Source organism: Microbacterium sp. ZW CA_36 (genome assembly GCF_044987475.1).
GTDB lineage: Bacteria > Actinomycetota > Actinomycetes > Actinomycetales > Microbacteriaceae > Microbacterium.
In genome coordinates this window covers 1-56149 of record NZ_JBJDRL010000022.1, presented here as the reverse complement: position 1 = coordinate 56149, position 56149 = coordinate 1, and the positions used below count along the sequence as shown (strand labels likewise).

54 protein-coding genes are annotated in these 56149 nt (G+C 70.7%); 30 read left to right on the top strand and 24 right to left on the bottom strand.

What is annotated here, in order from left to right:
* Positions 1–198: 198 nt before the first annotated feature.
* A complete protein-coding gene (locus ACI3KX_RS11465) occupies positions 199–747 on the bottom strand; it encodes a CGNR zinc finger domain-containing protein (RefSeq protein WP_363356117.1) in 549 nt (182 codons plus the stop codon).
* Positions 748–878: 131 nt separating this feature from the next.
* Here ACI3KX_RS11465 and ACI3KX_RS11460 point away from each other — a divergent pair, with 131 nt between their 5' ends.
* Positions 879–1538: a VOC family protein gene (locus ACI3KX_RS11460; protein WP_404909859.1), complete on the top strand. Its 660-nt coding sequence runs from the start codon at positions 879–881 to the stop codon at positions 1536–1538.
* A gap of 167 nt (positions 1539–1705) precedes the next feature.
* Here the strand turns inward: ACI3KX_RS11460 and ACI3KX_RS11455 are convergent, their stop codons facing one another.
* The 5 genes from ACI3KX_RS11455 to argG all read right to left on the bottom strand — a co-directional run bounded on the left by ACI3KX_RS11455 (position 1706) and on the right by argG (position 9434).
* Positions 1706–4357: a penicillin acylase family protein gene (locus ACI3KX_RS11455; RefSeq protein WP_404909858.1), complete on the bottom strand. Its 2652-nt coding sequence runs from the start codon at positions 4355–4357 to the stop codon at positions 1706–1708.
* A gap of 195 nt (positions 4358–4552) precedes the next feature.
* Positions 4553–6406: a YhgE/Pip family protein gene (locus ACI3KX_RS11450; protein ID WP_404909857.1), complete on the bottom strand. Its 1854-nt coding sequence runs from the start codon at positions 6404–6406 to the stop codon at positions 4553–4555.
* Positions 6403–7122 carry a hypothetical protein gene (locus ACI3KX_RS11445; RefSeq protein WP_404909856.1) on the bottom strand — a complete coding sequence of 240 codons (720 nt, stop codon included), beginning with the start codon at positions 7120–7122 and terminating at the stop codon, positions 6403–6405. Before ACI3KX_RS11445 ends, ACI3KX_RS11450 begins: the two co-directional genes overlap by 4 nt.
* A complete protein-coding gene (locus tag ACI3KX_RS11440; RefSeq protein ID WP_404909855.1) occupies positions 7119–7778 on the bottom strand; it encodes a TetR/AcrR family transcriptional regulator in 660 nt (219 codons plus the stop codon). Before ACI3KX_RS11440 ends, ACI3KX_RS11445 begins: the two co-directional genes overlap by 4 nt.
* Before the next feature lie 213 nt (positions 7779–7991).
* Positions 7992–9434 (bottom strand): argininosuccinate synthase, encoded by a 1443-nt coding sequence (gene argG, locus ACI3KX_RS11435; protein ID WP_349425755.1) that lies wholly within the window; start codon positions 9432–9434, stop codon positions 7992–7994.
* Between the two features lie 21 nt (positions 9435–9455).
* On the opposite strand from argG, the gene ACI3KX_RS11430 reads away from it, so the two are divergent.
* Positions 9456–10478, top strand: coding sequence for a DUF5979 domain-containing protein (locus ACI3KX_RS11430; RefSeq protein ID WP_404909854.1), 1023 nt, complete (start codon positions 9456–9458; stop codon positions 10476–10478).
* 175 nt (positions 10479–10653) lie between these two features.
* On the opposite strand, the gene ACI3KX_RS11425 is transcribed toward ACI3KX_RS11430, so the two are convergent.
* Complete coding sequence (locus tag ACI3KX_RS11425; protein WP_404909853.1) at positions 10654–11412, bottom strand: Pr6Pr family membrane protein; 759 nt, start codon at positions 11410–11412, stop codon at positions 10654–10656.
* A gap of 109 nt (positions 11413–11521) precedes the next feature.
* Here ACI3KX_RS11425 and ACI3KX_RS11420 point away from each other — a divergent pair, with 109 nt between their 5' ends.
* Positions 11522–12880: a M20/M25/M40 family metallo-hydrolase gene (locus ACI3KX_RS11420; RefSeq protein ID WP_404909852.1), complete on the top strand. Its 1359-nt coding sequence runs from the start codon at positions 11522–11524 to the stop codon at positions 12878–12880.
* A 28-nt stretch (positions 12881–12908) separates the two neighbouring features.
* Here the strand turns inward: ACI3KX_RS11420 and ACI3KX_RS11415 are convergent, their stop codons facing one another.
* Both ACI3KX_RS11415 and ACI3KX_RS11410 read right to left on the bottom strand, forming a co-directional pair.
* The gene (locus ACI3KX_RS11415; protein WP_404909851.1) at positions 12909–13406 is read right to left on the bottom strand and encodes a hypothetical protein; all 498 of its coding nucleotides are present in this window, start codon (positions 13404–13406) and stop codon (positions 12909–12911) included.
* Between the two features lie 65 nt (positions 13407–13471).
* A complete protein-coding gene (locus ACI3KX_RS11410) occupies positions 13472–14743 on the bottom strand; it encodes a DUF222 domain-containing protein (protein WP_404909850.1) in 1272 nt (423 codons plus the stop codon).
* Between the two features lie 244 nt (positions 14744–14987).
* Between ACI3KX_RS11410 and ACI3KX_RS11405 the strand changes: the two genes are divergently transcribed.
* The 4 genes from ACI3KX_RS11405 (at position 14988) to ACI3KX_RS11390 (ending at position 18130) form a co-directional block, all read left to right on the top strand.
* Positions 14988–15536, top strand: coding sequence for a flavodoxin domain-containing protein (locus ACI3KX_RS11405; RefSeq protein ID WP_363356142.1), 549 nt, complete (start codon positions 14988–14990; stop codon positions 15534–15536).
* Positions 15537–15721: 185 nt separating this feature from the next.
* Positions 15722–16108, top strand: a complete 387-nt coding sequence (locus tag ACI3KX_RS11400) for a YciI family protein (protein WP_349425763.1) — start codon at positions 15722–15724, stop codon at positions 16106–16108.
* 112 nt (positions 16109–16220) lie between these two features.
* Positions 16221–17465: an RNA polymerase sigma factor gene (locus ACI3KX_RS11395; RefSeq protein ID WP_404909849.1), complete on the top strand. Its 1245-nt coding sequence runs from the start codon at positions 16221–16223 to the stop codon at positions 17463–17465.
* A 137-nt stretch (positions 17466–17602) separates the two neighbouring features.
* A complete protein-coding gene (locus ACI3KX_RS11390; protein WP_404909848.1) occupies positions 17603–18130 on the top strand; it encodes a DUF1269 domain-containing protein in 528 nt (175 codons plus the stop codon).
* An 83-nt stretch (positions 18131–18213) separates the two neighbouring features.
* Here ACI3KX_RS11390 and ACI3KX_RS11385 read toward each other — a convergent pair whose 3' ends face one another.
* Positions 18214–18930, bottom strand: a complete 717-nt coding sequence (locus ACI3KX_RS11385; protein WP_363356148.1) for a TIGR00266 family protein — start codon at positions 18928–18930, stop codon at positions 18214–18216.
* Between the two features lie 337 nt (positions 18931–19267).
* Here ACI3KX_RS11385 and ACI3KX_RS11380 point away from each other — a divergent pair, with 337 nt between their 5' ends.
* The 8 genes from ACI3KX_RS11380 to ACI3KX_RS11345 all read left to right on the top strand — a co-directional run bounded on the left by ACI3KX_RS11380 (position 19268) and on the right by ACI3KX_RS11345 (position 24714).
* Complete coding sequence (locus tag ACI3KX_RS11380) at positions 19268–20347, top strand: amino acid ABC transporter permease (protein WP_404909847.1); 1080 nt, start codon at positions 19268–19270, stop codon at positions 20345–20347.
* A gap of 1 nt (position 20348) precedes the next feature.
* On the top strand, positions 20349–21158 hold the full coding sequence (locus tag ACI3KX_RS11375) for an amino acid ABC transporter ATP-binding protein (RefSeq protein ID WP_404909846.1): 810 nt from the start codon (positions 20349–20351) through the stop codon (positions 21156–21158).
* A gap of 49 nt (positions 21159–21207) precedes the next feature.
* Entirely contained in the window at positions 21208–22200 is a 993-nt protein-coding gene (locus ACI3KX_RS11370) for an ABC transporter substrate-binding protein (protein ID WP_404909845.1), read from the top strand.
* A gap of 182 nt (positions 22201–22382) precedes the next feature.
* On the top strand, positions 22383–22970 hold the full coding sequence (locus tag ACI3KX_RS11365; protein ID WP_404909844.1) for a GNAT family N-acetyltransferase: 588 nt from the start codon (positions 22383–22385) through the stop codon (positions 22968–22970).
* Positions 22971–23115: 145 nt separating this feature from the next.
* Positions 23116–23538: a cupin domain-containing protein gene (locus ACI3KX_RS11360; RefSeq protein ID WP_404909843.1), complete on the top strand. Its 423-nt coding sequence runs from the start codon at positions 23116–23118 to the stop codon at positions 23536–23538.
* Positions 23535–23912 carry a DUF2255 family protein gene (locus ACI3KX_RS11355; protein WP_404909842.1) on the top strand — a complete coding sequence of 126 codons (378 nt, stop codon included), beginning with the start codon at positions 23535–23537 and terminating at the stop codon, positions 23910–23912. The genes ACI3KX_RS11360 and ACI3KX_RS11355 overlap by 4 nt, the downstream gene beginning before the upstream one ends.
* A gap of 241 nt (positions 23913–24153) precedes the next feature.
* A complete protein-coding gene (locus tag ACI3KX_RS11350) occupies positions 24154–24285 on the top strand; it encodes a hypothetical protein (protein ID WP_363356162.1) in 132 nt (43 codons plus the stop codon).
* A gap of 27 nt (positions 24286–24312) precedes the next feature.
* Positions 24313–24714, top strand: coding sequence for an ester cyclase (locus ACI3KX_RS11345; protein WP_404909841.1), 402 nt, complete (start codon positions 24313–24315; stop codon positions 24712–24714).
* A 26-nt stretch (positions 24715–24740) separates the two neighbouring features.
* Here the strand turns inward: ACI3KX_RS11345 and ACI3KX_RS11340 are convergent, their stop codons facing one another.
* The 10 genes from ACI3KX_RS11340 to ACI3KX_RS11295 all read right to left on the bottom strand — a co-directional run bounded on the left by ACI3KX_RS11340 (position 24741) and on the right by ACI3KX_RS11295 (position 38122).
* A complete protein-coding gene (locus ACI3KX_RS11340; RefSeq protein ID WP_404909840.1) occupies positions 24741–25826 on the bottom strand; it encodes an LLM class flavin-dependent oxidoreductase in 1086 nt (361 codons plus the stop codon).
* A complete protein-coding gene (locus tag ACI3KX_RS11335) occupies positions 25823–26695 on the bottom strand; it encodes a DUF1684 domain-containing protein (RefSeq protein ID WP_363356169.1) in 873 nt (290 codons plus the stop codon). Before ACI3KX_RS11335 ends, ACI3KX_RS11340 begins: the two co-directional genes overlap by 4 nt.
* 24 nt (positions 26696–26719) lie before the next feature.
* Positions 26720–28378, bottom strand: a complete 1659-nt coding sequence (locus ACI3KX_RS11330) for a dipeptide ABC transporter ATP-binding protein (RefSeq protein ID WP_404909839.1) — start codon at positions 28376–28378, stop codon at positions 26720–26722.
* A complete protein-coding gene (locus ACI3KX_RS11325; RefSeq protein ID WP_404909838.1) occupies positions 28375–29352 on the bottom strand; it encodes an ABC transporter permease in 978 nt (325 codons plus the stop codon). The genes ACI3KX_RS11330 and ACI3KX_RS11325 overlap by 4 nt, the downstream gene beginning before the upstream one ends.
* Positions 29353–29363: 11 nt before the next feature.
* Complete coding sequence (locus tag ACI3KX_RS11320; RefSeq protein WP_404909837.1) at positions 29364–30335, bottom strand: ABC transporter permease; 972 nt, start codon at positions 30333–30335, stop codon at positions 29364–29366.
* A gap of 23 nt (positions 30336–30358) precedes the next feature.
* Positions 30359–31975, bottom strand: a complete 1617-nt coding sequence (locus ACI3KX_RS11315) for an ABC transporter substrate-binding protein (RefSeq protein ID WP_404909836.1) — start codon at positions 31973–31975, stop codon at positions 30359–30361.
* Positions 31976–32146: 171 nt separating this feature from the next.
* Entirely contained in the window at positions 32147–34030 is a 1884-nt protein-coding gene (locus ACI3KX_RS11310) for an FAD/NAD(P)-binding protein (protein ID WP_404909835.1), read from the bottom strand.
* Positions 34027–35391: an NtaA/DmoA family FMN-dependent monooxygenase gene (locus tag ACI3KX_RS11305; RefSeq protein ID WP_404909833.1), complete on the bottom strand. Its 1365-nt coding sequence runs from the start codon at positions 35389–35391 to the stop codon at positions 34027–34029. Before ACI3KX_RS11305 ends, ACI3KX_RS11310 begins: the two co-directional genes overlap by 4 nt.
* Positions 35388–36623, bottom strand: a complete 1236-nt coding sequence (locus ACI3KX_RS11300) for an LLM class flavin-dependent oxidoreductase (RefSeq protein WP_404909832.1) — start codon at positions 36621–36623, stop codon at positions 35388–35390. The genes ACI3KX_RS11305 and ACI3KX_RS11300 overlap by 4 nt, the downstream gene beginning before the upstream one ends.
* Before the next feature lie 188 nt (positions 36624–36811).
* Entirely contained in the window at positions 36812–38122 is a 1311-nt protein-coding gene (locus ACI3KX_RS11295) for a diguanylate cyclase (protein ID WP_404909830.1), read from the bottom strand.
* A gap of 175 nt (positions 38123–38297) precedes the next feature.
* On the opposite strand from ACI3KX_RS11295, the gene ACI3KX_RS11290 reads away from it, so the two are divergent.
* From ACI3KX_RS11290 to ACI3KX_RS11250, 9 genes are read left to right on the top strand one after another with little or no spacing between them, the layout of a single operon-like run.
* Complete coding sequence (locus ACI3KX_RS11290) at positions 38298–39584, top strand: adenylosuccinate synthase (RefSeq protein ID WP_363356187.1); 1287 nt, start codon at positions 38298–38300, stop codon at positions 39582–39584.
* Between the two features lie 16 nt (positions 39585–39600).
* Complete coding sequence (locus ACI3KX_RS11285) at positions 39601–40794, top strand: lactonase family protein (RefSeq protein WP_404909827.1); 1194 nt, start codon at positions 39601–39603, stop codon at positions 40792–40794.
* A 54-nt stretch (positions 40795–40848) separates the two neighbouring features.
* Positions 40849–41664: a hypothetical protein gene (locus tag ACI3KX_RS11280; protein WP_404909825.1), complete on the top strand. Its 816-nt coding sequence runs from the start codon at positions 40849–40851 to the stop codon at positions 41662–41664.
* A complete protein-coding gene (locus tag ACI3KX_RS11275) occupies positions 41664–42461 on the top strand; it encodes a hypothetical protein (RefSeq protein ID WP_404909824.1) in 798 nt (265 codons plus the stop codon). Before ACI3KX_RS11280 ends, ACI3KX_RS11275 begins: the two co-directional genes overlap by 1 nt.
* Before the next feature lie 28 nt (positions 42462–42489).
* Entirely contained in the window at positions 42490–44112 is a 1623-nt protein-coding gene (locus ACI3KX_RS11270; RefSeq protein WP_404909822.1) for an AAA family ATPase, read from the top strand.
* A gap of 28 nt (positions 44113–44140) precedes the next feature.
* Positions 44141–44356 carry a DUF2997 domain-containing protein gene (locus ACI3KX_RS11265; RefSeq protein WP_363356197.1) on the top strand — a complete coding sequence of 72 codons (216 nt, stop codon included), beginning with the start codon at positions 44141–44143 and terminating at the stop codon, positions 44354–44356.
* On the top strand, positions 44353–45126 hold the full coding sequence (locus ACI3KX_RS11260; RefSeq protein ID WP_404909821.1) for a 4Fe-4S single cluster domain-containing protein: 774 nt from the start codon (positions 44353–44355) through the stop codon (positions 45124–45126). The genes ACI3KX_RS11265 and ACI3KX_RS11260 overlap by 4 nt, the downstream gene beginning before the upstream one ends.
* Entirely contained in the window at positions 45123–45647 is a 525-nt protein-coding gene (locus ACI3KX_RS11255) for a hypothetical protein (RefSeq protein ID WP_363356202.1), read from the top strand. The genes ACI3KX_RS11260 and ACI3KX_RS11255 overlap by 4 nt, the downstream gene beginning before the upstream one ends.
* Positions 45644–46519 (top strand): ComEA family DNA-binding protein, encoded by an 876-nt coding sequence (locus tag ACI3KX_RS11250; RefSeq protein ID WP_404909819.1) that lies wholly within the window; start codon positions 45644–45646, stop codon positions 46517–46519. Before ACI3KX_RS11255 ends, ACI3KX_RS11250 begins: the two co-directional genes overlap by 4 nt.
* A gap of 4 nt (positions 46520–46523) precedes the next feature.
* Here the strand turns inward: ACI3KX_RS11250 and ACI3KX_RS11245 are convergent, their stop codons facing one another.
* Positions 46524–47726: an AI-2E family transporter gene (locus ACI3KX_RS11245; protein ID WP_363356206.1), complete on the bottom strand. Its 1203-nt coding sequence runs from the start codon at positions 47724–47726 to the stop codon at positions 46524–46526.
* 133 nt (positions 47727–47859) lie between these two features.
* Here ACI3KX_RS11245 and ACI3KX_RS11240 point away from each other — a divergent pair, with 133 nt between their 5' ends.
* Entirely contained in the window at positions 47860–48153 is a 294-nt protein-coding gene (locus tag ACI3KX_RS11240; protein ID WP_363356208.1) for a chorismate mutase, read from the top strand.
* A gap of 81 nt (positions 48154–48234) precedes the next feature.
* Here the strand turns inward: ACI3KX_RS11240 and ACI3KX_RS11235 are convergent, their stop codons facing one another.
* From ACI3KX_RS11235 to ACI3KX_RS11225, 3 genes are read right to left on the bottom strand one after another with little or no spacing between them, the layout of a single operon-like run.
* A complete protein-coding gene (locus ACI3KX_RS11235; protein WP_363356210.1) occupies positions 48235–48930 on the bottom strand; it encodes a hypothetical protein in 696 nt (231 codons plus the stop codon).
* Positions 48927–49844: an ABC transporter ATP-binding protein gene (locus tag ACI3KX_RS11230; protein ID WP_363356212.1), complete on the bottom strand. Its 918-nt coding sequence runs from the start codon at positions 49842–49844 to the stop codon at positions 48927–48929. The genes ACI3KX_RS11235 and ACI3KX_RS11230 overlap by 4 nt, the downstream gene beginning before the upstream one ends.
* Complete coding sequence (locus ACI3KX_RS11225; protein WP_363356214.1) at positions 49841–50233, bottom strand: GntR family transcriptional regulator; 393 nt, start codon at positions 50231–50233, stop codon at positions 49841–49843. The genes ACI3KX_RS11230 and ACI3KX_RS11225 overlap by 4 nt, the downstream gene beginning before the upstream one ends.
* A 381-nt stretch (positions 50234–50614) precedes the next feature.
* On the opposite strand from ACI3KX_RS11225, the gene ACI3KX_RS11220 reads away from it, so the two are divergent.
* Genes ACI3KX_RS11220 through ACI3KX_RS11200 form a run of 5 tightly spaced genes read left to right on the top strand, consistent with a single transcriptional unit; the run spans position 50615 to position 55973 of the window.
* Positions 50615–51991 carry a glycine betaine/L-proline ABC transporter ATP-binding protein gene (locus ACI3KX_RS11220; protein WP_404909816.1) on the top strand — a complete coding sequence of 459 codons (1377 nt, stop codon included), beginning with the start codon at positions 50615–50617 and terminating at the stop codon, positions 51989–51991.
* Entirely contained in the window at positions 51988–52980 is a 993-nt protein-coding gene (locus ACI3KX_RS11215) for an ABC transporter permease (RefSeq protein WP_404909814.1), read from the top strand. The genes ACI3KX_RS11220 and ACI3KX_RS11215 overlap by 4 nt, the downstream gene beginning before the upstream one ends.
* A 20-nt stretch (positions 52981–53000) precedes the next feature.
* Positions 53001–53888, top strand: coding sequence for a glycine betaine ABC transporter substrate-binding protein (locus tag ACI3KX_RS11210; RefSeq protein WP_404909812.1), 888 nt, complete (start codon positions 53001–53003; stop codon positions 53886–53888).
* Between the two features lie 46 nt (positions 53889–53934).
* Positions 53935–54906 (top strand): patatin-like phospholipase family protein, encoded by a 972-nt coding sequence (locus ACI3KX_RS11205; RefSeq protein ID WP_404909810.1) that lies wholly within the window; start codon positions 53935–53937, stop codon positions 54904–54906.
* Positions 54906–55973, top strand: coding sequence for a 1-acyl-sn-glycerol-3-phosphate acyltransferase (locus ACI3KX_RS11200; RefSeq protein ID WP_404909808.1), 1068 nt, complete (start codon positions 54906–54908; stop codon positions 55971–55973). The genes ACI3KX_RS11205 and ACI3KX_RS11200 overlap by 1 nt, the downstream gene beginning before the upstream one ends.
* Positions 55974–56149 lie beyond the last annotated feature (176 nt).

The following is a 56149-nucleotide window of genomic DNA, read 5'->3' as shown; positions in this document are numbered from 1 at the left end:
GTGCCTCGACGAACCCCCCGCGACTCGTAGAACGCCCGCTGTGCGTCCTCGGCATCCGTCAGCAGCACCAGCTGCCGGACTCCGCCGTGATCTGAACTGTCATGCGCCGATCCTTCGCCCGTGCAGGTCGGGGTTCGTCGACCGACGCCGCCACGGCTCCGACCGGCACGCGGGCCGGTCGGGTCGTCGGGCGACGGCTCAGGCGGCGTCGGCCTTGCGGCGCTCGCGGTAGGCCTTCGCCTTCATGCGGCTGCCGCAGGTCGACATCGTGCACCACTCACGGCGATGACCGCGAGACGTGTCCAGATACACCTGCGTGCACTCGGGTCGCGCGCACTCGCGGAGCAGCGCGGACTGCTGGCCGCCCACGATCTCCACCGCTTCGCGCGCGATGTCGGAGAGTGCCTGGCGCGGATTTCCCGAGCGGGACCAGCCGTCCGGCGTGAGCGCGGCCGTCAGCGGCAGGGCTGCGGCGGCGGCGTTCACGGTGGCGACCGCGTCGGCGGGCAGCGGCCGCTCGTGCAGCCGCGCCCAGACGAGTGCGTAGATCGCCTCCCGCACTTCGACTGCCGCATCCAGATCAGCGGGCACGGATGCCGTGGCCTGGGGAACCAGGCCGGACTCCACGAACCATGCGTCGAGGTCGGAGGGCGCAGCGAGCTTCTCGGTGGGGCGGGCGTTGCGACGCGCACGCAGGGTGCCGACGAAGTCGAGGGCGAGCGTGCCGCACGGGAAGGCGTGAATCACATCACCATTCTGACAGGTGACACGCCGATGGGGGTCGAGTTGCGTCACCTGTTTGACAGGTGACGTTCTTCGGTGCATGATGGTCACCATTCAGACCGGTGACGCACCGGTCGCTGATAGAGGAGGAACTCATGGACCTGAAGCTCGAAGTCGTCGTCATCCCCGTCTCGGATGTCGACCGATCGAAGGCCTTCTACGAGCAGCTCGGCTTCCGGCTGGACGCCGACTTCCGCTCAGAGCGGGGCCTGCGCGTGGTGCAGCTGACGCCTCCCGGATCGGCGGCATCCATCATCTTCGGTGAGAAGCTCACGACGGCGGAGCCGGGGTCGACCCAGGGCCTGCACCTCATCACCACCGACATCAACGGGGCGCGTGAGCAGCTGCGTGAGCGCGGCGCCGAGGTCAGCGAGCTTGGCACGACGCCGACGGCATCTTCCATTGGGCCGGAACCGACAACCGCGTCGCGGGCCCGCACCCGGCTGCCGACAGCTACGGCACGTATGCGTCGTTCTCAGACCCCGACGGCAACGGCTGGGTGCTTCAGCAGATCGTCACGCGAGCCCCGGGCCGCTGAACCGCGAAGGACTCTGACCATGTCAGATGACGCCCCGGTCTCGGATGCCGAGACCTTCCTGCGCGAGCTGCTGACGCGCACCGCGGAGGCGCACGGCCGCTACGAGCGCGACGAGCTCGGGTCGGTCTACGACGAGAACTGGCCGCAGTGGTACGCCGCCTACATGGCCGAGGCGCTCGCCGCAGACGGCTACGCGATCACGCGGAGCGTCTCGTGAAGGGAAGCGCCCGCCCCTGACCGACGACGAGGCGCTCGCCGCAGACGGCTACGCGATCACGCGGAGCGTCTCGTGAAGGGAAGCGCCCGCCCTTGACCGACGACGAGGCGCTCGCCGCAGACGGCTACGCGATCACACCGTGCATCTCGTGAGCGCCGACCGGCCGGTCAGGGCGTCAGCACCAGGGTGTCGGTGGTGGCCGCGTCGACCGCCTTCGACGAGAACGCCCAGGGCGTCAGCTCGGCCTTCTGCCACGACTCGACCTGGTCGGTGTAGTTCGTGTGGAAGGCGTGGCCGCTCTCGCCGGTGAGCTGGTTCCAGCGCGACGCGTCGAAGTCCGAGAGGTCGACGATCATGCGCATCGAGGGCACGGTGACGGTCGCGAAGCTCGAGCCGAGGTCCCACCCGGTCGCGTTGACGACGGACGAGCCGCCGCCGACCGGGTACGGACCGCGGTTGAAGAGCCACTCGATGGGTGCGATGCCCGATTCGCCGAAGCTGTCGTTGATCAGGGGCAGCGCGTGCAGCGAGCCCCAGTTCCAGCGCGAGGGGTTGTCGCCCTGCTCGTCGACCAGCCGCTCGTACGCGTCGATCGCCGCGCGCTTCAGTGTGTCGGTCATGCCCGATACGCCCAGCTCTTCGTTGGTCCACCACGGCGACGCGTCGTCGTCGAGCAGGGCGTCCATGACCAGGAACAGCCGGCCCTGGCCGCTGAGCGGTGCGGCGTTCTCGCGGCCGTCGACGAACACGTTCTCGACCAGGGTGTCCCACAGCACGTTCGCGTAGGCGGCGGCTGCGGAGTCGGCGCCGTTCTGGGCGTCCCACTCCTGCAGCAGGTCGAGCGCGGCATCCGTGTCGTCATCGCCCGTGGTGATCTCGGCGTAGGCCGCGGTCAGCCGCATGCCGATGAAGGAGTAGTCGTCGGCCTGGATGGCGTTGAGGTCGTCCGCGGTCACCGGACCCTTGGCGATCGCGCGCTGGATCAGCTCGTCGATGCGCGCGGCGCGCCAGCCGTAGTCCCAGTCCGTCGTCAGGCTGTACGTGTAGTCGGCGGCGACGATCGCGTTGTTCGCGGTGACGATGTAGCCCTCGGTGGGGTTGTACGAGACCGGCAGCTCTTCGAACGGGATGTAACCCTGCCACGTGTACGCCGAGTCCCATCCGGGCTGCGGCATCGAGCCGTCGCCGGCGCCGCGGATCGGAAGCTTGCCGGGCGTCTGGTAGCCGATGTTGCCGTCGACGTCGGCGTAGATCAGGTTCTGCGCCGGCACGTCGAAGCGGGCGGCCGCGCCGCGGAAATCGTCAAAGTCCTTCGCCGTGTTGAGGGCGAAGATGGCGGATGCCGTGGTCCCGGGCTGCAGCGCGGTCCACCGCAGGCTGACCGCATACTCGCCGTCCGGCGCCTCAGCCGGCGCGGCGACCGTGCCTGCCGTGCCGGTGTAGGGGTTCTCGGCGATCGCCGTGAAGTCGTCCGTGAGACCGGACACGATCGGGCCGTTCACGGTCGAGCGCACCTGGAGCTCGACGTCCTCGCCGCCGGCGACCTTGAACGTCTCGGTGTGCGTCTCGAGGGGCACCAGCGCGCCGTCGTACCAGTACGAGTCGCCGTCGATCTTCTCGAGGTACAGGTCGGTGACATCGGTGGTGAGGTTCGTGAAGCCCCAGGCGACGCGGTCGTTGTGGCCGATGACCACGCCCGGCAGTCCCGAGAAGCCGAAGCCTGCGACGTCGAACGGGCACTCCTCGGTGACGGTGGAGCACTTCAGCTGGATCTGGTGCCAGACGCTCGGCAGCGATGCCCCGAGGTGGGGGTCGTTCGCGAGCAGCGGCATCCCCGTGTCGGTGACGCTGCCCGACACGACCCACGAGTTCGAGCCGATGCCTTCGCCCGCGTCGCCGACGAGGTCGCTCACCGCGTCGAGCACGGTGTCGGCCTCGCTCCACTCGATGGCGGCGGCAGGGGCCGCATCGCCCGCAGCGTCGCCCGAGGCGTCGCCCGCCGCGTCACCCTCGGCCTCGCCCTCGGCGGCGAGGTCGGGTGCCGTGCCCACAGCCGGCACCGTCGAGATCTTCGGCACGATCACGGGGTTCCGATCGTAGGGATAGGCGGGATAGAGGCCGTCGATCTGCGCCTCGGTGAGGTCGGCCGCCAGGACGGCGCGCTCTGTCTCGTTCTCGATGTTGCTGCGGAGGTCCCAGGCCATCGCCTTCAGCCACGCCACCGAGTCGGCCGGCGTCCACGGCTCGATCTGGTAGTCGGGGTTCTGCAGGCCGAGGATCGCGTACTCGAACGACGCGTCGGCCCCCTGGTTCTCGGCGAGGTACGCGTTGACCCCGTCGGCGTAGGCGTCGTAGTACGCGCGCTCGGTAGCGGTGAGCGCCTCGACCTCCTGCTCGGCGGTGGCGTGCCAGCCGAGCGTGCGCAGGAACTTGTCGGTGCCGAGCTGCGATGCGCCGAACAGCTCCGAGAGGCGCCCGCTCGTGACGTGCCGGCGGAAGTCCATCTCCCAGAACCGGTCCTGCGCCTGCACGTATCCCTGCGCGAAGAACAGGTCGTGCGGCGAGTCGGCGGTGATCGTCGGGATGCCGAGCACGTCGCGCTGCACCGTCACCTCCGCCTCGAGGCCAGGCACCGTCGCCTCGCCGCTCAGCTGCGGGAACGAGCGCTGCGCCGTGTACGCGACGAAGCCGACCGCGATGAGGGCGAGCACGACGATGCCCGCGAGGATGCTGAAGAGCGTGATGCCGACCGTCCGCCCCACGGATCGACGGGGAGCGGTGTCGTCGACGGCGTAGGGCGAGGGCTGGGGCTTCGGCATTGAAGGGCTTTCCGAGCGAGGGTTGGGGGGAACGCGGTGCCAGGCACCGCGGCATCCGGTCCCTGTGCATTCGGGTAGCACAGGCACCGCTCCGCATGCTAACCCCGACCCGCGCCCTACGCCGAATCGCACTCGCTTTTGCCGTGGGATCGGCTGTTGCGAACCATCCGACGGGTGCTGCCCGCCCGGTATCCGTCAGCCGATGACGCTCGGCTGCAGGTCGCGGAGCGTGCGGAAGTGCGTCATGCGGGTGACGCCGATGGCGGCGATCACGCCGGCGCCGACGAGCCATGCGAGCAGCACGGCAAGGTCGAGCCACACCCGGTCGGCGCTGCCGCCGTACATCACCTGGCGCATCGCGTCGACGACGTAGCCCATCGGCAGCACGTGGTGCAGCGCAGCCAGCGGTGCCGGCAGGGTCTGCCAGGGGAACGTGCCGCCCGCGGTCACCAGCTGCAGCACCATCAGCACGAGGCCGAGGAATTGCCCGACCGATCCCAGCCAGACGTTCAGCGCGAGCACGATCGCCGCGTACGTGGCGCTGGCGAGCACCAGGATGCCGAGCGTCGCCAGCGGATGCGCGAACGAGAAGCCGAGCGCGAGGGCGAGCACCCCGAAGAGCCCGACCATCTGCAGGCCGCCGAGAAGGGCGGGGGTCGCCCAGCCCGCGAGTGTGATGCGGATCGGCGAGTGCAGGGCCGTCACCGCGCGCTTGGAGACGGGCTTGACGATCAGGAACAGCGCGTAGATGCCGATCCAGCCGGCGAGGGCGGCGAAGAACGGCGCGAGGCCGGCGCCGTAGTTCTGGGCCTGGGTGAGCGACGACCGCTCGATCTCGACGGGCGCGGCCAGCGTGCCGGCCTGCGCCTGGCGGGTCGCGGCGTCGAACGAGGGAAGCTGGGCGGCACCGTCGGCGAGTCCGTCGCGCAGCTGCGTCGCGCCGTCCTCGAGCTGGGTCAGGCCGCCGTCGAGGGCAGTTGCCCCGTCGCGCAGCTGCGCGGCACCGTCGGCGGCGGTCGCCGCGCCCGTGGCCAGGGTCGCCGCGCCTGCGGCGACGCTCGCGGCGCCCGACGACACCTGCTGGGCTCCGTCGTTCAGCCGGCCGATCTCGGCGACGGCGCCCTGCACGCGATCGTCGACCGCGTCCAGCCGTTCGCCGACGGGATCCAGCTGTGCGAGGACCTCTTCGATCCGCGTCTGGTCGAGACCCGCCTCGGCGAGCGTCGCGGCGATGCCGTCGCGCACCTGTGGCAGTGTCGAGACCGCATCAGAGGATGCCGCGCCGATCCGGTCCGCGATCGCGTCGAGCTGCGCGGTGCCGCCGGCAACCTGGCTCGCACCGTCCGCGACCTGAGCCGCACCCGTCGAGAGCTGGGTGGCACCGTCGCGCAGCTGCGCAGTTCCGTCGGCGAGCTGGACGGCACCGGCGGAGAGCCGCCCCGCACCGTCGCCGGCCTGCGCGAGACCGTCCACCAGCTGAGAGGCGCCGGTGGCGGCATCCGTCAGCTGGATTCGGATGGTGTCGAGCGCGTCGAGCATGGTGAGACCCGCCTCGGCCACGACCTTCTCGGTGATCGTGGTCTGGATGCGCTCGACCGCCTGCGTGCCGATCGTCGAGGCGAGGTAGTTGTTGGCGTCGCTCGTGTGCAGCACGATGTCGGCCGTCCGCGGCTCGCCCGTCGTGATGGAGGCGATCGCAGCGGTGAAGTCCGCGGGCAGCTCGATCGCGAAGTCGTAGGCGCCATCGTCGAGGCCCGCGTCCGCCTCACCGGCGGTGGCGAGGTGCCAGTCGAACGTGCCGTCTTCGATGAGCTCCTGGGCGACCTCGTCGCCGAGGTTGCGCTCCGTGCCGTTGAGCTCGGCACCGGTGTCGGCGACCACGAGTGCGACCGGCACCTCGTCGAGCTGGCCGTAGGGGTCGCGATTCGCCCACAGGTAGAGGCCGCCGTAGAGGATCGGCACGACCATCAGTGCGATCAGCGCGATGAGCGACATGCGCGTCGAGGCGAGGCGCCGGAGCTCAGCGAGGATCATCTGGGGGACCTTCATACCCGGCCACCCTTCGACGGCGCGGTGAAGCGGCGCAGCCGTGGCCTGCCCGCGATCCCGGGCGTCTCGTCTCTGCGTTTCGACTCGCCAGCTCGCTCAACGACCGCCGCTCGCTCAACGACCGCCGCTCGCTCGACGAGCACCGACTGCGAGGCCTGGCCGGCGATCACGAGCACCGCAAGGCCGCGAGCGGCGAAGTCCTCGGCGATCGCCCACCACGCGGCGGGCGGACCGCCATGACGGTCGGGCGAGACGAGCACGAGGCCCTCGATGCCCTTGCGCAGTACGGCCAGCTCGCAGAGCGCGCGCACGCGGTCGGCGGGATCCACGTTCGAGACGGGGACGGATGCCGCCTCTCCGAGCGCGTGCTCGTCGAGCCAGCGCCGCACCGCGATCGGGTCCGACCGGCGGCCCGCGAACATGAGCTCCTCGGCGGCGACGCCGGCGAGCGTGACGTTCGGTTCCGGCTCAGACACCTCGGGGGCGTCGACGAGGGCGACGCGCCGGCGCAGGCGGGCGGCCGCCGAGCGCCCGTCGATGGCGACACGACCGGTGTCGGGCCGCATCCGGCCCGATGCGATGAGGCCCAGCACGGTGGGCCGCTGCTCGGTCTCGGCGGCGACCAGCGTGACGCGGCCCGACTCGAAGACGGCCGAGGTCACGGGAAGTGCGTGCTCGCGGCGGCCCTTGCCGACGGCATCCAGCTCGACCTTCACTCCGTCACCGCCGCGGCGGCGGTGGCGGCCGCCGGCGGGGCGAGCAGGTCGGGATGATCCTCGAGCAGCGCCGCGGCCTCGCGCCACGAGAGTCCGGCGATGCTGAGCACGGCCCGCACGGCGAGGGCGCCCGCGCTCGGCGACGAGGCGTCCATGCGGGTGATGACGGTGCGCGCGGTCTCTTCGACGAGCCGGGCGAGCGTGGGGGCGGCGACGTCGGTGCGCAGCATGTCGGCGTCCTGACCCTCGCGCACGATGCGCACGACGGTCCGGCGGAGGGGAGCGAGCGCGGTCGCCGTCTCCTCGAGGTGGGCCTCGTCGAGGGCGATCGCGGCGAGCACCTGCACGTGGGCCGCCTCGTTCCACAGCGCCCCTGCGAGGCGGGCGAGCGCGACGCGCGGGTCGGCATCGTCGATCGCGACCGCGATGGCGTTGAACCTCTCCGCCCCCTGGGCGACGAGTTCGCGCACCAACGCGTCGCGGTCGTCGAAGTGCCCGTAGAGGGCCCGTCGTGAGAGGCCCGCCTGCCGGGCGATCGCGTCGACCGACGCGCGGGGGTCGTGCGCGAGGGCGACGTGCGCCGCGGCGAGGATGCCGGCGCGGTTCTCGAGAGCGTCCCGCCGCGGACGGCGCACAGCATCGATCGAAGAGGTCATGCCTCCACGATAGTTATCTTGCACAACATTGTGCAAGTTATGTCCGCGCGGCCGTTGAGCGGAGGGCGCTCTGGCGCCCGAAGACGAAACGCGCCAGACCTTTCGCAAGGTCAGGCGCGTTTCGTCTCGCTCCTTCGTCGCTCGCTCAACGACCGCGGGACGGTCGTCTCGCTCCTTCGTCGCTCGCTCAACGACCGCGGTCCGAAGAGACGCTCAGTCGGTTCCCAGGTCGAACGCGGATGCCTCGTTCGCGGCATCCGTCGCCTCGGCCAGTTCTTCGCGCTCGGCGCTGTACTCCTCGGCGTGCTCGGTGATCTCGCCGGCCTCGCCCTGCGCGAGGTGGCCCACGAGCTCGCCGGTCGCTCCGCCGATGATGCCCGCTGCGGCGTAGTGCTCGAGCCGCACGCGCGAGTCGGCGATGTCGAGGTTGCGCATGGTGAGCTGGCCGATGCGGTCGGTGGGGCCGAACGCGGCGTCGCCGACGCGCTCCATCGACAGCTTGTCGGGGTGGTACGACAGGCGCGGGGCGCTCGTGTCGAGGATCGTGTAGTCCTCGCCGCGACGCAGGCGCAGGGTCACGGAGCCCGTGATCGTCGAGCCCACCCATTTCTGGATCGACTCGCGCAGCATGAGCGACTGTGGCTCGAGCCAGCGGCCCTCGTACATCAGGCGCCCGAGGCGGCGGCCCTGCTCGTGGTACGTGGCCAGCGTGTCTTCGTTCAGGATGCCGTTGACCAGGCGCTCGTACGCGATGAAGAGCAGCGCCATGCCCGGCGCCTCGTAGATGCCGCGCGACTTCGCCTCGATGATGCGATTCTCGATCTGGTCGCTCATGCCCAGGCCGTGGCGGCCGCCGATGCGGTTGGCCTCGAAGACGAGCTGGACCGGGTCGGCGATCTCGACGCCGTTGAGGGCGACCGGTCGGCCTGCCTCGAAGGTGACGGTGACGTCCTCGGTCTCGATCTCGACCGACGGGTCCCAGAACCGCACGCCCATGATCGGCTCGACGGTCTCGAGCGATACGTTCAGGTGCTCGAGCGTCTTCGCCTCGTGCGTCGCGCCCCAGATGTTGGCGTCCGTCGAGTAGGCCTTCTCGGCCGAGTCGCGGTAGGGGAAGCCGTGCTCGACGAGCCACTCGCTCATCTCCTGGCGCCCGCCGAGCTCGGTGACGAAGTCGGCGTCGAGCCACGGCTTGTAGATGCGCAGGGCGGGGTTTGCGAGCAGCCCGTAGCGGTAGAACCGCTCGATGTCGTTGCCCTTGTAGGTCGAGCCGTCGCCCCAGATGTCGACGCCGTCCTCCTTCATGGCGCGGACGAGCAGCGTCCCGGTCACGGCGCGGCCGATGGGCGTCGTGTTGAAGTAGGTGCGGCCGCCGGAGCGGATGTGGAACGCGCCGCACGCGAGGGCGCCGAAGCCCTCCTCGACGAGCGCCGGCTTGCAGTCCACCAGCCGCGAGACCTCGGCGCCGTATTCGAGCGCGCGGCTCGGGATCGCGTCGATGTCGTCTTCGTCGGGCTGGCCGAGGTCGCCGGTGTAGGTGCACGGGATCGCGCCCTTGTCACGCATCCACGCGACGGCGACGGAGGTGTCAAGGCCCCCTGAGAAGGCGATGCCGACGCGCTCGCCGACGGGCAGGGATTGAAGGACCTTCGACATGCCGTCAAGTCTAGTTAAGGGATGCGGCGCGACCCGGCCAGGCGTGCTTCTGTCACTCCGTCACCGCCAGCAACACTGGCGAGTCGGCATCCACCGGCCTCTGCGATCGCTTCACACGCGACAAGATTCCCTTTCGTCACACCAAAAGGGCTGGAAGCGGTCGCTGAGGACACCGAGACGATCACCGAGATCCCGGCGCGCTCGGAATGCACGGTGACAGAGACGGACGATCGAGGCGCCGACGGCACGGTCACCGCAGCGGACGTGCCGGGTGCGGAGGGTGAGCTCGCGCCGCAGATCGACCAGGAGACGCGCACGGTGGTGATCCCCGAACTGCAGCCCATCCGTGTCGTCAGCGCGGATTCGCGGACGGCGTTCTGGGAGAATCTGCCGACCGGCGCCGAGTGCCGCCTCATCGAGGTGGACGAAGGGGGAGCGAACGAGACCGAGATCCTGGACGCGGAGGGCAACGTCATCGCCGGCCACGGCGAGGGCTACACCTTCACGGTCGAGACCGATCCGACCACCCTGAGCGTCGACGATCAGCCGCAGCCGAGCCTGCAGGTCCGCAACACCTTCAACCTGGCGCAGGTCTCTGTCACCAAGACGGTGGAGTCCGAGGCGAAGGGCATCGACGGCGAGCCGATCTCGTACGGCCCGTTCGAGGTGACGCTGGACTGCCTCTGGAACCAGCAGCAGGTCGCCGCCGCCGAGCCGATGACGCAGACGATCGCGGACGGCGAGACGGTGACGTGGGCGGAGCTGCCTGCGGGCAGCGAGTGCACTGTCGCCGAGACGGATGCCGGTGACGCCGACCAGACGACGATCACCGTCGATGGTGAGGTGCAGCCCGGAACCACGGGCTCGGTGACCCTCGCGTCGGGCCAGGTGACGATCGTCTTCACGAACACGTTCATCGCACCCCTCCCGCCGACCGGGCTCGAGGGGCGCGGCGTCGTGATCGCGCTGTCGGCCGGGTTGGCCGTTCTCGCGAGCGGTCTGGTGCTGGTGATCGCGGCGATGCGGCGGCGTCGGCTGAGCTGACCGTAGCGAGATGGTGGGGCCGGATACTCCGACCCCGCCTTCTCGTGCGGCCACGCTCGCGGTGGCGCCGGTCAGGCTGAAGCGCACGCCGATACGGGCGTGTTGTGAGGACGCTACAACGTGTCCGCCGTTCGGGGGACAGAACGCACAAACAGTCCCCGACGACCGTTGCGCGTCACTCCGACAGGGCTCGCGAGGGGACGGATGCCGGCGCCGGCGCCGTGGCATCGGCATCCGTGTCGGTGATACCGATCCGGCGGCCCCACCACACGACGAAGGCTCCGACCGCGACGATCGCGAGCGCGATGCCGATGACGTAGACGATCACCGAGAGCCAGCCGCCCGGGTTGTTCGGGTTCAGGAACGGATACGGGTACCAGAAGGGGTCGCCCGACACGGGGTTGGTGACGAGGGGTCCGCGGATCATCGTGTACACGGCCCAGAGGATCGGGAAGGCGACCACCGCCCACAGGCTGCGCCACGGCAGCGACCGGCGCAGCGGGCCCACGAAGACGTCGGCCAGCAGGAACAGCGGGCCGATCAGATGCAGCACCTCGTTCGACCACGGGATGGGCGCGCTGCCCTGGGGCAGTTCGATGCCCCGCAGCAGTGCGTTGTAGACGATTCCGGTGATGATCATGAAGGTGCTCGCGCAGGCGAGCGCGACGGCCAGTGCCAGGGGCTCGGCGATCGCTCTGCGTCCGCGGGCGAAGAACCACACCGCCGCCCACACGAGCACGATCGCCGCGAGGGCGTTCGAGAGGATCGTGAAGAAGCTGAAGAAGTTCGCGATCGTCGTGGTGACGTCGCGGCCGAGCTCGGCCGCCGTGCCGATCGACTTCGACAGCTGCGCCGTGATCGCCGCCACGATGACCGCCGCCATCGCCAGCCTCAGCACCGTCCACACCGTCGCCCATGCCCGAGAACGCGTCATGCGCACACCATACCGATCCGGGTCTGCCGGGTCGTGTCGTGTCGCGGTGTGACTCGGCGTGGCGCGGGTGCCGCCACCGGCGCCGCTCGTCGGGCTACCCTCGGGCGCGGTGGAACGTCCGCCGCCCGAGCTGGAGGATGATCTCGTGTCGACGCTGCTGGAGGACGAGGCGCTGCTGTTCGTGCAGGAGCTGATCCGGATCGACACGGTGAACACCGGAGTGCTCGCGACCATCGGCGACGGCGAGACCCGTGCCGCGCAGTACGTCCAGGAGCGCCTGGCCGAGGCGGGCATCGCGTCGGAGCTCGTGGAATCGCGCCCGGGTCGCGGGTCGCTCATCGCGCGCATCCCCGGACGCGATCGGGATGCCGGTGCCCTGCTGGTGCACGCGCACCTCGACGTCGTCCCGGTCGACGAGAAGGACTGGACCCATCCGCCGTTCGGAGCCGATATCGAGGACGGCTTCCTCTACGGCCGCGGCGCCGTCGACATGAAGAACTACGCGGGGACGATCCTGGCCGTCGCCCGTCATTTCGCGCGCGAGGGCATCGTGCCGCGACGCGACCTCGTGTTCGCGTTCCTCGCCGACGAGGAGAGCGGCGGCGTCTGGGGTGCGGGGTGGCTCGTCGAGAACCGCCCGGACCTCTTTGCCGGAGTCACGGAGGCGCTGAGCGAGGTGGGCGGATTCTCGGTGCCGCTGGCCGCCGACCCGGGCGATGCGAGGCGGGCGTACCTCGTCGCGACGAGCGAGAAGGGCGTCGCCTGGGCGACGCTCAGCGCCCGAGGGCATGCCGCGCACGGCTCTCGGCCGACCGCCGACAATGCCGTGGTGCGCCTCGCCCAGGCGGTCGCTGCGGTCGGCGCTCATCGGTTCCCCGTGGTGCGCACTCCCGCGCTGCAGCGGTTCCTCGATGTGTTCGGCGAGGCGCGCGGGCTGGCGTTCACCGACGAGTCGCTCGCCGCCGACCTGGAGAGCCTCGGGTTCGTGTCGTCGCTGGTCGGCGCGACGACGCGCAACACCGCGACGCCGACGGTGCTCGCCGCGGGTGACAAGACGAACATCATCCCGGCCGAGGCCTCGGCGCGCCTCGACATCCGCATCCTGCCGGGGGAGGACGACGCTCTGCGTTCCGGGCTGCGAGAGGTCGTGGGCGACGGCATCGAGATCCGCGAGGGGCGCTGGTGGTCGGCGACCGAGGCGCCCGTCGACGCCCCCATCATCGGCATCCTGCAGGACGCGATCTCGCACGACGATCCGGACGGCGTCGTCGTGCCGTACCTGCTGCCGGCGAGCACCGACAACAAGCACTTCGCGAGGCTCGGCATCCACGGCTATGGGTTCGTGCCGCTGCGAGTGCCCCGCGACTTCGACGTGTTCGCCCAGTTCCACGCGGCCGACGAGCGCGTCCCCGTCGACGCGCTGCACTTCTCGGCGCGTGTGACGGAGCGCATCCTGCGAACGGCCTAGAACGACGGATGCCTCGCGCCGAGGTTCTTCAGCCGCCGAACCGCTCCGCCTGCATCCGCATGGCTGCGGTGGCGGCATCCTCGTCCCACACGCGCGGCTGCGCACCCTCGAGTGCGCGGGCGAGCGGCACCCAGCCGACCCAGCGCAACGGCTCGCCGCCGGGCGCGGGTCTCAGCGCTTCGAGATCGCGGTAGTCGTCGACGCGCACCCGGTCCCACGCATGCACGATCCGGCCGTGGCCGAGGCTCAGGCCGACGTGGCCCCAGTCGCGTCGCTCGCCGAAGAGCTCGCCGACGCTCTCGTAGAACGCCAGGGCGTGGACGGGCGGCTCTCCGGTGTTCACCGATGCCGCGTAGAGGCGAGCCGATTCGGCCGCGTCGTCGCCGCCGAACATCTCGAGATCGTTCGAGCGCTCGATCGCGTCCTCGACGAACGCCAGGCAACGCGTCGCGTACGCCGTCGATCCTTCGCGTGCGAGCGCCCAGGTCACGGCGTTCACGCCGCACGTCTCCACATCGAAACTCATCAGCAGCAGGCTAGCGAACACGTCGCGCCACCCGTTGGCTCGGTCGGGGCGTGGCGGTCGTGCGATCAGAACGGCGCGTCGGAACTCTCGGTGGAGCGGAACACGGGGACCGCGCGCTCCGGCTTGACGAGGTAGTGGCGGCCGGAGGGCGAAGTCCATCGGACAGCGCCGCCCGAGCCGGGGACTTGTTCGATGCTCCAGTCGGTGTGATGTCGGACGGTGTGGTGGCCCTCGCACAGCGGTGCGAGATTGGTGAGTTCGGTGTGGCCGCCGAGGGCCCAGTCGACGTTGTGGTCGACGTCGCACCGGGAGGCCGGCATCCCGCAGCCGGGTCCCATGCATCGATCGGCACGCCACTTCACCAGCTTCTGAAGTGCGGGTGGCGGCCGGTACTGGTCGCGGCCGACGGAGAGCACCATGCCCGTCTCGGGGTGGGTCAGCACTCGCGTCCACCCGGATGCACCGCCCGCGAGTTCCCGCGCCACGGGCAGCGGGATCGGTCCGATGCCTTCCACGACCGGCGGGTCGATCCCCGCCGCGGCGCGGGATGCGTCGGAGTCGTGGAGGAGCGCGAGAACCGGTGTGGTGACGAATACCGTCGCCCGCGCACCGCGGGCGTGGTCGGGGTGGATCTCGGTGGCGCCGTCGATGAGCAGGTCGAGGACGACGTCGGCGCGTACTTGGTCGAGGGTGCGCGTCTCTCCATCGCAGGCCTTGATGGCTTTCGCCATCGCGGTCACCCGCGAGACGGCGGCGTGGATGGCGACCATGGGTGCGTAGACGTGCGCCCATCCCATCCCGTCATCGTCCGGCTCGACCGCGATCCGTCGCCTTGTCGCAGCCCTCTCGTAGCGTTCGGTGAGGGTGGCCGAGCGGACCTTGTCGATCAGTGTGCGCAGCTTGCGGCGGAAGGTGCCGACCGCCTCCGACTCCGCCAGCACGATGCCCGACTCGAGCACCTGGGCACGGAACTCCGGCTCGAGTTCGTTGACCGCGGCGACAAGGATCTGCGCGTGCACCTCGGTGATCTGTGCCCGCTCCATCGAGACCAGCACCGCCGGGTAGGAGTGCACCATCGCCTCGGCGAAGCTCAGCAGCTCGCCCGCGGCGTGCTCGGTGATTCGAAGAGCGGCCGCCAGCTCCAGCCGCACGCCCCGCTCTACGACCTCGGTCAGAACCCGGCCGTTGCGCGTCGCATCGCGAAGCGCCTCGCGCCGCATCGCATCGATCCGCTCGAGCCGCTGCGCGGCGAGCACCGTCATCATGGTGGCTGCCTCGACGACCAGATCGAGTTCATCCGGAAACACCTGGTAGGGGATGTCGGGATCGGTGAACATGCTCCGAGGTTAGAACATACCTACGACACTAAGAGTGCTTTCCCACGAGCATGACGGAGCGAGAACGCGCGCGTCGTATCGCGCACGGCAGGACCTTCGGCCCTGCAGTCGGTGCCTCTGCCGCACAGGCTGAGTCGGTGCCGCGCCTGCGGGGGGCCTTCTCCGCAGACAGCACTCACGGGGCCCGACAGGCGGGCTCCGCCTCGGCTCTTCAGCCACAGAACGCGAGTCAAGGAGATTTACCATGAAGGTACTCGTCGCATATGAGAGCAAGTACGGCGCAACAGAAGGCATCGCGGAGCGTATTGGCGAAGCGCTGCGCGAATGCGGTCTCGACGCTGACGTCATCCGCTGCAGCGAAGTGCCCGACGTCTCGGGCTACGACGCCTTCGTGGTGGGGTCGGCGACCTATGAGTTCAATTGGCGGAAGGCTGCCCGCACGTTCGTCACCCGCAATGCCGGCGTGCTCTCGTCCCGCCCGACCTGGCTCTTCAGCAGCGGGCCGCTCGGCACGGAGACCGTCGATGCGGACGGAAAGGACGTTCTGAAAGGAGCCGAGCCCAAGCAGTTCGCCGACTTCACGGACCTTCTCCACCCGAAGGGCACGCAGGTGTTCCGCGGGGCATACCACCACGACAAGATCCGCGGAGCCGACCGGATCGTCGCGTGGATGCCCGCGATTCGCGATGTCCTGCCCGAGGGCGACTTCCGCGAATGGGATGCGATCGACGCGTGGGCGGTCTCGATCGCTGAGCTTCTCGGAGCCGCCGCCCCCCGCCATACCCCAGCCTGACCGGGACGAACCTGCCGCTCAACCAAGCCCCTGGCCGCAACCCAAGGAGTGCCGATCCTGAGAATGTCTCGGGGATAGTGTCGTATCCGAGCGTCGCCGTTCGTGGATCAGGTGTGCGACCCCGTCCGGGTCGCCGCGACCGAGGAGCCACGACATGGCTCTCGTCCCGATGAGAGGAGACGGCAGTGACGAAGTATCTGATCGCATTCAACGACGAGTGGGTGCCCGAGCACACCCCCGACGAACTGCGCGCCAAGAGCGAGGCCTCGCGAGCCCTCCTCGACGACATGAAGGAGGCGGGCGTCTTCCTCTACGCGGATGGCGGAATCGATGCCTCGACCGCGGTCTGCAGCGTCGTGAGCAAGGACGGGAAGCCGGTCTTCACCGACGGGCCGTTCGTCGAGAGCAAGGAGCATCTCGGCGGATTCACCGTCGTGGAGGTGCCGGACGATGAGGCCGCACGCTACTGGGCAGGGCGACTCGCCGTCGCACTGGACTGGCCGCAGGAGGTGCACCGATTCCCGTCAGACGTCTCGGAGATCATCGAACGGCAATCGCGCGTGGCTGAATGACGATGACCCGCTGCATCCAGTCCGCGTTGGCGCCGGCTGAGGACATACAGCTCGGTGCTGTCGAATCGCGTCCGGCGCGGCTCCCGGCATCCGCTCGGGCTCTGCGGGAGTCGTGACCGGATCCCGCGTCGAGAAGGCCATCGCCCGCGCCCATCACGAGGAGTGGGCGCGGGTGGTGGCCGGTCTCGCCCGTCGCTTCGGCGATCTCGATCTCGCCGAGGATGCAGCCGCCGAGGCATTCGTCGCCGCGGTGGAGCGGTGGCCGCGCGACGGAGTACCGCCCAACCCCGGCGCATGGCTCACCACCACCGCGACGCGCAAGGCGATCGACCGGCTGCGTCGCGAGTCCCATCGCGAAGGCAAACACCAGGCGGCGCAGATGCTGTCCGACGACACTCCACACGAGCCGACCGGGCCGGTCGAGGACGACCGGCTGCGGCTGGTCTTCATCTGCTGTCATCCTGCCCTCGCCATGGAGGCGCGGGTCGCGCTGACCCTGCGCCTGCTCGGCGGGCTCACTGTCGCAGAGATCGCCCACGCCTTCCTGGTGCCGGAGACCACGATGGCGCGACGGATCACCCGCGCGAAGGCGAAGATCAAGGCGGCACACATCCCCTTCCGGATGCCGTCGGCGGGCGACATCCGCGAGCGGCTCGCCGGGGTGCTCGCGGTGATCTACCTCATCTTCAATGAGGGCTATCTCGCCACCGCCGGGGATGACCCGCTGCGCGCCGACCTGACCGACGAGGCGATCCGCCTGGGCCGCCTCCTGCGCACGCTCCTTCCCGATGAGGGTGAGGTGACCGGCCTCCTCGCCCTGATGCTCCTCGCTGACGCGCGACGCATCGCGCGCGTGTCTCACACCGGTGAGCTGGTCACCTTGGACGAGCAAGACCGCGGCGCGTGGAACCGAGCCCTGGTCGTCGAGGGGCACTCCCTGGTCCGCGAGCGGATCGGCGCGGTCGCTGCCGGTGCCTCCCCACCAGGGCGATATCAGCTGCTGGCGGCGATCAACGCGGTGCACACGGATGCCCCTTCCGCACGCGATACCGACTGGTCCCAGATCGTCGCTCTCTACGACCGCCTGATCCGGCTCGATGGCTCCCCGATCGTGCGACTCAACCGCGCGATCGCGGTCGCCGAACTGGACGGCCCCGATGTCGCGCTCGCCGAGATCGACCGACTCAGCGAGGCCCTCGACGGGTACCACGCCTACCACGCGGCGCGCGCCGACCTGCTGCGGAGGGTCGGGCGAAGTGACGCATCTCGGAGGGCGTACGACCGAGCCATCGAACTCGCCGGCAACCCGGCCGAGCGGGCGTACCTCACCCGCCGTCGCGACCAGCTCGTGTGGTGACGCGGGACTGGCGAGAATTCACCGTTCAGAGCCTCGCGGGCCCGTGTCGCTGCGCAATAGGATCACAGCACCTTGATGACCCAGAGTCCGAAAGCGACCGGCCGGTCGCTTTCGGAGATCAACCGAAGGAGAGATCGATGGGTACGCAGAACCTCGCACTGGTGGTCGGCTCGTATGACGACACGGACTCCGCGGCAGACGACTACGAAGCCCTCCGAAGCGGCCAGGACACCGGCGGGTACGAGATCATCGGCGCCGTGGTGCTCGTCCGTGACAAGGATGGCAAGGTCCAGGTCAAGGAGCACGGCGACAAGTCCGTGGGCCACGGTGCGGCCTGGGGCGCCGGCGCCGGAGTGGTCGTCGGCCTGTTCGCGCCGCCGCTCTTGGCGGCCACCGCGATCGGTGCCGGTATCGGCGCGATCCTCGGAAAGATCAAGAAGAACCGTGAGGAGAAGCAGTTCGGCGTCGATGTCGACGAGTACCTCGCGCCCGGGACCTCCGCGGTCGTCGCGGTCGTCGACGACAAGTGGGCCGACAACGTCGAGAAGGCGCTGACCAGGGCCGACAAGCGGATCAGCAAGGCGATCGATTCCGACGACTACGAGAAGCTGCGCGAGGCGATCGACAAGTCAGCCGACGACGTCGTCGAGCAGATCAACTCCTAGCGGTTTCCAGAGGAGGCCCGGCGGGCGAGCGCCGGGCCCCGCCTCTCATCTCACGCGAGACGCCCGAGCCCTCTCGCCCGCGGTCAGGAGCTGCTGCTGGAGCCCGACGAACGATCGGGCAGGTAGGGCTCGATCGCGGCGGCGAGCTTCGCCGGCGACATCGACTGCAGCCAGATGCGGCCCGGACCGTGGATCTCTGCGAGAAAGAGCGAGTCGCCGAAGAACTTGTTCTTGATGCCCTTCACCGAGCTGAACTCCAGATTCATGTCGGCCTCGAACATCGCGAGGTGCCCGGGATGGATGAGGAGGGACTGACCGGCCGCCAGCTCGTATTCGGTGATCTCCCCGGCCAGCTGCACCCACGCCGTTCCGTTCCCGGCCAGCTTCTGGAAGACCACGCCCGCGCCGCCGAAGATGCCGGCGCCGAGCTTCTTCTGCAGTCCGACCGACACCTCGACTCCGGCGGTGCTCGCCGAGTACGACCCCTGCTGGACCATGTACGAGTCGGCGGCGTCGATGTCGAGCTGGCGGATCGTGCCCGGCAGCTGCGCGGCGAACGCGAGCAGTCCGCCCTGCCCCGGCGCCGTGTATTCGGTCAGGAACAGCTGCGCGCCGCCGAGCACCCGCTTGAGTCCGCTCATGAAACCTCCCTGCCCGCCCGTGCCGTGCACCGTCGAGGTGTCCAGGGCGAAGCCGGGTGACATCCATGCCACGTCCCCGCCCTCCGCGACGATCTTCTCCCCGGACTCGAGGGTCAGCTCGAGAATCGGCATGGTCGTGCCCGCAATCGTCGACTTCATGCGATTCAACGTAGTCACGAACGCTTCGCGAAGAAACAAGAATCGCTAGATTCCCTAGCGATTTTCGAAATGCCGTCGGCGCGCCCACCGCGTGAACCCGGCGACGACGGTGACCTCGTCGAGTCGTCCGGCGCGCGGCATAGCGCGACGTCGGGTCTCCGGGCGCGGCAGACCGCGGTCTGCGTCGGTGCATGCCGGAGTGTGACGCCGCGTTGCGGAGCGTCACCATCCGTGTCGCCGCGCGCCCGTGACGGCTGGGCCGCGCGGGAGGTGTCGCCCTAGCTTCGGCGTACCGGCGCACCCCGCAGACACCGCGCCGCCGACCGAGGAGCCCCTCATGACCGACACACTCCCGCGCCAGGCAGGCGCCGCCGAAGCCGCGACGCCGACGCCGCCGGCGTCGTCGCGCGTCGATCTCGGCGACCTCACCGTCGTCCACACCCGGCACTGGTTCCGGTGGTCGATCGGCATCGTCGTGCTGTTCGTCGTCGCACAGTTCGCGTGGTCGCTGGTGACGAACGAGAACTATGAGTGGGACGTCTTCGCCCACTACTTCCTGTCGGAGCCGGTGCTCCAGGGCGTGGGCCTCACCCTGCTGCTGACGGTGATCTCGGCATCCATCGGCTTCGTCCTCGGGACGCTCCTGGCGCTCGCCCGCCTCGCGAAGTCGCCCCTCCTGAACTCTGCCGCGTGGCTGTTCATCTGGTTCTTCCGCTCGGTGCCCCTCGTCGTGCAGATCATCGTCTGGTACAACCTCGGCTACCTGTACCCGACGCTCGGCCTCGGCACCCCGTTCACGACGGACTTCTGGATCGTCGAGTTCCCGACGGTGCAGCTGATCAGCGCCTTCGCGGCCGCGATCCTCGGGCTCGGCCTGAACCAGGCGGCGTATTCGGCCGAGATCATCCGCGGCGGCCTGCTGTCGGTCGACCAGGGCCAGCTCGAGGCGGCCGCGGCGCTCGGCATCCCGCCCCGCCGTCGCCTGACGCGCATCGTGCTCCCGCAGGCGATGCGCTCGATCGTCCCCAACGCCACCAACGAGGTGATCGGGCTGGTCAAGGGCGCGTCCGTCGTGTTCGTGATCGCCCTGCCCGAGGTCTTCTACGCGGTGCAGGTCATCTACAACCGCAACAGTCGCGTGATCCCGCTGCTGCTCGTCGCGGTCGTCTGGTACACGATCATCACCACCGTGCTGAGCATCGCGCAGTACTACATCGAGCGGCACTACGCCCGCGGCACGGTGCGCGTGCTGCCGCCGACGCCCGTGCAGCGGGCCCGCCACTGGATCGCCGTGCAGTGGGCGCGTCTGGGCGACTCCGAGACCGGTCCGGCACCGCTTGTGGGGGTCGATGCCCCGGTCGTCGCGAAGGCGACGTTCCAGGGTTCGAGCAACGACGCGAAGTTCGGAGGGCATTGACATGCGCACTGACACCATCACCGCTGAAATCGGCCGCACGACCGCCACGCGCGGGCTCGTCGAGATCCACAACGTCCACAAGAGCTATGGCGGCGCCGAGGTGCTGCGCGGCATCGATCTGACCGTCGAGCCGGGCGAGGTCGTCGCGATCCTCGGGCCGAGCGGCTCGGGCAAGTCGACGCTGCTGCGCACCATCAATCACCTCGAGAGCGTCGACCGGGGCTCGGTCACGGTCGACGGCCAGCTGATCGGCTACGAGCTGCGCGGCGGCAGGCTCTACGAGCTGCGCGAGCGGGAGGTGCTGGAGCGGCGGACGCAGATCGGCATCGTCTTCCAGAACTTCAATCTCTTCCCGCATCTGACCGCGCTCGAGAACGTCACCGAGGCGCCGATCGCCCTGGGGCGGCTCTCGAAGGACGATGCCCGCGAGCTCGCGCTGGGGCTGCTCGACCGCGTCGGCCTCGCCGACAAGGCCGAGCACTACCCGCGTCAGCTGTCGGGCGGACAGCAGCAGCGCGTCGCGATTGCCCGCGCGCTGGCGCTCAAACCCAAGGTGATCCTGTTCGACGAGCCGACGAGCGCGCTCGACCCGGAGCTGGTCGGCGAAGTGCTCGACGTCATCCGCGACCTCGCGCAGCTGGGCACGACTCTCATCATCGTCACGCACGAGGTCGGCTTCGCCCGTGAGGTGGCCGACCGCGTCGTGTTCCTCGACGGCGGCCAGGTCGTCGAGCAGGGCCCGCCCGCCGAGGTCCTCGTCACACCGAAGCACCCCCGCGTCCAGGACTTCCTTGCGAAGGTCCTGGCCTGACCCAGAGATCTCGATACCGAGTCTTCACCCGAGAGAAGGAAACACAGCAATGGCACTGAGCAAGAAGCAGGGCATCGCGATCGGCGTCGGCGTCGTCGCGGTGGCCGCGATCGTCGGCGGCGTCGTCTGGGGCGTCAACCAGAACGCCCCGGCCGAGGCGGCCGCCCCCGACGTGACCGAGGAGTCGGCGAACGTCGCGACCGACGACATCCAGTGGGTCCGCCTCGACGAGCCCGTCGCCGAGGCGGTCGAGGCGCTCGAGGCGAGCGGCTTCGAGCCGGTCGAGCCGGGCAAGCTCACCGTGGCGCACTCCGCCTATGTCCCGCCGCTGGGCTACATCCCCGAGGGTGAGACCGAGGCCGCCGGCACCGAGCCGAACATCGGTGCGCTGATCGCCGACGCTCTGGGCCTCGAGTACAACCCGGTCGTCGTCGCATGGGCGGACTGGCCCCTCGGCATCCAGTCGGGAAAGTACGACCTCATCACGTCGAACGTCACCGTCACGGAAGAGCGCAAGGAGCTCTACGACTTCGCGAGCTACCGCGAGGACCTGCTCGGCTTCTACGTGAAGAGCGACAGCGACATCGAGAAGATCGAGGAGGCCGCCGACATCTCGGGCCTCACCATCGCGGTCGGCTCGGGCACCAACCAGGAGCAGGTGCTGCTCGCCTGGAACGAGGAGCTCGAGACCGCCGGCGAGGAGCCCGCCGAGCTGCAGTACTTCGACGACAACGCCGCGACCGTGCTGGCGCTGCAGTCCGGCCGCATCGACGCGACGTTCGGGCCGAACGCGACGTCGGCGTGGTCTGCCCGCGAGACCGGTGACACCAAACTCGTCGGCCTCGTGCCCGGCGGCTGGCCCCTGACCGCGAACATCGCCGCCGCGACGGCCAAGGGCAACGGGCTCATCGAGCCGGTGGGTATCGCGCTCAACCATCTCATCGAGAACGGGCAGTACGACGAGGTTCTCGAGATCTGGGACCTCGAATCGGAGCGTGTCGACGAGAGCCTGATCAACCCGCCTGGACTCCCCAAGTCCTGACGCACCTGTGCCGGCCGGGTCCTCCGCGGGTCCGGCCGGCGCCACGCGTCTCCGTTGCCATCCGCTCGTGTCCGTCTGAGGGAGCACCGATGTCCCGCGTCCCGCTCACCGATCCGCCGTCTTCTTCCGCTGCGGAGACGGATGCCGGAGCCCGCCGTCTCGCACCGGGTTACGGTCGATGGGTGCACAGCTCTTCCCCCGACCAGGGCACCGTCCCCTCACCTGACCAGACCGCCGAGGCGGCATCCCACTCCGCCGACTGGACCATCCGGCTCGTCCGCCCCGAGGAGTACGAGCGCGCCGGCGATGTCACCGCGGAGGCCTACCTGTCGAGCTACGGCGAGCTGTCGGACGAGTACGTGGCGTCGCTGCGCGACGTCGCCGGCCGAGTTCAGGACGGTGACGTCTGGGTCGCGGTCGACGCCAACGGAGACATCCTCGGCACCGTGTGGGTCGCGCGAGAGGGCAAGCCGCTCGCGGACATGGCTCAGCCCGGCGAGACGGACTTCCGCCAGCTGGCCGTCGCACCGGTCGCACGGGGACGAGGCATCGGCGAGGCTCTCACCCACCACGTCATCGAGCTCGCGCGCGAGCGGGGCTCGCACCGCGTCGTCATGAATAGCGGGCCTGAGATGACCGGCGCCCACGCGCTCTACGCGAAGCTCGGCTTCCAGCGGATGTCGGAGCGCGAGGGGTTGTGGGAGGTACAGCCCGGCCGGTGGATCGAGCTGTACGCGTTCGGCTACGACCTGGCTCCCGCGCTCCGCTGACATCTCGCCGGGCCTGCGAACGCCCGGCATCCTGTGGGGGGCACCGGCAGTACACGTCACACCAGGACCTTCCCCAGGCGGGACGGTGGGGGTGGAATGGGGTGGCGGCCGCGGAGGCAGCGCAGACCGCAGGAAGGCAGGACTGATGAGCACGCGGATGCAGCCGAAGACGCCCACCGTGAAGGGGCCCGACGAATGGTTCACCGGCGACGTGTACTTCAACGCGTACTACGCCGGTGAGGAGCCCTCCCGTGCGCGGCTGAATCTCGTCAGGTTCACCCCCGGTGCGCACACGGCCTGGCACACGCACGCCGTAGGGCAGACCCTCCACGTCACCGAGGGCCGTGGATACGTGCAGAGTCGCGGTGAGGACGTCATCGAACTGCATCCCGGCGACACCGTGTACACCCCGGCGGGGGAGTGGCACTGGCACGGCGCGACCGGGGACGACTTCATGTGCCACCTCGCGATGTGGGAAGCACCGGCCACAGGGGAGCCGGAGACCGTCTGGGGCGACAAGCTCGCGCCCGGCGAGTACCCGCGCAGCAGCCGCGAGAGCGCGTCGTGACCGCCTGGACCGCGGACGAGCTCCGCCGGATCGGCGGCGCCACCGAGCTGCGCGTGACGTCGCAGCGGCCGGACGGGACACTGCGGCCCTTCACCACGATCTGGCACGCCACCGTCGGCGACACGCTCTACATCCGCTCCGCCCGTGGGCCGGAGAACGGATGGTTCCGCCGGGCGCTGCGCTCCGGCCAGGGTCGGATCAGCGCCGGCGGCGTCGAGGTCGACGTCACCTTCCGCCTTGCCGACCCCGAGGTGCGTCCGAGCCTCGACAGCGCCCTCCATGCGAAGTACGACCGGTACGGGCCGGGCCCCGTCGGAGCCATCACCGGCGACGACGTCCTCGAGACCACGCTCGAGGTCCTGCCGCGACGCTGAGATGACGCGACGGCCGTCGGCGTCGGGTCCATGGCCCGGCGCCGACCGCCCCGCCCCGGATCGCGCCTCGCCAATTTTGTAGAAACAGGCGACAACCGGCCGTTTTGCGCCTACCCTTGGCCTGGCGCCCCAGACCCCCGGCGTTCACCTCGGCACACAGGCCTCCGCGCGAGCCCGCTCCCTCGGCTCGTCGACGTTCCGACCCTGTGCTGCCGCACGCGGCCATCGGCAGGGATCGGACATGACGGAGCAGGACTACTCGTTCGGCAAGGCGCTGTTCGGACGACGCTGGCGAGCGATCGCGCCGATCTTCGACTGGGTCCGCAGGGCGTGGCACCAGGCGCTGCCGTCGGGGCGCGACTCGATACGGTGACGTCCCCGCTCCCCGGATAATGAGGGAGTGGAGCCGTGGGAGATGCGGGAGTGGTACGCCGAGTACCTCGACGCCTGCAACAGGCACGACATCGACGCCATCCGCTCGTTCGTCGATCCGTCGGTCCGGCGCGCCCATCTGCCCGGTGGGGCCGAGGCGTGGGTCACCGATATGGCCGACCTGTTCCAGGGCTTCCCCGACTGGCGGTGGCGCCGCATCCAGCTCGTCGTGGAGGACGACCGCGTCGCCGCCCATCTGCGCGGCAGCGGCACCCATTCGGGGACGTACCGCGGTATCGCCCCCACTCGGCGCCATGTCAATGTGGCCGAGTTCGCGATGTACCGTGTGACCAACGGGCGCATCACCGAGTTCACCGGTTCCGAGAACGATCTCGAAATGCGCACGCAGCTCGGCAGGTCCGAGCGGTAGCCGACATCGCCCACGCCTCGCGGGCGTCAGGCGACGGCGAGCTCGTGGGTGCGCAGCCCGTGGGGGTCGGCATCCGTCCACAGCGCCGTCGGGAACTCCCGTCGCAGCACAGGGGCGACCTCGTCGGCGAAGCGCTCGAGGATCTCGAGCTGCCGACCGAACGGCACCGTCGTCGGCAGGCTGATGGACTGCAGGTCGTGCCCGAGCCGCCCGTGGAACCGGGCGATCTTGTCGATCACCTGCTGCGGCGTGCCGACGAGGGCCGGACCCTCGGCGACGGCGTGCTCGATGTCGCGGAACGGGGTGTTGTTCCCGGGCACGTTGGTGGCGGCCACGATCGCGTTGTACACGGGACCGTACTGGCGGATCGCCTCCTGGGTGGTGTCCGCGATGAAGAGAGCCCCGGAGCCGGCAGCGACGAACGCGCTCGCCGGGTCGTGGCCGTGCCGCGCGAACTCGGAGCGGTAGTGGTCGACGAGCACGCCGTAGTTCTCGAGAGGCTGGATGGCGTTCGCACTGAACAGCGGGTCGCCGAAGCGGGCGGCGAGTCCGGCCGAGAAGAGCGTCGTGGCAGACCCGTGCCAGACCCGCGGCGCCCCGGCGAAGGGTCGGGGCAGGGTCGTCACGCCGGTCAGCGCACGGGTGAACTCGCTACCCGGCCAGGTGACGTCCTCCTCGCGCCAGAGGGTCCGCAGCAGCTCGTACTTCTCGGCGAGCAGCTCCCACTGATCATCGATGTCGAGCCCGAAGAGCGGGAACTGGGCGACCTCGTTGCCTTTGCCGATCGTGATCTCGAGCCGGCCGGCCGACAGCTGATCGATCGTGGCGTAGTCCTCCGCGACGCGGACGGGGTCCAGCACCGAGAGCACCGTGACGCCCGAATTGAGACGGATGCGGGAGGTCCGGGCCGCGATCGCACCCAGCAGCACCGTCGGCGACGATGAGATGAAGTGCCCCGCGTGGCGCTCGCCGATGGCCACGGCATCCATCCCGAGTTCTTCGGCACGGATCGCCTGCTGCAGCGTCTCGGCGAACCGCTCGGACGGCGAGACCTGGCGACCGGTGATCGGGTCGGCGCGATACGGGACGATGTCCAGGAGCTGGAACCTCATGCGGCCACCCCCGGCGCGACGAGCGCATCGGTGGAGCGCACGCGCGTGAGCGGCGTCTTCTCGCCGGCCTCGATGCCGATCGGCAGGCGGTTGCCCTCCGGCGGCAGCGGGCACGTCGCGAAGTCGGTGTACGCGCACGGGAGGTTGACGGCGCGGTTGAAGTCGATCGCGGTCCAGCCGTCGGCGTCCGGCGTGTCGACACCCACCGAGCGGTTCGCGGCGTACGTGGTGAGCCCGCTCGTCGCGTCGGTGAACAGCACGAGGAGGGCGCCGGGCGCCTTGCCGTCGAACGCGGTGAGCGTGAAGTCCTCGCCGCGCCACGAGAACTCGAGCACGCCGGGGGCGTCGTAGACGTGGGTGAGGCCGTCGACGGCGGCGCCCACCTCTGTGGGGAGGGGTGCGTCGAACGGGCGGAAGCGCGCGGCCACGCGCCAGCGTGGATTGGGCAGATACGTCGGGGTGCCGGGGTACTCCGCGAGGAACGGGTGGTCGGCGCGACGCGGCCGCAGGATCGTGTGCCCACCGCGCTGCGCGATCTCTACCGCACCGGCGATGGCGCCGTCGGTGAAGCCGGGTGTGATGCTGCTGCGCTCCGGGAGCTCACCGAAGGTGTGGCGCCCGGTGATCGTCACGCCGTCGAGCGTGAGGCTCTCACCCTCGGCGAGCTCGACGACGACACCGTCGGCTTCGAGGCTCCATGTTCCCGGTGCGCCCGGCAGTGTGGTCGGCTCGGAGCCCAGCCAGTGCAGGCCGGTGATGGCGAAGAACCCGAGCGCGTCCGCCCGGTGGGTCTCGTGGCCGCGGTGCCAGGCCTCCCAGTCGCGCCCGAACTGGGCGCGGTCGATGTCGGTATTGAGGGTGGTGGTCATGTCGTCCTCGGTATCTCGTGGTGGTCAGGAGACCGGCACCGGCGCGGACCGCGCCGATCCCGGGATCGCGTCGATGAGGCGTCGCGTGTACTCCTCGCTCGGAGCGCCGAGCACGCGCGAGGTCGCACCCTGTTCGACGATGCGCCCGTGCTGCATCACGGCCACACGGTCGGAGATCTCGCGCACGACGGCGAGGTCGTGGCTGATGAACAGGTACGACACCCCGACGTCGCGCTGCACGGCCGCGAGCAGATCGAGGATCTGCGCCTGCACCGACACGTCGAGAGCCGACACGGCCTCGTCGAGCACGACCAGGTCGGGGTGCAGCGCGAGGGCGCGTGCGATCGCGACGCGCTGGCGCTGACCGCCCGAGAGCTCGGCGGGGCGCCGCGAGGCCGTCCCCGCCGGCAGCGCGACCTGGTCGATGAGCTCGCGCACGCGGCGCGCACGCTCGGCCTTGCCGACGCCGTAGGCGCGCAGCGGCTCGTCGACCACCTCGGCGATCGTGAACCTAGGGTCGAGCGATGCGAAGGGGCTCTGGTAGACGAGCTGGAACCGGCGCCTCAGCGTGCGCAGCTCCTCCCGCGTCGCGGCGACGATGTCGTTGCCGTCGAATCGGATGCCGCCTGCCGTCGGCTTCTCGAGCCGCAGCGCGAGTCGCGCCGTCGTGCTTTTGCCCGACCCCGACTCCCCGACGATCGCGAGCGTCTCCCCGCGGTCGATGCGGAACGACACGTCGTCGACGGCGACCAGCTTCTCGCGCCCGGGGAGCGGGAACTCCTTGCGGAGGCCGGTCACCTCGAGGAGAGCGGGGGTACCGGCATCCGCCGTGGGTCGGGGCTCACGCTCGGCCGTGCGCGCTGCGCCCGACTCGGTGCCGCGCGTACCAGCCGTCCCGCGCAACCCCGGCGCCGCCGCGATGAGCGCGCGCGTGTACGGATGCTGCGGATCCTCCAGCACCGACCGCGCAGGGCCCGTCTCCACGATCTCGCCCTGCTGCATCACGATGATGCGGTCGGCGCGGTCGGCCGCGACGCCGAGATCGTGCGTGATGAGCAGCACCGCGGTGCCGAGCGTCGACGCGAGCGTGTCGATGTGGTCGAGGATCTGCTTCTGCACCGTCACGTCGAGGGCGCTCGTCGGCTCATCGGCGATCACGAGCTGCGGCTCGGCCGCCAGCGCCGTCGCGATGAGGGCGCGCTGCTTCATGCCGCCCGAGAACTGATGGGGGAACTGACGTGCGCGGGCCTCGGGCTCGCCGATCCCGGCGAGGCGGAGCAGCTCGACCGCCTGCGCGTCGGCGCCGCGCCGGGTCGCGAGGCCGTGGACGACGAGCGGCTCGCCGACCTGGCGACCCACCCGCTTGACCGGGTTGAGGCTCGTCGTCGGATCCTGCGGGATGAGGCCGATGCGGCGGCCGCGCACCTCGCGCCACGCCCGCGGCGAGAGCGCGGTGAGATCGGCGCCGTCGAAGCGGATGGTGCCGGCGTCGACGGAGGCGTTCCCGGCGAGCAGGTGGATCACCGCGTGGGCGGTCGTGCTCTTGCCCGACCCGGACTCCCCGACGATGGCGACGACCTCGCCGCGGTCGACGGTGAAGCTCACATCGCGGACGGCAGCGCGCGGCACGCCGCCGAGCGCGTACGACACCGACAGGCCGGACACCTCCAGCAGCGCCGTCATCGGATTCCTCCGTTGCGCTCGAGGGCGCGAGAGATGCGGTTGGCCGACAGGACGACCGCGACGATCACGAGCCCCGGAAGCGTGGTCAGCCACCACGCGACGGCGAGATAGTCGCGACCGCCCGCCACGAGCGAGCCCCACTCCGGCGTGGGCGGCGGGGCTCCGAAGCCGAGGAACGACAGCGACGAGATCGCGAGCACCATGACTCCGAACTCGAGTGCGGCGAGAGCGACGACCGGTCCCGACGCGTTCGGCAGCACGTGCCGGCGCAGCACGGTGTACCAGCGCACGCCCGAGACGCGGGCGGCCTCGACGTAGACGGCGGTGGCGATCTGCAGCACCTCGGCGCGCATGACGCGGGAGAAGGATGCCACGCTGGCGAGGCCGACGGCGACGGCGACGTTGAGCGTGCCGAAGCCGAGAGCTGTGATGAGGGCGAGTGAGAGCAGCAGGCTGGGGATCGCCAGCAGCACATCCATGAAGCGCATGATCGCGTCGTCGACGAAACCGCGGAGGAACCCGGCCAGCAGGCCGAACAGCGAACCCACAGCCAGTCCCACCACGACGGCCACCGTCGTCGCGGCGAGCGAGGTCGCCGCGCCGTACACGACGCGGGCGTAGAGGTCGCGGCCGAGGTTGTCGGTGCCGAAGATGTGCTCCGCGCTCGGCGGGAGCAGGCGGTCCTGCGGCACTCCGACGATCGGATCCCACGCGGTGAACCACGAGGGCACCAGCGCCCACAGCGTCACGAGCGCCAGCACGAGGATCGACGCCACGAGCGTCGGCTGCGTGAGCACGGCGACGATGGGCTTCAGCGCGGAGCGCCGGGTCGCGGCATCCCTTCGCTCGTGCTCCAGCGAAGCGGCCGCGCTGCCTCCCGCGGGATCGGCGTCGGGATCGACGAACCCCTCGATGAACGGGTCGCGCGGCTCGATGGTGCGCGCGGGGGCGGAGAGCACGTTCTCGACGGTCATGGCTGCTCCTGTCAGGCCGCGACGAACGCCGTGCGGGCGAGCGTGATGCGACGGTCGATGAGGGGGTAGACGAGGTCGACGACGAGGTTCGCGACGACGAAGACGAGAGCGGCGAAGACGACGACCGCCTGCACGACCGGCACGTCGCGGTTGTTGACGGCGGTCACGACGAGGCGGCCGATGCCCAGGCGGGAGAACACGGTCTCGGTGACGACGGCCCCCGAGAGCAGTCCGCCGATGAGCACGCCGACCATCGTGAGCGCGGGGATCGCCGCGTTGCGGAAGGCGTGGCCCAGCTGCACGCGACGTTCGCTCGCACCCTTGGCGCGCACGATCTCGACGTACGGCTGCGCGAGTGTGGACCGCAGGCTCCTGGACAGCAGCTGCGCGATGAACGCCCCGGAGGGGATCGCGATCGTGACGGCCGGCAGTACGAGGCTCTCGAACCCCTCGTTGCCCATCGAGGGGAACAGCCGCAGCCGGAACGAGAACGCCTGCAGCAGCAGGAGCCCGATCCAGAACACGGGGACCGAGACGCCGAGGGGCGGCAGGGACGAGAGGATGTTGCGCACCCACTGGGCCCGGGCGAGCGAGGCCGCCAGCGCCAGAGCGATGCCGAAGACGACCGACAGCGCGAACGCGAACGCGGTGAGCGCGAGCGTCGGCGGCAGGGACTCGAGGAGCAGATCGGATGCCGGGCGCCCGGTCTGCGTCGACGTTCCGAAGTCGCCGGTCAGCGCCTTGCCGAGCGCGGCGAGGTACTGCTCCCACAACGGGCGGTCGAGCCCGAGCTCGCTGCGCAGCTGCGCCACGAGCGCGGGGTCGATCGCCTCCTGGTCGCCGCCGCCCGCGAACAGCGTCGCGGCGTCACCCGGAAGGAGATAGAGGATGAGGAACGAGATCGTGTAGGCGGCCCACAGGACCACCAGGCCCTGCCCGATCCTCCGGGCGATGTAGCTCCCCCACATGGTCTCGCTCCTCATCCTCTCGATGCTCTTCGCAGGCTCTACTCGGCGATCCAGGCGTCGTAGAAGTCCAGGCGGCTGGACGCCTCGAACGTCAGCCCCTGCACCTTCGACGCGGCGGTGATGGTCGTGGAAAGCTGGTAGATCGGGATCGAGTAGCCGCCCGTGACGAGCAGGCCCGCGGCCTCGTCGACGACCTTCTGGCGCTCGGCCGGGTCGATGATCGCGGCCTGCTCGTCGAGCAGCTCGTCGACCTCGGCGGGCTCGGTGCGCTTGGTGGCGTTGTTGGTGCCGCTGACCGAGAACACCGTGCGCAGCACGTCAGGGTCGGCCCGGGTCAGGTTGCCGTACGAGAAGTCGTACGTGCCGTCGGCGTTCGCGGCCGTCACGTCGGCGATGCTCGCGAAGGTGAGCTGCAGGTCGACGCCGATCTGGCGCAGCTGCTGCTGCACGAGCTCGAGTACCTCCTTCGGCGACTGCCAGTAGGTCACGTGGAAGCTGAGCTTCTCGCCGTCCTTCTCGCGGATGCCGTCTTCCGCCTCGGTCCAGCCCGCCTCGTCGAGCAGGTCGGCGGCGCCCTCGGGGTCGTACTCGAGCACGTCGCTGAGGTCGGTGAAGTACGGCGTCGATGACGCGAGCGGCGACACGGCGGGTAGATCGTCCGGGCCGAGCAGCGTCGACGTGATCTGCTCGCGGTCGATGCCCTTCTGGATCGCGAGGCGCACGCTCTCGTCGGCGAGCTTCTCTGTCGACTGGTTGGCGTAGAGGTTGTACACCGACCCGGGGTTCGCGCGGTTGAGCGACCAGAAGTCGCCGGATTCGAAGAGCACGGCGTCGGCGGTCGCGATGCCGGTGGTGGCGTCGATCTGACCCGACTGCAGGCTGCCGGTGCGGTTGCCCGACTCGGGGATCACCTTGTACGTGATGGTGTCGAGGTACGCCTCACCGGTGTGGCCGGCGGTCGACGGACCCCACTCGTATCCCTCGCGGCGCTCGAGCACGGCGCCCTCGTTGGGCGTGTAGCTCTCGACCGAGAACGGACCCGAGCCGACGAAGTCGCCGAGGCAGCGATCCGCCTGGCTGACGGCGGCCGTCGCGGGCGACAGCAGACCGAGCGAGAACGTGGAGGTCGCCTGCAGGAACTGCGCGCTGGGCTCCGAGAAGTTGACCGTCACGGTGTGCTCGTCGACGACGTCGATGCTCTCGAGGTCGGCGAGAAACGACGAGCCGAGCGTCGCCTTCGCACCGAGGGCGACGATCGCCTCGAAATTGGTCTTGACGGATGCCGCGTCGATCGGCTCGCCGTCGGCGTACGTGGGCCCCTCCTGCAGCGTGAACGTGAAGCTCGTGGCGTCGTCGTTCACCTCGTAGTCCTCGGCGAGCCACGGCAGGACGTCGCCGGTCTCGGGGTCCTGGATCGTGAGCGAGGCGACGGTCTGCCGCGCGATCGCGATCGCGTCGTTGTTGCCGACCTGCTGGGGGTCGATGCACTGGCTGTCGACGGAGATCGCGAAGGTCAGGTCGCCGCCGGTGACGGGCTCCGCTTCGGCGGATGCGGTCGGGGCGGCGTCGCCGGCGCCGGTCGCGCACGCGGTGAGCGCGAGCGCGACGACGCCGATCGCCGCGAGGGCGGCGGTACGGGGTCGGTTGAGCGACATGGGGTCTCCAGAAAGCTGTGGCGGGCGGGTCGCGGCAGGCTGCCGGGCTCGTGGCTTCAGCGTCTCCGAGCAGCCCGGCGCACCGCGATCGGCCCCGTCACACGGCGGAAATCGGGGTCGCGGGTGTTCACACGCCGTCACGCGGCGTCATACGCCGCGCCCCCGGGCGGGTCAGGGGGCGACGGGCACCGACACCCCGAGGCGCGCGGCGATCGCCCCCGCGACCTGGTCGGTCTGCCGCAGCGACAGGGAGTCGGCGGCCGGGCGGGTGAACGCTCCGGTTTCGGTCTGGGACGTGAAGGGCCCGATGGCGAACAGCGTGTCGTGCGCCGAGTCGTCGCGGCGCAGCACGCGCCCGTCGTCGCTGACGCGCACGCGGCCGAGCGACCCGTCGTACTCGGCATCCGTCACCCGCAGCTCGCTGCCGTGCACCGTCGCCAGCTCGCGCAGCGCGTCGTTCGTGCTCAGTGCGGCGTCGGCCGCGGGCAGCCACGCGTCGACGAGCGCCCCGGTGACAGTCTCACCGGCCATGCGAGTGCTGGATGCCGTGAACCCGCCCGGCCCGGCAGCCACGACGATGTCGGGTCCCAGGAAGCGCACCACTCCGGCGTCCGAGAGTGCGAGCAGCTCCTCGAGCCGGTGCGGCGGTGGCCCGCTCGCCAGGTAGCTGAAGAACGTGTGCCACCGCACGGGAAGGCTGTGCGCCCGCGACCGGGCGTTCCAGCGCTCCTTCGGGATCTCCGACAGTGCCATGAACGACAGCAGCGCGGCGATGAAGACGCCCTGCGCCGGACTGCGCTGCTGGGTGGTCCGCAGCTGCAGGTCGTCGGCGATGTGCGTTCTGACCCGCCGCTGCACGTCCTCCGCGTCGCGGAACCGCGCGTCGGCGAGCGGCCGGTCGAACGCCGCGACGTCGAACCGGTCCAGCGGGTCGGGGACGACCGCGGCGATCGCGTCGCGGAGTGCGGGCGAGTCCCACGCGTGGCGGCGCAGTGCGGGGCGGAACGCCGCCCAGGTGCTCGAGACGCGATCGGGGTGTCCCGTGAACAGCTCGCGATAGTGCCCGTGGAGCAGCTCCGCGGCGACGAGCGGCCAGACGTCCTCGTCGAAGTCGATCGGGTGGCCCGACGCGACGAGCGCCGCGACGGCTTCGGGCGTCAGCACCTCGCGCTGCGGCGGGTCGCCCTGCAGTGCCGAGGTCACCTTGGACCGGTAGGGAACGCCCCGGCGCGAGCCGAGGTGCAGCCGCGGCTCACGCCCCGAGGCCAGGTAGCGCAGGCTGCCGTCGCCCGCCCGGTCGAACCGCCCGCCGCGCCCTTGGGTCAGGAGGACCACGAGGTCGACGGCGGCCAGACCCATGCCGCGCACGATGACGTCGGCGCCCTCCGGAATGACCGAGAGGTCGGCGTCGGCGGTGAACGCCGGCGGCACGTACACGAGCCCATAGCGGGCGGATGCCGCCGCCAGCGCCGCCGACGCCGGGTCGAGGTCGCGCTCGGTGTGGCCGAGGCAGTAGGCGACGGCATCCGCCACGATCTCGGTGCCGCTCGCCAGCACGGCGAGATGGCGTCCGCCGGAGGACGGGCGGACCGCCGCCACGGTGTCGGCGTGCTGCCGGATGGTCACGCCGCCCGGAGCGCTCGCCGCCGTGGTGCGGAAGAACCAGTCGAGGTAGTGGCTGTGCAGGCGCCGGGTCGGAAACCCGTCCGGACCCAGCGCCCGCGCCTCGGCCGCCGACAGCTCGTCCAGGTCGACGTCGGGCAGCCCGCCGGCACGCCACTGCTCTATCCACTCGCTCAGCGACGGGCCGGGACGCACGGGGCCGTCGATCGTGCAGCTGTCGTCGGTGAACACCGTGACGTCCCGCGTCATCGAGTTGAGCTTGAGGAGCGGCGACTGAGCGCGCCGCCAGATGCGGCCCGCGCCGGGCGGGTGGGGATCGACGAGGTCGATGTCGAGCAGCGTGTGCTCGTCGGTGCGCGCCAGCAGGCGCTCGAGGAGCATGATCGCCCGCGGGCCGGCCCCGACGAGCAGCAGGCGCGCGCGGTCGGTCATCGCGTCGCGAGCGCCGGCGTCGCGCGGGGGGCGGGCAGCCCGAGGAGATCACGGAGCGTCGCCCCCTCTTCGTACGACCTGCGGTACGAGCCGCGCTCCTGCAGCAGCGGCACGACGCGCTCGGCGAACTCGTCCAGGCCGTGCGGCGTCAGATGCCCGACGACCGTGAACCCGTCCGTCGCCCGCTCCTGCACGTACCGGTCGATCTCGGCCGCGATCCGTGCGGGCGTGCCGACGAACGTGGGGGTGGCAGTGAGGCGGATGACCGTCTCGCGGATGCTGAGCCCCTCGGTCTCCGACAGCTCGCGGAGCTTCGCGATGCGCGCCCGCACCGCGGCATGCCGGTTCGCCCAGCCGCGCGCCGTCTCAGATCCCGTGTCGGGCTCGACGTCGGGGAGCGGTCCCTCCGGGTCGTACCCCGACAGGTCGCGCCCCCAGACCTGTTCGACGTACGTGAGGGCGACCTCGGGGCGCACCTGCTGCAGGGCGACCTGCCGCGCCCGGTCCCGGGCGTCGTCGTCGGTGTCGCCGATGGCGAAGGTGGCGGCGGGCAGGATCTTGAGCGAGTCCTCCTCGCGGCCGTGCCGGCCGAGGCGTCCCTTGACGTCGTCGTAGAACGCGCGGGCGTCGTCGAACCCGGTGTGCAGCGAGAAGATCACCTCGGCATGCTCGGCGGCGAAAGTGCGGCCGTCCGCCGAGTCTCCGGCCTGCACGATGACCGGGCGTCCCTGCGGCGAACGGGGCACGTCGAACAGCGCGTCGACGTCGAACTGCGGGCCGCTGTGACGGACGCGGGCGGGCACGCCGTCATCGAGGAAGACGCCGGTCGCGGCATCCGCTCGTACGCCGTCTTGCGGCCACGAGTCCCACAGCTCCTTCGCGAGCGCCGCGAACTCGCGGGCCCGCTCGTAGCGGTCGGCATGGTCGAGGTAGCCGCCGCGACGGAAGTTCGCGCCGTGGAAGGCGTCGGAGCTCGTCACGGCGTTCCAGCCGGCGCGGCCGCCCGACAGGTGGTCGAGGGTCGCGAGCTGACGGGCCAGCTCGTAGGGCTCGTTGAACGTCGTGTTCAGCGTGCCGACCAGCCCCACGTGCTCGGTGATCGCGGCGACGGCGGCGAGGATCGAGAGCGTGTTCGGGCGGCCGAGCACGTCGAGCTCGTGGATGCGTCCCTTGTGCTCGCGCAGCCGGAGCCCCTCGGCGAGGAAGACGTAGTCGAAGAGACCACGCTCGGCGGTGCGGGCGAAGTGCTCGAACGAGGCGAAGTCGATCTGGCTGCCCGCCGTCGGGTCGGTCCAGACGGTAGTGCTGTTGACGCCGGGGAAGTGCGCGGCGAGGTGGACCTGGCGTACGGGGCGGCTCACAGCGCGAACTCCACTTCTCGGGCATGGCGTGGCTCAGGCTCTCGGACGTAGCGGCTCTCGGGTCGCGCGAGGTCGAGTCGGGCACGCAGCGTGCCCCCGCCGTCGTCCTCGCGGAGGGTGCGCGTCGCGCGCAGCAGCGGGACGACCCTCTCGGCGATCGCGGCGACATCGGCGGGCTGGCGGGCCGGGCGCAGGCGGACGCCGTCGACGCCGGCGCCGGCGAGCTCCCGCACCGCGTCGGCCACGTGGCCGGGGGTGCCGACGACGATGCGGGCGTCGGACACGAGCGGCGACCCGTCCCACTCGTCGAGGCGCGCGGCGGCACTGCGCGCGGCGGCCCCTGTGTCTTCGACCAGCACGAGCAGGTCGGCGTAGACGCGCAGCGGCTCGCCGCCGGTGCGCAGCTCGTCGGCTGCCGCGTCGAGCTCCGAGCGGATGCCGGCGAGCCCGGCGTCGTCGTGGGGCGTGACGTAGACGAGATCGGCGTGCTCGGCGGCCAGGCGGTAGGGCACCGTCTGGTGCGCGAGCACCGTGAGCAGCGGCCGGCCCTGGGGCGAGCGCGGCACGATGGAAGCCCCGGTGACCGAGAAGAACTCGCCCTCGAACTCGATGTCGTGCACGCGGTCGGCGTCGACGAACCGGCCGGTCGCGGCATCCCGGATGACGGCGTCGTCCTGCCACGAGTCCCACAGGCGCGACAGGACATCGGCGAACTCGCCGGCCTCGCGGAACGCCGCGACGATCTCGGGGGAGTCCTCGACCCGGCCCGACACCGGGATCGCATCGACCTCTGAGGCGCGCCGGCCGAAGTTGGCGCGCTCCGCGGCGGACGCTCCCGCGACCAGGCGAACGCCGGCGCGCCCGCGGCTGGCGAAGTCGAGGGTCTGGATGCCCGTCGCCACGTGGAACGGCTCGGGGTGGGCGGTCGTCACGGTGGGGACGAGGCCGATGCGCCGCGTCAGCGGTGCGGCGTACGAGGCGATGAGCACCGCGTCGAGCCGGCCGCGGACCCGATCGCGCCGCAGGTCGTCGACCGACTCGAAGCGGTCGGTGAGCGAGAGGGCGTCCTCGATCGTGGCGAGCGCGATCCCGGCGTCGTCCGCCGTGCGCAGCAGGTCGCGCCAGTAGGCGGGCGAGGTCAGGTCGCGGGGGCGAGCGGAGGCCTCACGCCACGCGGCGGGGTGCCAGCCCGCTCTCTCGAGGGCGATGGCGAGGTGCACCTGGTCGGTCACGTGTTCGTCCTTTCTCCGCGCGTCGCGGCGTACGGACCACCTGACCGGGCGGTCTGGAACGGCCGCACCGTCGCCGAAGCGATCCGTGGTTCACGATCCCCTCGGTGCGCGCAGCGGTCCAGCGCTCGATGACACGGGAGGACTCACGGCGCCAGACGGCGTAACGAATCGGCTCCGCCCCCGCGGACTCAGGCCTGCTCGAGCTCGATCCGGTTGCCGCCGGCGCTCTTCGCGCGGTACATCGCGAGGTCGGCGTGGCGGAGCAACTGGTCGGCCATGAGTCCGCTGCCGGAGGAGGCGACCGCGATCCCGATGCTCGCGCTCAAGGGCGCGGCGGATCCCGTCGGCTCGGCGCGGAAGAGGTCGAGGATCCGCTCCGCGATCTCGACCGCGTCGGAAGGCTCGCCGACCTCGCACACCACCACGAACTCGTCGCCGCCGTACCGGGCGACGAGATCGGAGGCGCGCACCGCCGTGAGCAGGCGCCGGCCCACGTCGCGCAGCATCCTGTCTCCGGCCTGATGGCCGAACAGGTCGTTCACACGCTTGAAGCCGTCCAGGTCGATGAACAGCACCGCGCAGCCGCGGCCGCCCAGGACCTCGTCCATCTGGCTCTCCAGCACTCGCCGGTTCGGCAGCCCCGTCACCTCGTCGTGCGTGGCGGCGTGCGCCAGCCGCGCCTGGAGGCGAAGGGTGGCGAGCGCTTGGCCGGCCTGACCGGCGAGGGCCTCGGCCAGCGGAGCGGCTTCGTCGTCAAACGTGCGCTCGTGGTGGAACCAGCTGATGAATGCGCCGAAGTCTGCCTCCTCGTGGTGCAGCGGCGCGGCGATGAACGCGCGGACGTCAGCGTCCCGCATCGCCGCACCGAGCCCGGGGACGAGGCGCTCGCCTTCCGCGTCGCCGACCACCTTCACGACCCGCCGTGGTGCGGCCACCATCCCGATGAGCGCATCGACGTCGATGCGGCCGCCCAGCACGTCGGGTCCGGCGGCGATCCGGCTCGTCCGGTCGGGGTTGCGCAGGAGCACGCTCGACTCCTCGGCGCGATAGGCGCGTGCCGTCGTGTCGGCGAGGATCTCGGCGAGCGAGCGCTCCGTCGAGGCGGTGGAGAAGGCGACGGACGAGTCCATCACGATCTCCAGTCGCGTCCGGGTGCGGTCGGCCAGCGCATACCGCCGGCGCAGATCGATCATCGCGCGGAACCGCTCGGTCGCCTCGGCCAGCATGAGCACGTCACCGGTGCCACGACGCTGACGGGTCATCAGGACCGCCCGGTCGTGCTCTCGGGCGTGCAGCATCATCCAGGGTCCCTGCGTGGCATCGGCAGGAAGCAGATCCTCGTGGGAGTGGACGAGGAAATCGCCGATCGATCTTCCGACCATGTCATCCGCTGCAGCCCCGGCCCACTCGGCGAACCACCGGTTGGCCGCGGCGATCGTGCCCGACCGATCCACTCGCACGACGCCTACGGCCAGGGTCTCCGCGCTGCCTTCGTCCACCCCGTACTCCTCCCCGCGCCGTCGTCGGAGCCGGTGCTGGAACCATACCGCCCACCCCCGCCGGGCGTTGTCCGAGGACGTCCGCGACCGGGAGCATCGGGGACCGCCTCGAAAGGCATGTCGGGGACACCCCGATAGGATGGGGTGTAACCGTCCGATAACGGGGGAGTAGCCCATGCCAGGCATCGTGATCGTCGGAGTCCAGTGGGGAGACGAGGGCAAGGGCAAGGCCACCGATCTCCTGGGTGAGCGCACCGACTGGGTGGTCAAGTTCAACGGCGGCAACAACGCCGGACACACGGTCGTGATCGGCGACGAGAAGTATGCGCTGCACCTCCTGCCGTCCGGCATCCTCTCTCCCGGCGTGAACGCCGTGATCGGCAACGGCGTCGTGGTCGACCTCGAGGTGCTGTTCGCCGAGCTCGAGGCGCTGCACGCGCGAGGACTCGACACGTCGCGCCTGCGGATCAGCGCCAACGCGCACATCATCACGCAGTACCACCGCACCCTCGACAAGGTCACCGAGCGCTTCCTCGGCAAGCGGCAGATCGGCACGACCGGGCGCGGCATCGGCCCCGCCTACGCCGACAAGATCAACCGCGTCGGCATCCGCGTGCAGGACCTCTTCGACGAGAACATCCTGCGCCAGAAGGTCGAGGGCGCTCTCGACCAGAAGAACCACCTGCTGGTGAAGATCTTCAACCGCCGCGCGATCACGGCCGACGAGATCGTCGACGACCTGCTGTCGTACACCGAGCGCCTGCGCCCGATGGTCGCCGACACCGGGCTGCTGCTCAACGAAGCCCTCGACGCAGGCGACGTCGTGGTGTTCGAGGGCGGCCAGGCCACGATGCTCGACGTCGACCACGGCACCTACCCGTTCGTGACCTCGTCGTCGGCGACGGCGGGCGGCGCGGCGACCGGCTCGGGCGTCGGCCCGAATCGCCTCGACCGCATCGTCGGCATCGTGAAGGCCTACACCACCCGCGTCGGCTCGGGCCCGTTCCCGACCGAGCTGTTCGACGAGAACGGCGACTTCCTCCGCTCGCGCGGCTTCGAGTTCGGCACCACAACCGGCCGCCCGCGCCGCGTCGGCTGGTACGACGCGCCCATCACGCGCTACGCGACTCGCATCAACGGCATCACCGACCTCGTGCTGACGAAGCTCGACATCCTCACCGGACTCGACCAGATCCCGGTGTGCGTCGCGTACGACGTCGACGGGCAGCGCTTCGACGAGGTGCCGGTGAACCAGTCCGACTTCCACCACGCCGTGCCGATCCTCGAGTACTTCCCCGGCTGGAAGCAGGACATCTCGGGCGCGCGCACCTTCGAGGACCTCCCCCTCGAGGCGCAGGAGTACGTCCTCGCCCTCGAGGCGATGAGCGGCACGCGCATCTCGGTGATCGGCGTCGGCGCGTCCCGCGAAGCCGTGATCGTGCGCCACGACCTCGTCGACTGAGCGGCCGCCGTCCGACATGAGATTCCTCCTGGGCGGGTACACCGCCGACATGGACGGCCGTGCGGGCGGGCTCGGGATGCTGCTCGCCGGCGCCCCCGACGAGAACTCCGCGGGTGGCGCGCTCGCGTTCGCCGGCGATGTCGCCGCCGCCGACTCGCCGTCGTGGGTCGCACCGCACCCCGGCTCGCTGACGGTGACGCCGGGCGATGTCGTCTACGCGGCGCTCGAGAACCGCCGGCAGGTACAGGCGTTCCGCCGCACGGGTGAGGCGACGTTCGTCCCGCTCGGCGGCGCCGTCCCCGCCGGCGAGGCGGTCTGCCACGTCGCAGTGTCACCCGACGCCCGCTTCCTGATCGCGAGCTGCTGGGGCGACGGGCGAGTGGTCCGGATGGACCTGGATGCCGCCGGCCGACCCTCCTCGCCGGTCACGGCTCCCGCGGCCGTCGACCCGTACGGCCCAGACGCCGCCTCCGCCCCGGCCTCGGCCGGCGACATCGACCTCGTCGCCGCCACCCGCGCCCTGCGGGAAGCCGCCGGCGACGAGTACGCGCACCTCGTGCCCGATCACGACGTCGTGGAGCAGGCCGAGACCGGCGCGGAGGGGGACGCCGCGCGTCCCTCGCGCGCGCACCAGGCCGTCTTCCTTCCCGGCGGGCTCATCGCGACCACCGACCTCGGCTACGACGTCGTCCGGTTCTGGCGCGACGGCGGCAGCGGCCTGCGGCCGGTGCAGCAGGTGACGCTGCCGAAGGGCAGCGGCCCGCGGCACATGGTCTGGCATCCGAGCGGCCACCTCTACGTCGTGACCGAGCTCTCGTGCGAGCTGTTCGTGCTCGCACCCTCGGTGGACGGCACGTGGCGGCTCGTCGGCGGCACGCCGCTCGGGGCGGGCACGCTTCCCGGCGACAGCGCCGCCGAGGTGGCTCTCTCGCGCGACGGCGAGTTCGTGTACGCCGGTGTGCGCGGCAGCAACACCCTCGCGACGCTCCGCGTTCGCGGCGCCGGCGAAGAGGTGGCTCCGGTCGCCCTCGTCGACGCCGGCGTCGACTGGCCGCGGCACCACGTCGTGGTGCGCGACATCCTGCTCGTCGCCGGTCAGCTGTCGGACGAGGTCGCCTCGCTCACGCTCGACCTGCGCACCGGTGTGCCGGGGCGCGTGCGGCACCGCGCCGACGCGCCCTCGCCGACCTGCCTCCTGCCGATGCGCTGACGGTCGGTCGACCCCCTGCGGTTTGTATAGCCTGGTCGGGGTCGGAAGGCGGGAATGAGTTCGAACACGACGCTGAGCGTTGCGGCTCGCAGCCGTCTGCTCGGGTTCAACGGATTCGTGTGGATCTTCGGGGTCGTGGCGATCCTCCTCATCGGCGTCGCGATGCTCCCCGAAGCCGGAGACGAGGTCTCGGTGCCCGACGACTACGGGTACGAGCCGTGGCTGAACCCCGACCCCGTGCTCGCCGACGACGAGGGCGACGGGGTGTACAGCGGCGTCGACGGCGCGATGGTGGCGCTCGACGGGCTCGACCCGGCACAGCCGCTGCTGATCACCGAGCTCGACGACACGTACGTCGGCAGAATCTCGGTCACCGGCCCCGCCGGCGAGATCCTCGCCGAGAGTGAGTACGGCGGCCCCGCCGAGTTCGAGTCGTACATCGCCACCGAGGGCAAGTGGGTCATCGTGCCGCAGGCCGACGTCGAACTCTGGATCGACGGGTTCCGCGACGAGCGCTGGCGCATGAGGATCACCACACCGCCGGTCGAGGAGCGCTCGGGCACGGTGAGCGGAATCGGCTCGGCCGTGTTCGCTCTCGGCTCGACCGCCACCACGGCGCGCATCAGCACGCGTGGCGAGGGTCGCGTGAGCATCGAGACCGTCACATCGGCGGGCGTGACCGAGGCCTTCAGCGCGAACGAGCCCACCGACCGCTCCATCGCCTGGGCCGACGGCGACCCGGTGCTGTTCGTGATCGACGCGTGGGACGACGCCGGGTGGACCATCGCCTTCCCCGACGATCCGGCGCCCGCCGCCACGGGCGCGCCCACACCGGCACCGGCCCCGAGTGCGACGGCGGTGGGCCCCTGATGGCGGGCGTGGAGCGCATCCGGCGGTTCTCGCTCGTGACCTGGATCGTCGGCACCGTCACCGTCGCGGTGATCGCCTTCCTCGTGCTGCCGCAGGTCGCCGTCGACGAGCAGACGGGCGAGGTGTACGTCGGCACCCCCGGTGAGGAGGCGTACGCGCCGTGGCTCGCCGACGAGCCTGAGGAGTACGAGATCGTCGACGGCGTGCTCCACGGCACGGCGGCGGGCGGCTTTCTGCGGATCGACGCGGACTCCGCCCTCTTCATGGTCGACAACCCCGAAGGCGAGGGCGAAGCCGACTGGGTCCGGGTCTACCAGCAGCAGGGCGTCGAGTTCGATCCCGACTCCGAGGAGTGGCAGTACCCGGGCTACCTCGGCTCGCTCTACCCCGACTCCGACATCCTGGTGCTGCCGGGTGACGAGGACGGACTCCTCTGGTTCGCACCGTCGCTCACGGACTGGACCGCCGAGGTGACGACGCCGGAGGTGCTGCCGATGGGCGAGTCCGCCTCCGGTCAGGGCAACGCGGTGCTGATGTACGAGGGAGCCGCCTTGAGCGGGCGCTTCCAGCACACCGGGAGCGGCCTGTTCATGGTCGCCGTCGTCACCGTCGGCGGATGGGACCTGCTCGTGAACGAGTTCGACGAGGTCGACGTCCGCGCGTCCTGGGAGCCCACGGATCGCGTCGTGTTCCAGGTCGACGCCGACACCGGCGACGGGTCCTGGACGATCACGCTCGACACGCCGGCGGGCGACCCCGCGCCCTCGACCACCCCGACATCCACGCCGACGCCATGACGCGGCATCCCATCGACAAGGAGCAGACGTGACGTTCGCCGACACTCTCACCGAGGCGTTCAAGGCGCGCCTTCCGCTGCTGTACATCGAGACCGGCGAGGAGGTGCGGGCGATCGGCGCGATCTCGGATGCCGCCGAGACGCAGCGTCACCCGCGCGCCCTGTGGACCTGGACGGCGGCGCTCGGGCTCGTCGGCCCCGACGGCTCGTCGGTCGCGAACACCGTGAATCCGGCGCGTGCGCTGCAGCACATCGCGGGGGTCGATGCGCCCAGCGTGTTCGTCTTCTGCGACCTGCACGCCTACTTCGGCGGCGAGCACCGGGCGGGCGACCCCGCGCTCGTGCGCACGGTGCGCGAGACAGCGCTCGAGTTCCGTCACGGCGACGTGTCACGGACGCTCGTGATCACGGCCCCTGTCCGCGTCATCCCGCCCGAGCTCGACGAGGTCACGCACCTCCTCGACTTCCCGCTGCCGACCGCGGCCGAGATCCGGGAGCTCCTCGAGACGATGATCGACAACAACGCGTCGGGCGAGGGCCGGATCCGGGTGGATGCCGATGACGCCGCGCGCGAGCAGCTCGTGCACGCGGCGCTGGGCCTGTCGATGGCCGAGGCCGAGAACGCCTTCGCCCGCGCGATGGTGAACGACGGGAGCCTGTCGGCGCTCGACGTGCCGATCGTGCTCGACGAGAAGCGCCAGGTCGTGCGCAAGTCCGGGGTGCTGGAGTTCGTGCAGGCCGACATCGACCTGGACGACGTCGGCGGGCTCAACAACCTCAAGCGCTGGCTGTCGCGACGCGACGGCTCGTGGCTCGGCGACGCCCGCGCGTACGGTCTTCCGGCCCCGAAGGGCGTGCTCATCACCGGCGTGCCCGGCTGCGGCAAGTCGCTCACCGCCAAGGCGACGGCGGCCTCATGGGGGCTCCCGCTGCTGCGGCTCGACATCGGTCGCATCTTCTCGGGGCTCGTCGGGTCGAGCGAGCAGAACCTGCGCACCGCGATCGCGACCGCCGAGGCCGTCGCCCCGTGCGTGCTGTGGGTCGACGAGATCGAGAAGGGCTTCTCGAACACGACCGGCCAGGGCGACTCGGGCACGACGGCGCGCGTGTTCGGCACCTTCCTCACGTGGATGCAGGAGAAGCGGCATCCGGTCTTCGTCGTCGCGACGGCCAACAACATCGACGCCCTCCCGCCGGAGTTCCTGCGCAAGGGCCGCTTCGACGAGATCTTCTTCGTGGACCTGCCCACCTCCCACGAGCGCGAGGTCATCTGGCGCCTGCAGCTGCGTGCCCGCGCGACCGACGCCAACGGTCTGGAAGCCGTGGCAGCGGACGCCGACGCCGTCGCCGCGCTCGTCGCCGCGAGTGAGAACCACTCCGGCGCCGAGATCGAGCAGTCGGTGGTCTCGGCGCTGTACGAAGGGTTCAGCGCGCGCGGAGCGGTGACCGCCGCGGGGGTGCGGCAGGTGGTCGATACGATGATCCCTCTCGCCGTGACGCAGGCCGAGGAGGTGCAGCGCATCCGCACATGGGCGACCGAGCGCGCGGTGCGCGCCACCGGCACCGAGGACCTGGACTCCGCCGAGCTGACCGGCGCCGTCACCGAGGGTGCGCTGTCGTCGCGCCGCGGCGGCCGCACGGTCGATTACTGATCGACGACGACGGAAGGATGACGAGAGCATGGCGAAGCAGCTCGTGGTGAGGCTCCGCGCCGATGGCACCGTCGATGCGGAGACCATCGGCATGCACGGACCGGAGTGCCTCGACCACATCGAGGCGCTCGAGGCGCTGCTGGATGCCGAGACCGTCTCGTCGCGCTTCACCGAGGACTACACGAGCGCGGCGGTGCACGGCGTCACCCGGCTCGAAGCCGAGCAGACGGACGGCGCCCCATGATCCAGGTCCGCGCGGAATCACCGGGTCGAGGGGGCGAGGCCTCGCTCCTCGGCGCCGTCGCGCCTGTCCGGCGGGCAGCCGAGACGTTGCGGTGGTCGCGGTTCCTGCCCGCCACCGCGGCCGAGGGCCCGGGAGTGCGCGCGGCCGTGTGGCTGCAGGGATGCGCCGTGCACTGCCCCGCGTGCTTCAACCCCCAGCTGTGGGCCGACCGCGGCGGTGTGGTCACCGATGCGCGCGCGATCGCCGAGGACTGGGTCGTGGGCGCGGCGGCCGCTGGTGCGGAGGGAGTGACGCTGCTCGGCGGCGAGCCGTTCGACCAGGCCGGGGCCGCGGCATCCGTCGCCCGGGTCTTCCGTGAAGGGGGCCTGGGCGTCATGACGTTCACCGGGTACCCGCTCGACCGCCTCACCGCATGGGCGGGGGCGGGCCGCGACGACGTCGCGGCCCTGCTGGAGGCGACCGACCTGCTCTGCGACGGACCGTACCTGCGCGATCTGCCCGACCGCGGACGCCCGTGGGTGGGCTCGCGCAACCAGGGCATCCGCGCGCTCACCGACCGGTACGCCGACGAGGTTCACCGCATCGCCGCCGAGGGCGGCGCGGACCGGCTCGAGGTGCGGATCTCCCGTGACGGCACGGTCGCGGTGAACGGATGGGCGACGGATGCCGCGCTCGCCGCCCTGCTGGACGACCTGGGTCCGCGGGCCGACAGTCCCGCTCAGATCGCGGCGGGCGCACACGAACGAACGAGAGCGGAGGCCGCGCGATGAGCGTGTCGCTGATCCTGATCCCCGCGGCGCTCGCCGCCGTCACCGCGATCACTGCCGCGGGAGGCATCGGCGCGCTCGCCCAGACCGGCGGAGTCCGCGGCGGCGACCGCGCCGAGACGGATGCCGCCGGCGAGGACGGCCCGCGGCCGGTGTCGGTGCGCACGCGCATGAAGGATCCCGACCTGCTCGCAGATGCACTCCGCGACATCGGCGCGACCGACGTCGTGCAGGACGGCGACGGCCTCACCGCCATGATCGACGGCGTCGAACTCGCGATGACGCGGTCGGCCGAGGGGGTGTGGGCGGCGCACTTCCACCGCGCCGATGGTCTGGAGCTCGCCGAGACGGATGCCGCGCTGCTCGTCGAGAAGCTGGACGCCGCCTACGCCCTGCGCGTGCAGCAGACGGTCGCGGCGCGCATCCGCGAGCGCGCGGCATCCGCCGGCTTCGAGCTCGTCTCCGAGACGCGCGACGACGAAGACACCGTCACGATGGTGCTCGATGTGAAGGACTACGCATGAGCAGCACCACCCGCGCGAAGGCCGCCGACGATGCGCCCAGCATCGGCTGGATGCTCGGCATGAGCTCGTGGATGCTGCTGACGGTCGTCCCCGGGCCGATCGTGACGTGGCTCGGCTTCTCGATCATCGGGGTGGCCTCGCGCAGCCGGCGCCTCATCATCCTCGGGGTGGTGTGGGGCGCCGCAGCGATCCTCGTCAGCCTCGAGATCTGGGGTCAGTGGCAGCCGCTCGTCCGCGCGATCGTGTACCTCTCGGGCATGCTCGTCGCGCTCATGGTGAACCCGGGATGGCTGCGCACCATGTGGCAGCGGCGTCTCGACCGCGCGGAGCAGGCGGGCGCCGCGTCGTTCGGCGGGGCGGCGAGCCGCTCGTCGGGGACGACATCGCGCACGAGCCGAAGCGCGAGCACCGCGAAGAAGCCCTCGGCGCGGTCGTCACGGCGCTCCCGGGCGGCTGCCGCACGTGCTGCCGCGGCGAAGGCTGCCGCGGCGAAGGCCGCGGAGGCGAAGGCCGCCGCCGGGGCGGACGCCGCGTCGCAGGCGGCATCCGACGACACGGTCGAACTGGCGTCGGCGGTGGGCGCCTCGAGCGACGACATGATCGCCACGCGTGAGGAGGCCGCCCCGCCGGCCGAGCCGGTCGACGTCAACACGGCGACCGCCGCCGAGCTGGAAGACCTGCCGGGCATGACGCGATCACGGGCCCGGCGCGCGGTGAAGGAGCGCGAGGCGCAGGGCGGCTTCACCTCCGTCGAGGACTTCGGCGAGACCGTCGGCCTCCAGCCGCACGAGATCGTGCGGCTGCGCCGCGCCGCCACGTGCTCTCCTCGCCCGCGCGGCGAACGCCGCTTCGGCCGGCGCGTCGACTACTGACGCGTCAGACCTTCGCGTCCTGCTTCTTGAAGAAGACCTGTTTGATGATCAGCAGGATCGACGCCGTCACCGGGATCGCGACGAGCGCCCCGATGAAGCCGAGCAGAGTGCCACCGATGAGCGCGCCGATCACGACGAGCGAGCCGGGGATCTCGATGGCCTTGTTCATGACCTTCGGGGTGAGCACGTAGGCCTCGATCTGGATGTAGATCAAGTAGCAGATGGCGAAGATCAGCGCCGCGAGCGGGCTCGTGAACAGGGCGATGACGGTCGCGACGATCCAGTACAGCACGGGTCCGATCAGGGGGATGATCGTGATCGAGAAGGCGAGCACGCCCATCAGCAGCGGATACGGCAGCCCCAGCACCAAGTGCAGGAGAGTTGCGACCACGGAGTTGAAGAACGCCAGGATGACCATTCCCATGAGGTATCCCCCGACGGAGTCGGTGATCTGGTCGGTCATGGCCCGCACGCCCGGGCGCCGGCGTGCCGGCGCGAACTGCATCAGCGAGTTCTTGATGCCGGGAAGCGAAGCGACGAAGTACAGGGTGAGGACGACGATGATCAGGCCACCGGAGATAGCCGTGGCGATGCCGGCGCCGACCTTCAGCACACCGCCGGAGATCGCCGCGATATTCGCCGGGTTGGTGATCCACTTCTCGGCGTCGGTCACCAGCGAGTTCAGCCCGGTGCCGAAGATCCCCTCGAGCCACTGGAAGAAGTCGGATTTCTGGAAGTTGTCGAGGGTGTCGGGGATGCCGGTGACGAACTGGCCGATCTGGGCGACCAGGGTCGGCACGACGAGCATCATGAGACCGACGCCGAGGATGGCGCCGGTCAGGAAGATGATGGCGATCGCCCACCCACGCTTGACCCCGTGCCTGCCCAGCCACTTGACCACCGGATCCAGGCCCAGGGCGGCGAACATCGCCAGTCCGATGTAGACGAGGATGGTCGAGATGTTGGTGAGGGCGATGCCGAGGAGGAGCGCGACCAATCCGCCGAGTGTCAGCAGCAGCCCAGCGGCGAAAGGGTTGTCGAGCCTCGCCCAGAAGGGCCGACCTTGCTGGTTGTCGGCGACGGTGAACGTGGCTGGATGGTCGCTCACGACGACCGCGGCAGCGTCGGTGCCGGCTGCCGGGGCCGCGGCCAGGGGTTCGGCGGCTTCGGCGGCGGTCGCGCCGAGCGAGGACGAGGGGTCGGTCATGCGTCACACTCTAGGGGCGGGGCGGCCCCCCGCACACGCCGGCCCGGCGATTTCACCCTGATCGTGCGACGCCCGCCGGGCGGCGTGCCGGGCCGCACCGCTCGGGTATCGTCGAGGGGCGAGGAGGACCGCCATGACCGAAGATCCCACGACGACGCTGGCGCGGCTGCGCAGCAGCATCGACAACATCGACGCCGCCCTGGTGTATCTGCTCGCCGAGCGCTTCAAGGCGACGAAGCAGGTGGGTCATCTGAAGGCCGACCACGGCATGCCCGCGTCCGACCCGGCCCGCGAGGAGCAGCAGGTCGCGCGCCTGCGGCGTCTCGCCGAAGAGGCCGACCTCGACCCCGCCTTCGCCGAGAAGTGGTTCAACTTCATCGTCGCCGAGGTCATCCGCCACCACACCGAGGCCGCCGACAGTCGCTGAGTCGCTGACGGCGGCGGAGCGACGGATGCCCCGACCCGGCGCGAGCGCGGGGTCGGGGCATCCGTTCCTCGTCGCCGGCGATCAGGGGACGGTGCGCCGCAGCGTCAGGTACGAGATCCCGCCGAGCAGCACGGTCACGAGCAGGCCCCAGGCGGCGAACCCGGCCGGTCCCTGCTGGACGATCGTCGAGATCACGTCGGTCCACATCTCGAAGCGGGTGATCGCCCAGACCGCGAGGACCAGGAGCAGGCCGACGCCCGACCAGATGATCGTCAGCACCATGGCTCCGGACCGCTTGTACACGGTCGCCGACCAGAATCCGAGCATGAAGATGAGCAGCGCCAGGACGAAGTAGAAGAACGCCGCCACGAGCGGGCCCTCCGCGACCACCCAGTCCAGGGCGAAGAAGTACCCGTTGAGGCCCCAGCCGTTCGTCGCCTCCTCGATCATGCCGCCGACGGCGAAGACCGCGGCCAGCAGCACGGCGCACATCGCGGCGGCGAGCATCGTGCCGAGGAAGAACTCCCTGCGGGTCACGCTCATCGCCTGCGAGAACGGGAACGTCAGGGTCAGCGACGAGATCCCCACGAACAGCAGCACCCAGAGAGGTGCCTGCGAGCCACCGCCGTAGAACGGTCCGGGCAGGCCCGAGCTGGCGAGGATCGCGTAGATCGCGATCGTGATCGCGAACGAGGCGCCGAGCACGATCAGCGGTACCCAGACGAAGGTCTGCTTGTTGATCAGCTGCATGCGCACGACATTGACGGTGCGGTTCATCGCAGAGCTCCTTCATCGGCGGCGGCCGCTTCGGCGGACGCTCGCTGGGTGGTGCGCACGATCAGCTGCTGCAGCGATACCGGCGCAATGTCGAGGCCCGCCGCGGCGAGCTGTGAGTGGTCGTCCGCGGTGAGCGGCCCGAGCACGGTGACCGAGGCCACGTGGCCGAGGGACTCGCGGTGGATGATCTCGCGACCGGCGACGAAGGCGTCGACGGCGGCCGTGTCGCCGACGATGTTGGCGGCACGGCCGCGCACGGCATCCGTCTCTTCGTCCATCAGGATGCGGCCGCGGTCGATCACGAGCACACGCTCGATGAGGTTGGACACCTCGTCGATCAGGTGGCTCGAGAGGATGATCGTGCGGGGGTGCTCGGTGTAGTCCTCCAGCAGCCGGTCGTAGAAGATCTGGCGGGCGACGGCGTCGAGGCCCAGATACGGCTCGTCGAAGAACGTGATCTCCGCGCGGGCGGCGAGGCCGATGATCACACCGACAGCGGAGATCTGCCCGCGGGACATCTTCTTGATCCGCGTCTTGGACGGCACCTGGAAGTCCTCGATCAATCGCTGCGCGAGCTCTTCGTCCCAGTTCGGGAAGAACAGGCGGGCGGTGGCGAAGGCGTGCTTCGCAAGCGCGTCGTCGGGGTACTTCTGGCTCTCGCGCACGAAGCACATGCGGCTGAGGATGCGCGCGTTCTCGTACGGCTGCTCGCCGAAGATGCGCACCTCGCCGCTGGTGGCGAAGTTCTGCGCCGTCAGAATCGACATGACGGTCGTCTTGCCGGCTCCGTTGCGGCCGAGCAGGCCGTAGATCGTGTTCCTCTCGATGGTGAAGCTCACGTCGTCCACCGCGACGGTGTCGCGGTAGCGCTTGGTGAGATTCTTCACCTCGATGACGTGCGTCCCGGTCGTCATCGTGGGTTCCCTTCTGTCGTGGTCGTGCCGCGTCCCGAGGCGCGGTCGCGGATGAGCAGTGCGAGGTCGTCGGGCCCGAGCCCGAGCTTGCGGGCCTCGGCCAGCAGCGGGTCGACGAAGCGGTCGGCGAAAGCGCTCCGGCGCTCGGCGAGCAGCAGGTCGCGCGCGCCCGGCGCGACGAACATGCCGATGCCGCGGCGCTTGTACAGCACGCCCTTGTCGGTCAGCATGGCGATTCCCTTCGCGGCGGTGGCGGGGTTGATTCGGTAGAACGCGGCGAGCTCGTTCGTCGACGGGGCCTGTGCCTCCTCGGCGAGGGACTCGTCGATGATCGAGTCCTCCACGCTTTCGGCGATCTGGACGAACAGCGCCCGGCCTTCTTCGATCACGTCGCTCCCGGTGAGTTGGTTACTTACTTGAGTAACTAACCATTGAAGCGGCCGGTATGTCAAGTGCCCCGAGGCGCCACCCGTCCGTCAGCTTCACGGCCCGGCCACCGCGCGAGCCGTGATATCACGCGTGCGCGACCTACCTAAAGCGCCGATGGCTGTCCAATTTGCCCGCTCGCGGCCGTCGTGAAACGGTGGATCAGGCCCCTCATGGGGCTGTTCCCGACCAGTCCGCGGTCACGGGTGACGCCCTCACGGGGCGCCAGACCGGTGAGCGTATGGTCGGCGGCCGGAGCGCGGATCCGACATCCGCTGCGTGTACGGCCGCCACCCGGGCGCAACCGCTGCAGCTTCTGCACGGAAGCTGCCGAGGTGCACACAGTGACGCTTCCTCCTGCCATCGAGGCGAAGGGCCTCTTCAAGGTCTTCGGACGAAACCCCAAGGACGCCGTCCGGCGCCTCCGCACCGGCGCGACGCGCGCCGACGTCGCGGACGCCGGCTCGGCCGCCGTGATCGACGCGAGCTTCACCGTCCAGCCGGGAGAGATCTTCGTCATCATGGGGCTCTCCGGCTCCGGCAAGTCCACCGTGCTGCGCATGCTCAACGGACTGCTCCCGCCCACGGCGGGCGAGGTGCTCGTGCAGGGGCAGAGCGTCACGAAGGGCTCGGCGAAGGCCCTGCGCGGCATCCGCCAGCGTTCCGTCTCGATGGTGTTCCAGCACTTCGCGCTGCTGCCCCACCTGACGGTGCTCGACAACGCCGCCTACGCGCTCGAGATCCAGGGCGTCGGGCGCGACGAGCGGCGCGAGCGGGCGCGAGAGATCCTCGGCAAGGTCGGGCTCGGCGACCGTGCCGACGCGATGCCCGACGAGCTCTCGGGGGGCATGCGTCAGCGCGTGGGCCTGGCCCGGGCGCTCACCTCGGGCACCGACATCCTGCTCATGGACGAGGCGTTCTCGGCCCTCGACCCGCTCATCCGGCGCGAGATGCAGGAGCAGCTCATCGAGCTGCAGCGCGAGCTCGGACGCACCATCGTGTTCATCACGCACGATCTCAACGAGGCGATGTTCCTCGGCGACCGCATCGCCGTGATGCGTGACGGCCGCATCGTCCAGAACGGGACGCCGGAGGAGATCCTCACCGACCCGGCGAACGACTACGTCGCGCAGTTCGTGCAGGATGTCGACCGGGCACGCGTGCTCACCGCCGGCTCGGTGATGGCGCCGCCCGCCGCGACCACGCCGGTGAGCGCCGGCGTGCGCGGAGCGCTGCGGGTGATGCGCGACCTGCAGGTCGGATCCGTGTCGGTCATCGAGAACCGCAGGTTCCTCGGCACGGTGACCGATCGCGCGGTGATCCGGGCCGTCAAGGACGGTCGGACGGACCTTCGCGCGATCGTGCACACCGCCCACGCGGCGGTGCACGTCGACGACCCGCTGACGGATGTCGTCGAGCGGGCAGTGGAGCGTCCGGTGCCGGTCGCGGTCGTCGACGACGCCGGCCGGCTCGTGGGCGCCATCCCCCGCGTGACCCTGCTCGCCGCTCTCGGCAACGTGCCGCCGGTCACCCGCGAGAACCCGGTCATCGACCTGCCGGCCACGGTGCCGGCGAGCGAGATCACGCAGACGCTCGCGGCGGTCGAGCAGCCCGCGACCGCGGCGCGGGCGTCCCGCCCGGCCGCACCGACGATGGTCGCCGAACCCGGAGGCCGCCCTGTGACCGATGCCCGCGCCACGACCGAGGGAGCCGCACGATGAACGATGTCTTCCGCCTTCCGCTGGGCGATGTGGTCGAGACCGCCGTCCGCTGGATGATCGACGTGCTCGGCGGCTTCTTCGACGTCGTCGCCCTCGTCTTCAACGGCCTCTACGGCTGGCTCGACGCGTCGCTGTCGACCCCGCCGTTCTGGGTCGTCATCCTCGTGATCGCCGCATTCGCATACTGGTCGAAGGGCATGCTCCTCGCCATCGGCAGCGTTGTCGGACTGCTCGTCATCGTCGCGGTCGGGCAGTGGTCGAACGCGATGGACTCGCTCGCCCTGGTGATCCTCGCCGCCGCGGTGGCGATCGCCATCGCGGTTCCCCTCGGCATCTGGGCGGCGCGCAACGACCGGGTATCGGCGGCGCTGCGCCCCGTCCTCGACTTCCTGCAGACGATGCCCGCGTTCGTCTACCTGATCCCGGCGATGCTGATCTTCGGCGTCGGGCCCGTTCCCGGCATGGTCGCGACCATCGTGTTCGCCCTCGCTCCCGGCGTGCGCCTGACCGAGCTCGGCATCCGCGGCGTCGACCCCGAGATCGTCGAGGCGGGTCACGCGTTCGGCGCCTCGCCCGGGCGCATCCTGCGCCAGATCCAGCTCCCGCTGGCCCTGCCGAGCATCATGGCGGGCGTCAACCAGGTGATCATGCTGAGCCTGTCGATGGTCGTCATCGCCGGCATGGTGGGCGCGGGCGGGCTGGGCGGCCAGGTGGTGCAGAGCCTCAGCCGCATCGACATCGGGCTCGGCGTCGAAGCCGGCCTGTCCGTCGTGATCCTCGCGATGATCCTCGACCGCGTCACGTCCGGCTTCTCCACGCCGCGCCCGCGGACGGCTCGCCGCGCCGGTGCCGTCGTGAGTGGAACACCGGATGTGGAGACGGATGCCGCACGCCGGGGGTCCGTCGACGCCGAGGGTCCCGCGACAGCAGGCCCGGCATCCGTCCCCGACGACGCGCCCTCCGCGCGGCACGAGCCCGCCCACGTCTGACCCGACCCGAGAGGACTGACATGATCACGCGACGCATCATCGCCGCAGGCATCGCCCTGGCGGGGACCGCCGGGCTGCTCGTGACCGGCGCCCTCGCGCAGACCGGCGCGGGGACTGCCGGCAAGGGCCACCTGACCATCGCCGTCTTCAACGGCTGGGACGAGGGCATCGCCGCGTCCGAGCTGTGGAAGGCCGTGCTCGAGGAAGAGGGGTACACCGTCGACCTCGCCTACGCCGACCCCGCGGCGGCCTACACGGGAATCGCGCAGGGCGACTACGACCTGACGCTCGACACCTGGCTGCCGCTCACGCACGCCGACTACATGGACACCTACGGCGACGACCTCGTCGACCTGGGTGCCTGGAACGACGAGGCGAAGCTCACCATCGCGGTGAACGAGGACGCCCCGATCGACTCGCTGACCGAGCTCGCCGCCAACGCCGACCTGTTCGGCAACCGGCTGGTCGGCATCGAGGCCGGATCCGGCCTCGTCACCGTGACCCAGGACGACGTCATTCCCGGGTACGGCCTGGAGGGCATGGACTTCGTGACGGCGTCCACCCCGGCGATGCTCACCGAGCTGCAGGCCGCGACGGATGCCGGACGCGACGTCGCCGTCACCCTCTGGCGCCCGCACTGGGCGTACAACGCGTTCCCGATCAAGGACCTCGAAGACCCCGACGGCCTGCTCGGCGACGCCGAGGGCATCCACACGGTCACCTCGACCGCGTTCGGCGAGGAGCAGCCCGAGGTCTCGCGCTGGCTCGAGGACTTCCGGATGGACAACGAGCTGCTGTACTCCCTCGAGGACGCCATGTTCGGCGCGTACGACGGCGACGACTACGGCCCCGTCGTGGCGGAGTGGATCGCCGACAACCGGGACTGGGTCGACGGCCTCACCCGCTGACCCCGTAATCCCTGACGCGGCCCCGCACCCGAAATAGGGTGTGGGCATGACGGTGGCGTTCGTTCTCGGCGGTGGGGGCGTCCGCGGCGCGGTCGAGATCGGCATGCTGCGGGCGCTCCTCGAGTCCGGCATCCGTCCCGACCTCGTCGTCGGCACCTCGATCGGCGCCATCAACGGCGCGCTCGTCGCGAGCGACCCGACGCCCGCCGTGATCGAGCGCCTGCTCGACGCGTGGACCTCCCCCGAGGCGAACGCCGTCTACGGCGACTCGCTCTTCGCGCAGTTCACCCGGCTCGTGAAGACGAAGACGCACCTGAACTCACCGGCGCCGCTGCGACACCTGCTCGAGCGGTCGCTGGGCGCCGACACCCGCTTCGAGGACCTCCCGGTGCCCCTGCGCGTGGTCGCCGCGAGCATCGAGCGCGCCGCCGAGCACGTGTTCGAGTCGGGTCCGCTGATCGAGGCGATCCTCGCGTCGGCGTCGGTGCCGGGCCTCCTGCCCCCGACGCGCATCGGCGACGAGCACTTCATCGACGGCGGAATCGTGAACTCGATCCCGATCGCTCAGGCGGTGGATGCCGGAGCCCGCACCGTCTTCGTGCTGCAGGTCGGCCGCATCGAGACGCCGCTCGTCGCGCCGCAGTCGGCGGTGGACACCGCGCGCGTGGCCTTCGAGATCGCCCGCCGCCACCGGTTCGCGCGCGACGTCGCGACGCTGCCCGAGGGCGTCGCCCTCCACGTGCTGCCCAGCGGCGGCGGGATCGACGGCGGCGACGCACTGATGTCGTACCGCCGCATGGACACCGTCCACCGGCGCATCGACGCCGCATACGACGCGAGCCTGACCTTCCTCGCCGAGCGCGGCCTCGGCGGCCGGGGGCTCGGCGACCAGCCGCCGGCCGAGCGCGACGCCGCCCGCGGCGAGGGTGCGCGGGGCGAGGACGCCGCCCGCGGTGAGGCTGCCCACGGCGAAGCTTCGCGGGACGAGGACGCCGCCCGCGGTGAGGGTGCGGACTGATGGGCGTGCCGCCGACCTGGGTGCGCCGCATCCTTCTGGCGCCCCTGGTGATCGTCGTGGCCGTCGTCATGCTGGTGCTCACGCCGATCTGGCTGATCCTCGCGCTGGCTCTCACGTCGCTGGTGCCCGGGCGGTTCCGGCTCCCGCGCGTTCTCTGGCTCGTGACCGTCTACCTGCTCTGGGACGCGATGCTCGTCGTCGCGATGTTCGGGCTGTGGATCGCATCGGGCTTCGGATATGCGCTCCGGCGCCCGGGCTTCGTGGCCGCCCACTACCGCCTCGGCGGCTGGGGACTGCGGGTGCTGTTCTGGATCCTCGGGGGCGTGCTGCGGCTCACGATCACCACGACGGGCTCCGATGAAGGGGCGGCGGCGCCAGGCCGGGCCGCCTTCGACCGGCTCTTCACTCCCGGCACGCCGCTGGTCGTCGCCAGTCGCCACGGGGGACCGGGCGACTCGTTCATCCTGATCCACACGCTGCTGAACGAGGTCGCCCGCCAGCCGCGCATCGTCCTGAAGTACACGCTGCAGTGGGATCCGGCGATCGACATCCTGCTGCACCGCGTGCCGTCGCGGTTCATCGTGCCGTCGGGCTTCGGGCACGGGCACGCAGGGGGAGGTGTGCGGGTCGAGGAGGCGCTCGCCGAGCTCGCCACCGGCCTCGGACCCGACGACGCGTTCGTCATCTTCCCGGAGGGCGGCAACGTCAGCCCCGCTCGTCGCCGCTCGCGGATCCAGCGTCTGCGCGACGCCGGGCGGGAGGCGATGGCCGAGCGGGCCGAGGCGCTGCGGCACGTCATGGCGCCGCAGCCGGGCGGCATGCACGCTGCGCTGGATGCCGCCCCCGACGCCGACGTCGTGTTCATCGCCCACAGCGGCCTCGACCGCCTCGTGACGCTCCGCGACATCTGGCGCGAGCTGCCCATGGACAAGGGCATCACCATGCGCGCGTGGCGCGTGCCCCGTGCGGACGTGCCAGACGACCTCGATGCCCGCGCCGCGTGGCTGTTCGACTGGTTCGCCCGCATCGACGCCTGGATCGACGCGCACCCCGAGGTCAGCGCCTGACCGCGCGCAGGTCGCAGCGCGTTCGAACGGTCAGCGGTGGGGTTTGGGGTGCGTCACCCGACCGGGTGCGTCGCCGCTGCCGCGTGACGGCACGGGCCACGTGGCGGCCGCCGGCGGGGTCGTGCTCGGGCGCTTCGGCGCGGGGAGCGGCTCGGCGATGGGCTCCGGCGCAGGGG

Coding starts and splice junctions, on each gene's coding strand:
- ACI3KX_RS11280 (WP_404909825.1), top strand. CDS start 40,849: ATGAGTTCGAACACGACGCTGAGCGTTGCGGCTCGCAGCCGTCTGCTC.
- ACI3KX_RS11370 (WP_404909845.1), top strand. CDS start 21,208: ATGGCACTGAGCAAGAAGCAGGGCATCGCGATCGGCGTCGGCGTCGTC.
- ACI3KX_RS11215 (WP_404909814.1), top strand. CDS start 51,988: ATGAACGATGTCTTCCGCCTTCCGCTGGGCGATGTGGTCGAGACCGCC.
- ACI3KX_RS11460 (WP_404909859.1), top strand. CDS start 879: ATGGACCTGAAGCTCGAAGTCGTCGTCATCCCCGTCTCGGATGTCGAC.
- ACI3KX_RS11210 (WP_404909812.1), top strand. CDS start 53,001: ATGATCACGCGACGCATCATCGCCGCAGGCATCGCCCTGGCGGGGACC.
- ACI3KX_RS11230 (WP_363356212.1), bottom strand. CDS start 49,844: ATGACGACCGGGACGCACGTCATCGAGGTGAAGAATCTCACCAAGCGC.
- ACI3KX_RS11245 (WP_363356206.1), bottom strand. CDS start 47,726: ATGACCGACCCCTCGTCCTCGCTCGGCGCGACCGCCGCCGAAGCCGCC.
- ACI3KX_RS11405 (WP_363356142.1), top strand. CDS start 14,988: ATGAAGGTACTCGTCGCATATGAGAGCAAGTACGGCGCAACAGAAGGC.
- ACI3KX_RS11350 (WP_363356162.1), top strand. CDS start 24,154: ATGACGGAGCAGGACTACTCGTTCGGCAAGGCGCTGTTCGGACGACGC.
- ACI3KX_RS11380 (WP_404909847.1), top strand. CDS start 19,268: ATGACCGACACACTCCCGCGCCAGGCAGGCGCCGCCGAAGCCGCGACG.
- ACI3KX_RS11315 (WP_404909836.1), bottom strand. CDS start 31,975: ATGTCGCTCAACCGACCCCGTACCGCCGCCCTCGCGGCGATCGGCGTC.
- ACI3KX_RS11235 (WP_363356210.1), bottom strand. CDS start 48,930: ATGAACCGCACCGTCAATGTCGTGCGCATGCAGCTGATCAACAAGCAG.
- ACI3KX_RS11385 (WP_363356148.1), bottom strand. CDS start 18,930: ATGAAGTCGACGATTGCGGGCACGACCATGCCGATTCTCGAGCTGACC.
- ACI3KX_RS11335 (WP_363356169.1), bottom strand. CDS start 26,695: ATGACCACCACCCTCAATACCGACATCGACCGCGCCCAGTTCGGGCGC.
- ACI3KX_RS11290 (WP_363356187.1), top strand. CDS start 38,298: ATGCCAGGCATCGTGATCGTCGGAGTCCAGTGGGGAGACGAGGGCAAG.
- ACI3KX_RS11440 (WP_404909855.1), bottom strand. CDS start 7,778: ATGACCTCTTCGATCGATGCTGTGCGCCGTCCGCGGCGGGACGCTCTC.
- ACI3KX_RS11450 (WP_404909857.1), bottom strand. CDS start 6,406: ATGAAGGTCCCCCAGATGATCCTCGCTGAGCTCCGGCGCCTCGCCTCG.
- ACI3KX_RS11275 (WP_404909824.1), top strand. CDS start 41,664: ATGGCGGGCGTGGAGCGCATCCGGCGGTTCTCGCTCGTGACCTGGATC.
- ACI3KX_RS11240 (WP_363356208.1), top strand. CDS start 47,860: ATGACCGAAGATCCCACGACGACGCTGGCGCGGCTGCGCAGCAGCATC.
- ACI3KX_RS11425 (WP_404909853.1), bottom strand. CDS start 11,412: ATGACGCGTTCTCGGGCATGGGCGACGGTGTGGACGGTGCTGAGGCTG.
- ACI3KX_RS11200 (WP_404909808.1), top strand. CDS start 54,906: ATGGGCGTGCCGCCGACCTGGGTGCGCCGCATCCTTCTGGCGCCCCTG.
- ACI3KX_RS11330 (WP_404909839.1), bottom strand. CDS start 28,378: ATGACGGCGCTGCTGGAGGTGTCCGGCCTGTCGGTGTCGTACGCGCTC.
- ACI3KX_RS11255 (WP_363356202.1), top strand. CDS start 45,123: ATGAGCGTGTCGCTGATCCTGATCCCCGCGGCGCTCGCCGCCGTCACC.
- ACI3KX_RS11455 (WP_404909858.1), bottom strand. CDS start 4,357: ATGCCGAAGCCCCAGCCCTCGCCCTACGCCGTCGACGACACCGCTCCC.
- ACI3KX_RS11265 (WP_363356197.1), top strand. CDS start 44,141: ATGGCGAAGCAGCTCGTGGTGAGGCTCCGCGCCGATGGCACCGTCGAT.
- ACI3KX_RS11310 (WP_404909835.1), bottom strand. CDS start 34,030: ATGACCGACCGCGCGCGCCTGCTGCTCGTCGGGGCCGGCCCGCGGGCG.
- ACI3KX_RS11375 (WP_404909846.1), top strand. CDS start 20,349: ATGCGCACTGACACCATCACCGCTGAAATCGGCCGCACGACCGCCACG.
- ACI3KX_RS11325 (WP_404909838.1), bottom strand. CDS start 29,352: ATGACCGTCGAGAACGTGCTCTCCGCCCCCGCGCGCACCATCGAGCCG.
- ACI3KX_RS11390 (WP_404909848.1), top strand. CDS start 17,603: ATGGGTACGCAGAACCTCGCACTGGTGGTCGGCTCGTATGACGACACG.
- ACI3KX_RS11410 (WP_404909850.1), bottom strand. CDS start 14,743: ATGTTCACCGATCCCGACATCCCCTACCAGGTGTTTCCGGATGAACTC.
- ACI3KX_RS11340 (WP_404909840.1), bottom strand. CDS start 25,826: ATGAGGTTCCAGCTCCTGGACATCGTCCCGTATCGCGCCGACCCGATC.
- ACI3KX_RS11415 (WP_404909851.1), bottom strand. CDS start 13,406: ATGAGTTTCGATGTGGAGACGTGCGGCGTGAACGCCGTGACCTGGGCG.
- argG (WP_349425755.1), bottom strand. CDS start 9,434: ATGTCGAAGGTCCTTCAATCCCTGCCCGTCGGCGAGCGCGTCGGCATC.
- ACI3KX_RS11260 (WP_404909821.1), top strand. CDS start 44,353: ATGATCCAGGTCCGCGCGGAATCACCGGGTCGAGGGGGCGAGGCCTCG.
- ACI3KX_RS11360 (WP_404909843.1), top strand. CDS start 23,116: ATGAGCACGCGGATGCAGCCGAAGACGCCCACCGTGAAGGGGCCCGAC.
- ACI3KX_RS11320 (WP_404909837.1), bottom strand. CDS start 30,335: ATGAGGAGCGAGACCATGTGGGGGAGCTACATCGCCCGGAGGATCGGG.
- ACI3KX_RS11430 (WP_404909854.1), top strand. CDS start 9,456: ATGCGGCGCGACCCGGCCAGGCGTGCTTCTGTCACTCCGTCACCGCCA.
- ACI3KX_RS11205 (WP_404909810.1), top strand. CDS start 53,935: ATGACGGTGGCGTTCGTTCTCGGCGGTGGGGGCGTCCGCGGCGCGGTC.
- ACI3KX_RS11285 (WP_404909827.1), top strand. CDS start 39,601: ATGAGATTCCTCCTGGGCGGGTACACCGCCGACATGGACGGCCGTGCG.
- ACI3KX_RS11250 (WP_404909819.1), top strand. CDS start 45,644: ATGAGCAGCACCACCCGCGCGAAGGCCGCCGACGATGCGCCCAGCATC.